This window comes from Phytohabitans maris, assembly GCF_031085175.1.
GTDB lineage: Bacteria > Actinomycetota > Actinomycetes > Mycobacteriales > Micromonosporaceae > Phytohabitans > Phytohabitans maris.
The window spans coordinates 344,200-387,123 of record NZ_JAVHUY010000001.1 but is presented as its reverse complement, the minus strand read 5'-3'; the positions used below and the strand labels follow the sequence as shown (position 1 = coordinate 387,123).

35 protein-coding genes (1 of these 35 only partly in view) are annotated in these 42,924 nt (G+C 72.6%); 13 read left to right on the top strand and 22 right to left on the bottom strand.

From position 1 onward, the window contains the following. Nucleotides 1-1,690 (top strand): IS1182 family transposase (locus tag RB614_RS01730; protein WP_308710509.1); only part of this gene is annotated, 1,690 nt, incomplete at its 5' end. A 458-nt stretch (nt 1,691-2,148) separates the two neighbouring features. Here RB614_RS01730 and aspS read toward each other — a convergent pair. Next, nucleotides 2,149-3,411: an aspartate--tRNA(Asn) ligase gene (gene aspS, locus RB614_RS01725; RefSeq protein ID WP_308710508.1), complete on the bottom strand. Its 1,263-nt coding sequence runs from the start codon at nt 3,409-3,411 to the stop codon at nt 2,149-2,151. A gap of 286 nt (nt 3,412-3,697) precedes the next feature. Between aspS and lipA the strand changes: the two genes are divergently transcribed. After that, nucleotides 3,698-4,657, top strand: coding sequence for a lipoyl synthase (gene lipA / locus RB614_RS01720; protein WP_428982892.1), 960 nt, complete (start codon nt 3,698-3,700; stop codon nt 4,655-4,657). A 158-nt stretch (nt 4,658-4,815) separates the two neighbouring features. Here the strand turns inward: lipA and RB614_RS01715 are convergent, their stop codons facing one another. Together RB614_RS01715 and RB614_RS01710 are read right to left on the bottom strand one after the other, a co-directional pair. Then, entirely contained in the window at nt 4,816-7,758 is a 2,943-nt protein-coding gene (locus RB614_RS01715; RefSeq protein WP_308710506.1) for a helix-turn-helix transcriptional regulator, read from the bottom strand. Nucleotides 7,759-7,846: 88 nt separating this feature from the next. After that, nucleotides 7,847-8,041: a hypothetical protein gene (locus RB614_RS01710; protein WP_308710504.1), complete on the bottom strand. Its 195-nt coding sequence runs from the start codon at nt 8,039-8,041 to the stop codon at nt 7,847-7,849. 339 nt (nt 8,042-8,380) lie between these two features. Here RB614_RS01710 and RB614_RS01705 point away from each other — a divergent pair, with 339 nt between their 5' ends. Continuing rightward, nucleotides 8,381-9,070 (top strand): DUF4191 domain-containing protein, encoded by a 690-nt coding sequence (locus tag RB614_RS01705; RefSeq protein ID WP_308710503.1) that lies wholly within the window; start codon nt 8,381-8,383, stop codon nt 9,068-9,070. Between the two features lie 6 nt (nt 9,071-9,076). Here the strand turns inward: RB614_RS01705 and RB614_RS01700 are convergent, their stop codons facing one another. The 10 genes from RB614_RS01700 to RB614_RS01655 form a co-directional block, all read right to left on the bottom strand. Next, a complete protein-coding gene (locus RB614_RS01700; RefSeq protein WP_308710502.1) occupies nt 9,077-10,012 on the bottom strand; it encodes a dihydrodipicolinate synthase family protein in 936 nt (311 codons plus the stop codon). After that, nucleotides 10,009-11,016, bottom strand: a complete 1,008-nt coding sequence (locus RB614_RS01695; protein ID WP_308710501.1) for an ABC transporter ATP-binding protein — start codon at nt 11,014-11,016, stop codon at nt 10,009-10,011. Before RB614_RS01695 ends, RB614_RS01700 begins: the two co-directional genes overlap by 4 nt. Further along, entirely contained in the window at nt 11,013-12,908 is a 1,896-nt protein-coding gene (locus RB614_RS01690; protein ID WP_308710500.1) for a dipeptide/oligopeptide/nickel ABC transporter permease/ATP-binding protein, read from the bottom strand. The genes RB614_RS01695 and RB614_RS01690 overlap by 4 nt, the downstream gene beginning before the upstream one ends. Continuing rightward, nucleotides 12,905-13,864 (bottom strand): ABC transporter permease, encoded by a 960-nt coding sequence (locus tag RB614_RS01685; protein WP_308710499.1) that lies wholly within the window; start codon nt 13,862-13,864, stop codon nt 12,905-12,907. The genes RB614_RS01690 and RB614_RS01685 overlap by 4 nt, the downstream gene beginning before the upstream one ends. Nucleotides 13,865-13,868: 4 nt before the next feature. After that, nucleotides 13,869-15,479, bottom strand: coding sequence for an ABC transporter substrate-binding protein (locus tag RB614_RS01680; RefSeq protein ID WP_308710498.1), 1,611 nt, complete (start codon nt 15,477-15,479; stop codon nt 13,869-13,871). 184 nt (nt 15,480-15,663) lie between these two features. After that, entirely contained in the window at nt 15,664-16,770 is a 1,107-nt protein-coding gene (menC, locus tag RB614_RS01675) for an o-succinylbenzoate synthase (RefSeq protein ID WP_308710497.1), read from the bottom strand. 157 nt (nt 16,771-16,927) lie between these two features. Beyond that, nucleotides 16,928-17,746, bottom strand: coding sequence for a GNAT family N-acetyltransferase (locus RB614_RS01670; RefSeq protein ID WP_308710496.1), 819 nt, complete (start codon nt 17,744-17,746; stop codon nt 16,928-16,930). A 131-nt stretch (nt 17,747-17,877) separates the two neighbouring features. After that, on the bottom strand, nt 17,878-18,822 hold the full coding sequence (locus RB614_RS01665; protein WP_308710495.1) for a sugar kinase: 945 nt from the start codon (nt 18,820-18,822) through the stop codon (nt 17,878-17,880). Beyond that, nucleotides 18,819-19,439 (bottom strand): bifunctional 4-hydroxy-2-oxoglutarate aldolase/2-dehydro-3-deoxy-phosphogluconate aldolase, encoded by a 621-nt coding sequence (locus RB614_RS01660; RefSeq protein WP_308710494.1) that lies wholly within the window; start codon nt 19,437-19,439, stop codon nt 18,819-18,821. The genes RB614_RS01665 and RB614_RS01660 overlap by 4 nt, the downstream gene beginning before the upstream one ends. Before the next feature lie 42 nt (nt 19,440-19,481). After that, complete coding sequence (locus tag RB614_RS01655) at nt 19,482-19,838, bottom strand: RDD family protein (RefSeq protein WP_308710493.1); 357 nt, start codon at nt 19,836-19,838, stop codon at nt 19,482-19,484. Between the two features lie 268 nt (nt 19,839-20,106). Here RB614_RS01655 and glnA (RB614_RS01650) point away from each other — a divergent pair, with 268 nt between their 5' ends. Together glnA (RB614_RS01650) and RB614_RS01645 are read left to right on the top strand one after the other, a co-directional pair. Then, nucleotides 20,107-21,531: a type I glutamate--ammonia ligase gene (gene glnA, locus RB614_RS01650; protein WP_308710492.1), complete on the top strand. Its 1,425-nt coding sequence runs from the start codon at nt 20,107-20,109 to the stop codon at nt 21,529-21,531. A gap of 157 nt (nt 21,532-21,688) precedes the next feature. Continuing rightward, entirely contained in the window at nt 21,689-21,910 is a 222-nt protein-coding gene (locus RB614_RS01645; RefSeq protein ID WP_308710491.1) for a hypothetical protein, read from the top strand. A 352-nt stretch (nt 21,911-22,262) separates the two neighbouring features. Here RB614_RS01645 and RB614_RS01640 read toward each other — a convergent pair whose 3' ends face one another. From RB614_RS01640 to RB614_RS01630, 3 genes are all read right to left on the bottom strand, one after another. Then, nucleotides 22,263-24,434: an esterase-like activity of phytase family protein gene (locus RB614_RS01640; RefSeq protein ID WP_308710490.1), complete on the bottom strand. Its 2,172-nt coding sequence runs from the start codon at nt 24,432-24,434 to the stop codon at nt 22,263-22,265. A gap of 72 nt (nt 24,435-24,506) precedes the next feature. Continuing rightward, nucleotides 24,507-25,961: a pyridoxal phosphate-dependent decarboxylase family protein gene (locus RB614_RS01635; RefSeq protein ID WP_308710489.1), complete on the bottom strand. Its 1,455-nt coding sequence runs from the start codon at nt 25,959-25,961 to the stop codon at nt 24,507-24,509. Beyond that, on the bottom strand, nt 25,958-27,148 hold the full coding sequence (locus tag RB614_RS01630; protein ID WP_428982891.1) for a glycosyltransferase 87 family protein: 1,191 nt from the start codon (nt 27,146-27,148) through the stop codon (nt 25,958-25,960). The genes RB614_RS01635 and RB614_RS01630 overlap by 4 nt, the downstream gene beginning before the upstream one ends. A 36-nt stretch (nt 27,149-27,184) precedes the next feature. Between RB614_RS01630 and RB614_RS01625 the strand changes: the two genes are divergently transcribed. Further along, a complete protein-coding gene (locus RB614_RS01625) occupies nt 27,185-28,771 on the top strand; it encodes a hypothetical protein (RefSeq protein WP_308710487.1) in 1,587 nt (528 codons plus the stop codon). Here the strand turns inward: RB614_RS01625 and RB614_RS01620 are convergent, their stop codons facing one another. The 4 genes from RB614_RS01620 to RB614_RS01605 all read right to left on the bottom strand — a co-directional run bounded on the left by RB614_RS01620 (nt 28,772) and on the right by RB614_RS01605 (nt 34,356). After that, nucleotides 28,772-29,593, bottom strand: coding sequence for an SAM-dependent methyltransferase (locus RB614_RS01620; RefSeq protein WP_308710486.1), 822 nt, complete (start codon nt 29,591-29,593; stop codon nt 28,772-28,774). It abuts the gene before it with no gap. Nucleotides 29,594-29,652: 59 nt separating this feature from the next. Further along, the gene (locus RB614_RS01615; RefSeq protein ID WP_308710485.1) at nt 29,653-30,549 is read right to left on the bottom strand and encodes a helix-turn-helix domain-containing protein; all 897 of its coding nucleotides are present in this window, start codon (nt 30,547-30,549) and stop codon (nt 29,653-29,655) included. An 81-nt stretch (nt 30,550-30,630) separates the two neighbouring features. After that, nucleotides 30,631-33,621 carry a bifunctional [glutamine synthetase] adenylyltransferase/[glutamine synthetase]-adenylyl-L-tyrosine phosphorylase gene (locus RB614_RS01610; RefSeq protein ID WP_308710484.1) on the bottom strand — a complete coding sequence of 997 codons (2,991 nt, stop codon included), beginning with the start codon at nt 33,619-33,621 and terminating at the stop codon, nt 30,631-30,633. Then, entirely contained in the window at nt 33,622-34,356 is a 735-nt protein-coding gene (locus RB614_RS01605; protein WP_308710483.1) for a type 1 glutamine amidotransferase, read from the bottom strand. A gap of 170 nt (nt 34,357-34,526) precedes the next feature. Here RB614_RS01605 and RB614_RS01600 point away from each other — a divergent pair, with 170 nt between their 5' ends. After that, nucleotides 34,527-35,402 carry a S66 peptidase family protein gene (locus RB614_RS01600; protein ID WP_308710525.1) on the top strand — a complete coding sequence of 292 codons (876 nt, stop codon included), beginning with the start codon at nt 34,527-34,529 and terminating at the stop codon, nt 35,400-35,402. 16 nt (nt 35,403-35,418) lie between these two features. Here RB614_RS01600 and RB614_RS44210 read toward each other — a convergent pair whose 3' ends face one another. Continuing rightward, on the bottom strand, nt 35,419-35,847 hold the full coding sequence (locus RB614_RS44210) for a helix-turn-helix transcriptional regulator (protein ID WP_428982899.1): 429 nt from the start codon (nt 35,845-35,847) through the stop codon (nt 35,419-35,421). Between RB614_RS44210 and RB614_RS01595 the strand changes: the two genes are divergently transcribed. Continuing rightward, a complete protein-coding gene (locus RB614_RS01595; protein WP_308710482.1) occupies nt 35,743-36,072 on the top strand; it encodes a hypothetical protein in 330 nt (109 codons plus the stop codon). The two genes, RB614_RS44210 and RB614_RS01595, sit on opposite strands and share 105 nt — an antisense overlap. 760 nt (nt 36,073-36,832) lie before the next feature. Here RB614_RS01595 and glnA (RB614_RS01590) read toward each other — a convergent pair. Then, complete coding sequence (gene glnA / locus RB614_RS01590) at nt 36,833-38,185, bottom strand: type I glutamate--ammonia ligase (protein ID WP_308710481.1); 1,353 nt, start codon at nt 38,183-38,185, stop codon at nt 36,833-36,835. A 246-nt stretch (nt 38,186-38,431) separates the two neighbouring features. On the opposite strand from glnA (RB614_RS01590), the gene RB614_RS01585 reads away from it, so the two are divergent. From RB614_RS01585 to panB, 5 genes are all read left to right on the top strand, one after another. After that, the gene (locus RB614_RS01585) at nt 38,432-39,247 is read left to right on the top strand and encodes a hypothetical protein (RefSeq protein ID WP_308710480.1); all 816 of its coding nucleotides are present in this window, start codon (nt 38,432-38,434) and stop codon (nt 39,245-39,247) included. After that, nucleotides 39,214-40,971, top strand: coding sequence for an NAD+ synthase (locus RB614_RS01580; RefSeq protein WP_308710479.1), 1,758 nt, complete (start codon nt 39,214-39,216; stop codon nt 40,969-40,971). Before RB614_RS01585 ends, RB614_RS01580 begins: the two co-directional genes overlap by 34 nt. A gap of 26 nt (nt 40,972-40,997) precedes the next feature. Further along, nucleotides 40,998-41,573, top strand: a complete 576-nt coding sequence (locus RB614_RS01575; protein WP_308710478.1) for a Uma2 family endonuclease — start codon at nt 40,998-41,000, stop codon at nt 41,571-41,573. A gap of 29 nt (nt 41,574-41,602) precedes the next feature. Further along, a complete protein-coding gene (locus RB614_RS01570) occupies nt 41,603-42,178 on the top strand; it encodes a Uma2 family endonuclease (RefSeq protein ID WP_308710477.1) in 576 nt (191 codons plus the stop codon). 111 nt (nt 42,179-42,289) lie between these two features. Then, nucleotides 42,290-42,924 carry the 5' portion of a 3-methyl-2-oxobutanoate hydroxymethyltransferase gene (gene panB, locus RB614_RS01565; RefSeq protein WP_308710475.1) on the top strand. The gene runs 196 nt beyond the window's last position, so the window shows 635 of its 831 coding nt (coding positions 1-635); the start codon lies at nt 42,290-42,292; the stop codon falls past the right edge of the window.

The window sequence follows — 42,924 nt, the reverse complement described above, 5'->3', positions numbered from 1 at the left end:
TGGTCTGGTGTCGATTGTGGATGGTGGCGTGGTGTCGCTGCGGCCTGGTGAGGATCGTGGGGTTCCGGAGCAGACCGCGCGGCTGGCTCGGGCTGCGTTCCGGCGGGGGAATGTGTACCTGCGGATGCGTGATGAGCTGCGGGTTCGTTTTGATGATCGCGAGTTTGGGGAGTTGTTCGCGGTGCGGGGTCGGCCCGGGCTGTCGCCGGCGCGGCTGGCGTTGGTGTCGGTGTTGCAGTTCATGGAGAACCTGACCGATCGGCAGGCTGCTGACATGGTCCGGGGCCGGATCGACTGGAAGTACCTGCTCGGTCTGGAGTTGGACGATGCCGGGTTCGACGCCTCGGTGTTGAGTGAGTTCCGGTCCCGGCTGGTCGATGCGGACGCCGCCGAACGGTTGATCTTCGATCGGGTGTTGGGCATCCTGCGCGAGGCGGGCATGTTGGGCGGGGCCCGTCGTCAGCGCAGCGACTCGACGCATGTGCTGGCCGCGGTCCGGTCGTTGAACCGCCTGGAACTGGTTGGTGAGACGCTGCGGGCGGCGTTGGAGGCCCTCGCGGGGGTGGCCGGGCCGTGGTTGGCGGGCTGGGTGCCGACCGATTGGTATGAGCGGTACGGGCCCCGGATCGACCAGTGGCGGCTACCCAAGAGCGAGACCGAACGTGTCACCCTCACACAAACCATCGCCGAGGATGGATACACGCTGGCCGGAGCGTTGTCCCGGCCGGACGCGCCTGCCTGGGCGGCGGAACTGTCGGCCGTGCAGACCCTACGGACCGTGTGGATCCAGCAGTTCTACCGCGACGAGCGCGGGGCGCGGCTGCGTGAGCCGAAGGAGGACGGGTTAGCCCCCGCCGCCGACAGGATCGTCTCTGCGTATGACACCGACGCCCGGTACGGGATGAAACGCGGGCACGGTTGGGAGGGTTACAAGGTCCACCTCTGCGAGACCTGCACCGACGACCACCCGCACCTGATCACCGCCGTGCTGACCACCGCCGCCACCGTCTGCGACGTGCAGGTCACCGACCAGATCCACCAAGCCCAGGCGGCCCGGGACCTGACCCCGGACGAACATCTGGTCGACGCCGGCTACATCGACGCCGAACTACTCATCACCGCCCGCCGTAACCACGGCATCACCCTGACCGGCCCGGTCCTGCCCGACGCCTCCTGGCAAGCCCACACCGACGGCGGCCACACCCTGCCCACCTTCACCATCGACTGGGACCAGCAGCAGGCCACCTGCCCAGCCGGCGCCACCAGCATCAGCTGGAAACAACACCCCAGCCAACCCGGCAAGACCACCGTGCTGTTCTCCCGCACCGACTGCATGCCCTGCCCCGACCGGCCCAAATGCACCCGCAACACCTCAGGGGCGCGCAGCATCAGCCTCGCCCCCCGCGAACAACAACAAGCCCTCACCCAAGCCCGCACCGACCAACAAACCACCACCTGGCAGCGCCGCTACGCCACCCGCGCCGGCGTCGAAGGCACCATCTCCCAAGCCGTCCGCGCCTACCGACTACGCCGAACCCGCTACACCGGACAACCCAAAACCCACCTAAACAGCCTCCTCACCGCCACCGCCATCAACATCGCCCGCGCCGACGCCTGGATCACCGGCCACCCACTCCACCCAACCCGCCACAGCCGCTTCGCCCAACTCCAATACGACCTCGCCGCCTAACACCAATTCGCCAGCAGAGTCCGATAGGGGCAGTGAAATACCACGATCACCGCCACCCCGGCCCCGGACTGGCCACCAGCCAGGCAAACGGCGGCTGGGCACGCTCAGGAGCGTCAGGCCGCTGGCCGGCCGGCCGGACCGCGATCGATCGGGCGGCCGTCGAGATCGTGGTACGGATCCGCCCCGTTGGGGGCCGATCCGTACCACGATCTGCTGGGACGGTCCACTCTCGAGCCATGAACTCGGGTCGAGGTCCGTGCGCTCCACTCCGCTCGGTAGGGCCCAGCCCCTTGATCGGCAAGCCCTCGCCAGGACAAGCGAGTCCCGGACCGAGAGTGGGCGTTCCCCGGCCCGGGGCAGGCAAGCCCCACCAGCGGCAAAGCGAGCCAAGGGCAAGCGCGCCAAGGGCAAGCGCGCCCTGCGGAAGGCAGGCTCAAGGGCAAGCCACGGCGGGCGAGCTACGGGGTCAGGCGGTGGCGGTCCCGGGGAAACGCCGTGACCTCGCGTACGTTGCCGGCCCCGGTGAGGCGGGCCACGAAGCGTTCGAGCCCGATCGCGAAGCCGCCGTGCGGGGGCATGCCGTGCCGGAATGCCTCCACATAGGACGCGTACGGCGCGAGCGGCTCGCCGCGCGCCGCCAGTGCCGCCACGTAGTCCTCGTACCGGTGCAGCCGCTGCCCGCCGGTGACCAGCTCGACGCCGCGAAAGAGCAGGTCGAAGCCGTTCGTGTAGCCGGGCCGGTCGGGGTCGGGGTGGGTGTAGAACGGCCGCTTCGCCATCGGGTACCCGGTGACGAACACGAAGTCCGACCCGTGCTCGCGCAGCGCCCACTCCCCGACCGCCCGCTCGTCCGCGGGCGCCAGGTCGACAGGACCGGAGTGCGGGTCCCGCCACCCGCCAGCGATCCGCAGGGCCTCGGTGAAGTGCACCGCCGGAAACTCGTCCGGCAGCGCCGCCGGCAGCCCGGTCGCCGCCACCATGCCGCGGATCACCTCGGTGAGCACGGCCATGACGTCGCGGTGGTCCCCGACGAAGCCAAGCTCGGCGTCGAGCGACGTGTACTGGGCCAGGTGCCGCCCGGTCTCGTGCGGCTCGGCGCGGAAGACCGGCCCCACCTCGTACACGCGCTCGAAGACGCCCACCATCATCTGCTTGTAGAACTGCGGCGACTGGGCCAGGAACGCCGGCCGTCCAAAGTAGTCGATCGCGAAGACGTTGGCCCCGCTCTCGGTGGAGCTTGCCACGATCTTCGGGGTGTGTACCTCCACGAAGCCCAGAGCGTCCAATGTGGAGCGGAAGCCGGCGACGGCGGCCGCCGAGAGGCGCAGCGCGGACGCGCGGGTGGCGTGGCGCAGCGACAGCGACGCGTGGTCGAGCTGGGTCGGCAGGGTCGCGCCCAGCTCCGGCCGGAAGAGGTCGAACGGCGGCGGCTCGGCAGGCGCGCCGAGCACGCGTACCAGAGGCTCGACCACCTCGACCCCGGCGGGCGCGGCCGCGTTCGCGACGGCCTTGCCGGTGACCTCGACGGCGGTCTCCTCCCCCGCGGACTCGATCTGGGCGCGGACGCCGGGGTCGGTGACCACGACCTGGCTGAGCCCGGCGCGGTCTCGCAGGATGAGGAACGCCACCGATTTGAGCAGGCGGCGGCGGTGCACCCACCCGGCGAGCCGCACGGATTCGCCGATGTGGGCATGGAGTTGGGCGGAAAGGATGCGTTGCATGGGCACCTCCTCGTCATCGCGCAACGCGATCCCCAGTGGGCGCGGGCGAGTGGGGAACTCGCGGTGCCACCGCGCCTTCGCCCCGGGAGGGGCCTCATTTCGTATGCGGCTCAGGAGTGTCTTCGCGCCCCGGCGCCGGACCACCCTCACAGCTACCGGTGGCTCTCTCTGCCGGCGGGGTCGGGGCGTTACTTGGCTCCGTCGTCGCCGCGCATGCCACCGTAACAGGGCAAACCGGTGGTGGGCATCACATTAAGGGGAGGGTGAGGCTCGTCGCCTAGTGTTCATGCACGACCACGGCGAGCGTAGGCTCGGATCCGTGACCATCGCTCCAGAGGGACGGCGCCTGCTGCGCATCGAGGCGCGCAACGCCGAGACGCCGATCGAGCGCAAGCCGCCGTGGATCAAGGTCAAGGCCAAGATGGGCCCGGAGTACACCGAGCTGCATGGCCTGGTCCGGCGTGAGGGCTTGCACACCGTCTGCCAGGAGGCCGGCTGTCCCAACATCTACGAGTGTTGGGAAGATCGCGAGGCCACCTTCCTCATCGGCGGCGATCAGTGCACCCGGCGATGCGACTTCTGCCAGATCGACACGGGCAAGCCGGCCGAGTTCGACGCCGACGAGCCGCGCCGCGTCGGCGAGTCGGTCGCCACGATGGGCCTGCGCTACGCCACGGTCACCGGTGTGGCCCGCGACGACCTTCCGGACGGCGGCGCCTGGCTGTACGCGGAGACGGTCCGCCAGATCCACAAGCTCCAGCCCGGCTGCGGTGTCGAGCTGCTGATCCCCGACTTCAACGGCGACCCGGAGCAGCTCGGCGAGGTCTTCGACGCCCGGCCCGAGGTGCTCGCCCACAACGTCGAGACCGTGCCGCGCATCTTCAAGCGCATCCGCCCCGCGTTCCGCTACGAGCGCTCGCTCGACGTGCTCACCCAGGCCCGCGCCGCCGGCCTGGTGACGAAGTCCAACCTGATCCTCGGCCTCGGCGAGGAGCGCCACGAGATCTCCCAGGCGCTGCGCGACCTCCACGACGCCGGCTGCGAGCTGGTGACCATCACGCAGTACCTGCGGCCGACGCCCCGCCACCACCCGGTGGAGCGCTGGGTCAAGCCGGAGGAGTTCGTGGAGCTGCAGGCGGAGGCCGAGCGGATCGGCTTCGCCGGCGTGATGAGCGGCCCGCTGGTCCGCTCCTCCTACCGCGCCGGCCGCCTCTACCGGCAGGCCCTGGACGCCCGCGCCGCCTGACCGCTGGCGCACCGCGGTCGTTCGTGGGGCTCGACAACCGGGCCCTCGACCGCTCGCCGGACCGACCTCGTCGGCGGTGCCGCGCTCTTCGACTGCCCGGCGGCCACTTCACCGAGGCTGAGTGGGCGCGGATCGGACCCGCTCGGCACCTGGACGCGCTACGGGCGCCCCTCCAGCAGCCCCAGGCGATGGGCGACCGCGGCCGCCTCCACCCGATTGGCCACGGCCAGCTTGGCGATGATGCGGGAGACGTGGACGCTGGCCGTCTTGGGCGAGATGTAGAGCCGCTCGGCGATCCGCCGGTTGCTCAACCCTTCGGCCACCAGGCGCAGCACCTCTTGCTCGCGGGCGGTCAGCAGCTCCGGCTCGTCGGGCGCCGTGCGGCTCGAGACCCGCAGCCCCACGCGGCGGGCGAGCGTGTCGAGCTCTTCGCGGAGCGGGGCGGCGTGCAGGTCGTCGGCGACGCAGCAGGCCTCCTCGACCGCCTCGCCGACCAGACCGCGGTCGCCGGCGGCCGCGGCGGCTTCCGCGAGGCCGAGCAGGGCGCGGGCGAGCGGGTACGGCTGGCCGTCGACCCGCCAGGCCGCGACCGCCTCCTGCCACGCGGCCAACGCACCGTCGCCCGGCTCGGCGGACCGGCCGTCGCCAGCCGGGCCAGAGCCGAGCCGGCCACCGCCGGCCCAGGGCGCGGTGGCGAGGATGGCGCGGGTCTGCGCGGCGCTGGCCCGCTGCGCCGGGTAGGGCGCGGCCAGGTCGGACGTCGCCGCGCGGACCTGCTCGGCCAGCGCCTCGTCGCCACCCCGCACGGCGGCGCGGGCGGCGGCGGCCATCAGCGGCCACGCGTACCGCGGGAACTCCTCGATCCGCGGGATCGCGATGCCCACCTTCGCCGCCTCGATCGCGCCGGCCAGGTCGCCGCGCTGGAGGGCGCACTCGACCCGCAGCTCGTGCAGCGGGATGGCGAGCTGGTGCTCCAGGTACGGCCGGCCGAGGAAGCTCAGCGCCCGGGCCACCAGCTCGTCGGCGCCGGGGTGGGCGCGGGCCAGCCGGAGCTGGGCGCGGATCTGCAGCCAGTGCAGGCCGAGCGTGCCGGGCGGGTCGATGCGGGCGGTCTCGGCGCAGAGCGCGTCGGCCTCGTCCCACCGGCCCAGCGCGAAGAGCGCCTCGGCGTGGTTGGAGAGCAGGAACGCGCCGGTCGACCGGCTGATCCCGACCCGCTTGGCCTCGACGGTGCCGTCGGCGGCGCTGCGCGCCGACTCCGCGTACTGCCCGATCTCGAAGAGGCTGTCGGAGAGGTTGACCAGCGCGTGGACCAGCTTGGGCACGTCACCGATCTTGCGGGCCAGCTCCTCGGCCTTGCGCAGCTCGGCGAGGCCGGCCTCGGCGGAGATCTCCTTGCTCGCCACCCGCCCGAACGTGAGCGTCGCCGCCACCCACGCCGCCGGGTCGCCGAGCTGCTCGGCGCCGGCCATGGCCTCGTGGGCGATGCGGGCGCCCTCCGCCAGGCCGACCTTGCCGAGGTGGACCGAGATGTTGGCGAGGATCTCCACCCGCTCGGGCTCGTTGGGCACGTCGCGGACCAGCTCGTACGCACTGCGCAGCTCGGTCGCGCCGTCGCTCTTGCCGAGCACGCGCATCATCCGGCCGCGCCGCTCCAGCATCCGGGCCGCGCGCAACGGCTCGGCGTCGCGGTCGATCTCGGCGAGCGCGGCACGGGTGAGGCTCATCGCCCGGGCGTAGTCGCCGGCTGTGGAGGCGGCGAGGAACGTCTCCTCCAGCAGCGCCAGGTGGTCCATGCCGAGCCGCTCGCCCGCGTCGGGCACCTGCTCCCACAGCTCCAGCACGCGCTCGAGCAGCCGGCTCTTTTCCGCGTACGCATAGCGCTTGCCGGCCGCCGTCGCCGCGGCCAGGGCGGCGGTGAGCGCGCGGGGGTGGTCGTGCGCCGCATACCAGTGGTGGGCGATCTCGGCCGGCGCGCGGTCGGCGCCGACGAGCTGGGGCCGGGCCTCGATGGCGGCCGCGTAGCGGGCGTGGAGGCGGGCCCGCTCGCCGGGGAGCGCGTCTTCGTGGACGGCCTCGCGGACCAGCGCGTGGCGAAACTCGTATCCGCCGTGGGCGCTCGCGACCAGCAGCTGGGCGGCGACCGCGGTGCGGAGCGCGTCTTCGAGCGCGTGGTCGGGCACCTCGGCCACCTCGGCCAGCAGGTCGTGGCCGATCCGGGTGCCACCGGCGGCGGCCAGCCGGAGCACCCGCTGCGCCGCGTCGGGCAGCCGGTCGACCCGGGCCAGCAGCAGGTCGCGCAGCGTGTCGGGCAGGTCGCGGCAGCCGTCGGGATCGCTGGACACGGCCAGCTCCTCGACGAAGAACGGGTTGCCCTGCGAGCGGTCGTAGACGTTGTCGACCAGGGCGGGGCGGGGCTCGGCGCCGAGCAGGTCGGCGAGCATCTCCATCGTGCCGTCGCGGTCGAGCCGGTCGAGCTCGACGCGCTCGACGCCGCGGGTCCGGTCGAGCTCGGCCAGGAACGGCCGCAGCGGGTGGCCCCGGTGCAGCTCGTCCGAGCGGAACGTGCAGATCATCAGCGCCTGCGCGGTGCGCGCCGAGCGGATCAGGAACGCGATGAGGTCGCGGGTGGAGCGGTCGGCCCAGTGCAGGTCTTCGACGATCAGGACCAGCGGGCGCTCCCGCGCGAGCCGCCCGAAGAGGCCGGCGACCAGCTCGAAGAGGTAGCCCCGGTTGGCGTCGACCAGGCCCTCGGGCCCGGCCGGACCGAGCTCGGGCAGCAGCCGGGCGAACTCGTGCTCGTGCCCGTCGAACGCGGCCGGCCCGTCACGCCGGAGCAGGTCGCGCAGCGCGGCCACGAACGGCGCGAACGGCAGGCCCTCCTCGCCCAGCTCCAGGCACTGGCCGGTGAGGACGCGCACCCCCTCGTCGAGCGCGTGCCGCCGGAACTCCTCGACCAGCCGGGTCTTGCCGATCCCCGCCTCGCCGCCGAGCAGCACCGTCGTCGCCTCGTCGCCGCGGGCACGCTTGAGCGCGTCGCGCAGCGCGGCCAGGTCGGCGTCGCGGCCGACGAGGACGGAACTGCTGGCTCGGGCGGTCACGACATGGCGCAGCCCCCGCGCCCCCCACCGCCCCCCGCCTATCACGGTGCCGTGGGGCTCGCCCCGTGACGAGCCCCACGACTTGATCTCAGGAGAGCGCCGGCGCGCGCGTCGCCGCCCCGTGGTGGCGCCGCCCGGAACGGGACCACCAGCGCGGCTGCTCGTGGCCGCCCCCGCCACGTACGACGGCGCGGGCCAGGCGCGACCGGTCGGCCTCGGCGAAGAGCTCGGCCGAACGGTGCCGGTGCAGGGTCAGTGCGGAGTGTGCGTCGAGATTCGTCATGACCATTACTCTCCGCGTGAAGGCAGCGGCGCCGCATTGGGCGCGCTGCCCGATGTTCGCGGCGGGTGGGGTCCTTACCCGGGCCGGGAGTGGCGGCGCAGGGCCGTAAGGTACTTACCGCGCGCTGCCCTTGGAGACCTTCCGGGGCAGGGTGATCGAAGCTCCTCTCAAGTCGTTAGAACGACTTGAGGGGAGCTTCGATCACCGGGGGGGGGGGGGGGGGGGGGGCGCGCGGGCCCCCCCCGCCTCTCCCCCCCCCCCCCCCGCCGCCGCCCGCCCGCCCCCCCCCCCCCCCCCCCCCCCCCCCCCCGACTCCGAAAGGTCTATAGACTTCCTGGCATGGCAAAGCCCGAGGAGAAGGTCACGTTCGGCCAGCGGCTGAAGCAGATCGGGATGGTTTTCTCGTTCACCGCCAAACGCGACAAGTGGTTCGCGCCGCTGGTCGCCGGAGCGGTGCTCATCCCGCTCGCGCTCACGGTGGTGGCGGTGATCACCTGGGGCTGGCTGTGGCTGCCCGTGGGCATCCTGCTCACGCTCCTCGCCGTGCTCATCGTGCTCAACCTCCGCTCCAACGCCGCGATGATGAACGCGGCCGAGGGGCAGCCGGGCGCGGCCGCCCAGCTCGTGGAAAACATGCGCGGCGACTGGCGGGTGACCACCGCGGTGAGCTCCACCACGCAGATGGACATGGTGCACCTGGTGCTCGGCCGCCCGGGCGTGATCCTGCTGGCGGAGGGCAACCCGCAGCGGGTGCGCAGCCTCCTCGGCCAGGAAAAGCGGCGGCTCGCCAAGGTCATCGGCAACGCCCCGATGTACGACTACATCGTCGGCACCGGCGAAGAGGAGCTGTCGATCCGCAAACTGCGGACCACGCTCATGCGCCTCCCCCGCAACCTCACCGGTAAGGACGTCAACGCGCTGGACAAGCGCCTCACCGCGCTCTCCGCCCGCCCCAACCTGCCCAAGGGCGCGATCCCGAAGAACATGCGGCCGCCAAAGGGCGCGTTCCGCCAGATGCGCGGTCGCTGACTCGCCTCAGACCAGGCCGGCCGCCGCGAGGTACTTGCCGACGCGAGCGATCTCGTCCTCGTCGAGGGGTGTCTGCGGCGGGGCGGTCGTCGGGTGCTCGATGACGCCGCGCAGGAAGAGCGCTGCCTTGAAGGCGCCGAGCGCCGACGCGCTGACCCCCATGCGGCCGCGTCCCACCGTGACGAGTTCGAAGAGGTGCAGCAGCCGCTCCTGCTCGGCCCGGGCGGCGTCCCACTCGCCCGCCCAGGCCGACCGCAGCAGCCGTACGTAGCCGTGCGGGTCCACATTGCCCAGTCCCGGTACGACGCCGTCGGCGCCCATCCAGAGCGCTGAGTCGACGGTCAGCTCGGAGCCGGTCAGCACGCTGAACCCGCCGATGTCCTCGCGGTCCCGCCGGCCCAGGATCACCGACCGCAGCCCGCCCTCGTCGCCGCTGGAGTCCTTGACGCCGGCGAGCACGCCCTCGGCGGCCAGGTCCAGTACGAGGTCCGGGGTGAGCTTGCTGTGCACCGACACCGGCAGGTCGTACGCGTAGAGCGGCCGCCCCGCCGCCGCCGCCGCGATCGCCCGGAAGTGGTCCCGGATCTCGGCCGGATGGGTGCGCGCGTAGAACGGTGCGGTGGCGACGATCCCGTCCGCGCCGGCGTCCACAGCGGACCGAACGTGGTCGAGCACCCGCAGCGTGGTCATGTCGATGACCCCGGCGAGCACCGGCACCCGCCCGGCGACGTGCCCGACCACGGTCTCCAGCACCACCCGCCGGTGCCGGTCCGGCAGGAACGCCGCCTCCGACGAGGAGCCCAGCAGGAAGAGCGCGTCCACGCCGCCGTCGAGCAGGTGGTCGACGAGCCGGGTCAGCGAGCCGGTGTCCACCTCGTACCGCGGGGTGAGCGGGGTGCACACCGGTGGGATGACGCCGGTGAGGGCCTGTGCCGTGGTCATGGGCGCTCCTGTGCTTGGCGGATCAACTCGCGGTCGGTGGCGCCGGCCGGCACCGGGTGGTAGCAGCGGACGAGGTGCCCGGGATCGCCGGCCACCGGTGGCATGGCCGTCGCGCAGCCGGCGTCGGCGCGCCAGCAGCGGGTACGGAACGGGCAGCCGCTCGGCGGCCGGACGGCCGAGGGCACCGGACCGGCGAGCGGGATCGGGTCGATCGGGTGCAGCAGACCGGGCGTGGCGGACAGGAGCGCCCGGGTGTACGGATGCCGCGCGCCCAGCGGCAGGGCGGAAGCCGGTGTCTCCTCGACGATCCGGCCGAGGTACATGGTGACGACCCGGTCGCTCATCCGCCGCACCGTCTGGATGTCGTGCGAGACGAAGACGAGCGCGAGGCCGAGCCGCTCCTTGAGGTCGAGCAGCAGGTTGAGGATCTGCGCGCGTACCGACACGTCGAGCGCGCTGGTCGGTTCGTCGGCCACCAGCAGGTCCGGGTCGAGCGCGAGCGCCCGGGCGATCGCCACCCGCTGCCGCTGCCCGCCGGAGAGCTGGCCGGGGAGCACGTCGGCGGCGCTGGGCGGGAGCCCCACCTGGGCGAGCAGTTCGCGCACCCGTTCCTCGCGCTGGCGCGGCGTGCCCCGGCGGTGCACGTCGAGCGGGTCGCGCAGCACCTGGCGTACCGGCAGGCGGCGGTTGAGCGCGGTCGACGGGTCCTGGAAGACCATGCCGACGCCCGCCCCGATCAGCCGGCGCCGCCGGAAGTCGGGCATGCTCCCCAGGTCGTTCCCCTTGAAGGTGACCCGGCCCGACGCGGGCCGCTGGAGGCCGACGAGCACCTTGGCGAGGGTGGTCTTGCCGCAGCCCGACTCCCCCACGACGCCGACGGTCTCGCCGGCCGCGACGGTGAGGTCGGCGCCGGTGAGCGCGTACACCCGGTCGCGGCGAAACAGCCCGCCGGAGCGCGCCTTGTGCACGACGTGCACATCGGACAGTTCAACGAGGACGGTCATGGCACACCCGCCAGTACGGTCGCCGGATGGTGGCAGGCGACCTCGTGTCCGGCGCCGCCGGAGAGCGCCGGCGCGGTCTCCCGGCAGACGGAGGTCGCCATCGGGCAGCGGTCGGCGAAGCGGCAGCCGGCCGGGAAGTCGGCCGGTGACGGGACGACGCCGCGGATCTGGGTGAGTCGCGGCGCGGCCGACTCCAGCGACAGCACGGAGCCGAGGAGCCCGCGGGTGTAGTGGTGCGCCGGTTCGCCGACGAGCGCGGCGGTGGGGCCGGTCTCCACGATCTGCCCGCCGTACATCACCGCGACCCGGTCGGTCACGTCGGCGACCAGCGCGAGGTCGTGGGAGACCAGGATCAGCGCGAACCCGAGCTCGGCGCGGAGCCGCAGCAGCAGCTGGATCACCTGGGCCTGCACGGTCACGTCGAGCGCGGTGGTCGGCTCGTCCGCGACGATCAGCCTGGGGTCGCGGGAGAGCGCCATCGCGATCAGCACCCGCTGCCGCTGCCCGCCGGAGAGCTCGTGCGGGTACGACGAGAGCGTGCGCTCCGGGTCGAGCCCGACCATCTCCAGCAGCTCGGTCGCGCTGCGCTTGCCACCGCGCCGGATCAGCTGCTTGAGCTGGGCGCGTACGGTCATCGCCGGGTTCAGCGAGGAGAGCGCGTCCTGGTAGATCATCGCCATGTCGTGGCCGAGCAGGCGCCGCCGGGCGCGCCGCGGCAGCCGGAGCAGGTCCTTGCCGTCGAAGCGCACCTGCCCGCCCACGCGAGCACCGCGCGGCTCCAGGCCCATCACGGTCAGCGCGGTGAGCGACTTGCCGCAGCCGGACTCGCCGACCAGCCCGAGCACCTCGCCGGGGCGCACGTCGAAGCCGATGCCGTCGACGATGTCCACGCCGTCGTGCCGGCCGGGAAAGCTGATCCGCAGGCGTTCGACCGAAAGGACCGGCTGGCCGGTGGGGAGCGGGCGGGCCCGTTCGGCGAGCCGCCGGGCCGCCTCGGCCAGGCCGGGCAGCTGGACCACCTCGCCGGTACCGGGCCGGACCGCCTCGATCGCATCACCCTCCTTTGTGGAGCCTGGTGCGCCGCGGGCGGTCGGCGCGGCCCAGGCATCCGAGACGCCCTCGGCGAGGATGTTGAGCGAGAGCACCGTGACCAGGATCAGCAGGCCCGGAAAGACGGTGGCCCACCAGCCGCCGAGCAGCACCATGTTTCTGCCGTCGGCGATGACGCTCCCCCACGACGGGTCGGGTGGCCGTACGCCGGCGCCGATGAACGACAGCGACGCCTCGAAGACGATCGCGTCCGCCACCATCACCGTGCAGAAGACCAGTACCGGCGCGGCGCAGTTGACGGCCACGTGCCGCAGCAGGATGTGCCAGGTGCGGGCGCCGATCGTCCGCTCGGCGGCGACGTAGTCCTCGCCGTACTGGGCGAGCACGTTGGCGCGGACCACCCGGGCCACCGAGGGCATGTAGAGGAAGGCGATCGCGCAGACCAGGACCGGTACGCCGCCGCCGAAGACGGCCACCAGCACGGCGGCGAGGGCGATGCCGGGGAACGCCATGACGACGTCGAGTGCCCGCATGAGCGTCTCGTCGATCCACGCCTTCGGTGCCGCCGCGGCGACGGCGCCGGCGATCGCCCCGGCGACCAGGGCGAGGAGCGTGGCGCCGAGGCCGATGACGAGCGACCAGCGGGCGCCGTACATCAGGCGGCTCAGCACGTCGCGGTTGGCGCTGTCCAGCCCCATCCAGTGCGCGCCGCTCGGGCCACCGCCGGCGCTCGCCTGGTCGAGCGGCGAGTGCGGGGCGATCCAGGGCGCGAGCAGCGCGACGGCCGCGATGGCGAGGACCGTGCCCAGCGCCACCCAGGAGAGCGGGGAGAGGCGCCTCACGAGGCGCCCCGCAGGCGCGGGTTCACCAGCAGGTACAGGATGTCGACCGCGAGATTGACCACGACGAACCCGGTGGCGATGGTCAGCACCACACCCTGCACGACCGCCGGATCGCCGTTGGTGACCCCGTCGATCATGAGCTTGCCCATGCCCGGGAGCGCGAAGATCGTCTCGATCACCACCGCGCCGCCGAGCAGGTAGCCGACCCGCAGGCCGAGCACGGTGAGCGGGTTGATCAGCGCGTTGCGCAGCACGTTGCGGCCGACCACGACGACGGGTGGGAGGCCGCTGCCGATCGCGGTACGCACGTAGTCCTTGTCGAGCTCCTCCACCATCGACGTGCGCACGATCCGGGTGAGCTGGGCGGCGACCGGCAGCGACAGGGCGAGCGCGGGCAGCGTCATCGAGCGCAGCCAGCCGGTGAACGAGTCGGCCGGGTTGATGTACCCGCCGGTCGGGAACCACCCCCGCTCCACGGCCAGCCACTGGATCATCAGCAGCGCCAGCCAGAAGCTCGGTGCGGCCACCCCGCCCAGCGACACCACCCGGATCAGCTGGTCCGGCCAGCGGTCCCGGAAGATCGCCGCGGTGACGCCGAGCAGCAGCGAGGTCACCACGGCGATGCCGAGCCCGAGGAAGGTCAGCTGCATGGTCAGCGGCAGCGCGGTGAGCACCGAGTCGAGCACCGGCGCCCGGGTGAGCACGCTCGTACCCATGTCGCCCTGGAGCAGGTCGCCGACGAAGTGCACGTACCGCACCGGGAGCGGGTCGGTCAGGCCGTTCTCCTCGCGAAACTGCTGGATCTGCTCCGGCGTCGGGTTGGTGCCCTGGAAGTAGGCGTACTCCGGCTTGTTGGTCGAGAAGCGCATGACGACGAAGACGAAGAGGATCACGCCCAGCAGCAGCGGGATCAGGATGAGGATGCGGCGGGCCAGCATCCGGGCGATGACGGCCACGAGGTCAGACCCGCTTGGACTGGAGCAGGTTGATGCCCGGGTACCCCTGGGGCCGCACGCCGGTGAGCTTCCCGCCGTCCCAGGCGGTCATCAGCTCGGTGTGCACGACCGGGTAGAGCACCGCCTGCTCGGCGATCACGTCGAGGTACTGGCGGGTGAGGGCCAGCTTCTTCGCCTGGTCGGGCTCCGCGGTCGCCCGGTCCATCAGCGCGAAGAGGTCCCGGGCGGCCGGGCTGGCGTCCCACCTCGTGTACTTCATCCAGACCCCGCCGGGCGTGTAGTTGTACCGCAGGATCAGGTCGGCGTCGATGCCGAACTGGTTGGGGTTGGAGGCGGCCGCGACCACCTGGTAGTCCTGCGACTGGTCCATTTTGGTGAAGAGCGCGCTGGTGTCCTGCGGCTGGAGCGTGGTGCGTACGCCGATCGCGTTCCAGGAGTTGGCGATCGTGGGGAGGCAGTCGGCGATCCAGCTCACGTTGACCGCCATCAGCGTGACCGACAGCCCGCTGACACCGGCCGCCGCGAGCAGCGACTTGGCCTTCTCCGGGTCGTACGCGTACACGGTCCTGGCCTGGGCGTACGACGGGTTGTCCTGGTTGAGGAAGCTCGTCGAGGCGGTGCCGTGCCCCTTGAGCGCGACGTCGATCATCGTCTTGGTGTCGATCGCGTAGAGCAGCGCCTGCCGCACCCGCACGTCGTCGAACGGCTTGTTGCCGGTGTTGAACATCAGGAACATGTGGTTCATGCCCGTGGCGCCCTCGACGGTCAGCCCGCCGCCCTTGAGCTGCTCGATGTTGGCGTACGGGATGTTGTCGGCGATCTGCGCCTCGGCGTGCGCCCCGGAGATCTTCGCGACCCGGGCCGAAGCGTCCACGATGGACAGCCAGTTCATCTTCTTGTACGCGGCCCGGCGCGGCCCGTTGTAGTCGGCGAACGCCTCGAACGTGGTGTTCGACTTCGGGTTGTGCGCGGTCATCCGGAACGGCCCGGAGCCAACCGCCTTGCCGCCCTTGGCCGCGTCCCAGCCGCCGGCCGCGCCGAAGACGTGCTTCGGCATGATCTTGGCGATGGAGAGCCGGCGGAGCGCGTCCGGGAACGGAAACCTGAAGACCAGCTCCACGCTCGTGGCGTCGACCTTGCGGACCTCCTGGAGCCAGGCCCGGAAGAAGTTGCCGACCAGCGGCTTCGCCTGGTCGTCCAGCACCCGCTCGAAGGTGAAGAGCACGTCGTCGACGGTCACCGGCTGGCCGTCGTGCCACTTGGCGCCCGGCCGCAGCGTGAACTTCCAGGTCGTCGCGGCCGGGTCGGCGGGGAGCGCGGTGGCCAGCGCCGGGTACGGCTCGCGGGTCACCGGGTCGGTCTCGACCAGCGCCTCGTAGATGTGGTTGATCGCGGCCATGGAGAACGCGGAGGCGGTCTGCGTCGGGTCCCAGCTCTGGTCGTTGCCGTACCCGATCACGGCCGTGACCAGCTCCTTGTCTCCCTCGCCGCCGACCGAGCCGGTGGACGCGGGCCCGCTCTCGCAGGCGGACACGGTCGCCGTGACGGTGGCGGCGGCGCCGAGGATCGCGCTGTAGCGGAGCAGATCGCGGCGGCTTATGGTCCGGTATGTCATCGGTGCCCCTCCCGAGGGTGGCGGAGCCCATTCATGGGACGTCCTATGTCCTACGTCTCCGTGGGAGGCTAGGCTTCCATCGATCACGCGGTCAAGGGGATGTTGCAGGCTTGTTTCTCTCGTGATCAAAGCTCCCCCCACGTCGTTCTAGCGACATGAGGGGAGCTTTGATCACGGGAGCGGGTCAGATCTCGAGCCACTCCGTGGCCGTCGTGCAGTCGCGCAGGGCGTCCGCGTCGGGCTCGACACCCAGGCCGGGGCCGGCCGGTACCCGTAGGTGCCCCTCCTCCAGCACGAACGGCGCGGTGATGTCGCGCGCGAAGTACCGGTCCGAGGCGGAGGTGTCGCCGGGCAGGGTGAAGTTGGGCAGCGCGGCAAGCGCCACGTTCGCCGCGCGCCCGAGGCCGGTCTCCAGCATCCCGCCGCACCACACAGGTACCCCGTGCGCGGCGCAGACGTCGTGCACCCGCCGGGCCTCCAGGTAGCCGCCGACCCGGCCCGGCTTGACGTTGACGATCGCGGCGGCGCCGAGCGCGATCGCGTCCGCCGCCGCGCGGGCCGAGGTGATCGACTCGTCGAGGCAGACCGGGGTGCGGATCCGGCCGGCCAGGGCGGCGTGGCCGCGTACGTCGTCTTCGGGCAGCGGCTGCTCGATCAGCAGCAGGTCGAACGGGTCGAGCCGGGCCAGGTGCCGGGCGTCGGCCAGCGTGTACGCGGTGTTGGCGTCGACCTGGAGCAGCACGCCGTCGCCGAAGCGCTCGCGCACCGCGCGGACCGGCTCGACGTCCCAGCCGGGCTCGATCTTGAGCTTGATCCGCAGGTAGCCCTGGGCGAGATAGCCGTCGACGGCGTCAAGCAGCGCGGGGATCGTGTCCATGATGCCGACGGAGACCCCGGCCGGCACCCGCTCGCGCACGGCGCCCAGGTAGCCGCCGAACGACAGCCCGGCCGCTCGCAGCTGGGCGTCGAGCAGCGCGGTCTGCACCGCCGCCTTCGCCATCGGGTGGCCCTTGACCTCGGCGAAGATCGGCTCGACCGCGACCGGGTCGGGGCTGCGCAGGGTGGCGACGGCGGGTACGAGGAAGCGGCGGATCACCTCGGCGGCACCGTCCACGTACTCGCTGGAGTAGCGCGGCTCGGACATCGCCACGCACTCGCCCCAGCCCTCGGCCTCGTCGGTGACCGCGCGGACCAGCAGCACGTCGCGCTCGTGCTCGGTGCCGAAGGAGGTGCGGAACGGCGCCACCAGCGGCATCGCGACGCGCCGCAACTCGATACCGGAAAGCTTCACGCCGCCGCCCTTTCCTCACGCGGGTCACGCCACGAACGGCGACCCTCGCGCGGACCGCGACCCTCATGCGGGCCACGCCACGAAAAGCGACCCTCACGCGGACCGCGCCACGGACAGCGACCCCGACGCGGCCAGCGACCCGAGGGCGGGGCCGCGCTCACGCCGCCTCCAGCACGTACCAGCCGTCGCGGGTGACGCCGGCGATCCGGTATCCGCGCAGCATGCTGGCCATGATCGCCTCGCGCAGCGCGAAGCGCCAGCGGAGGGCGAGTGGCGGATCGGTGCCGCGCAGCGCCACGACGTCCAGCGGCGCGGCCACCAGCAGCCGCCGGCCCCCCGCCTCGGCGACCGGCACCGGGGCGCCGTCCCCGTCCCGCCCGAGGACCACGACCCCGCCGGCCGGATCGGCCTCCTGGCACTCGCCACGGGCGGCGGCGGACGCGGCGGGCGAGGTGAGGTCCCAGCGCACGTACATGCGGTCGGTCGGGCCACCGGCGTCGGTGCCCACGTCCATCGGCCCGTAGAAGTCCGGCAGGTACGCCGTGGCCCGGGCGCCGAGCTTGCCCAGGTTGAAGTACGCGTTGCGGCGGATCAGCGGGTCGTACGTCCAGCACACCGCGGGGAGCCCGCGGTCGAGCGCCCAGGCCCGCTGGTGCAGCTTCATCGCGTATCCGACGCCGGAGCCCTGCCGCCCCGGCTCGACGCCGGCGATGTGCGAGTGCAGGTGGTCGGTGCCGAGGAAGGCGACGGCGGCGCCGACGAGCCGGCCGTCCCGGTAGGCGCCGACGACGTAGTTGCCCGAGTGGGCGAACGCCCGCATCATGCTCGCGTTGACCAGCTGGTCGGGTGAGTCGGCGGACCAGACGCGCTGCAACAGCTCCGCGGCCGCCCGCTGGTCGTCCACCTCGGACAGCTCCACGACCTGCACGCCGAGCCGGTCGGCGGCGGCGCTCGCCGCCACCCGCGCCTCGTTCATCGCCGGGCGGCCCCTGGGCCGGGGCCCCCCCCCCCCCCCGGGCCCCCCGCCGCCGCCCCCCCCCCCCCCCCCCGGGCCCGGCGAAGCCGGCAAAGGTTAGTGGCCACCGCACTGACTAGCCGAACGGGTGCCTACCTGACCGTGGTGCCGGGTACCGCGTCCAGCAGCCCGAGCTCGGCGCGGGTGGGCAGCCCTTCCCAGTCGCCCCGCGCGGCCACCGCGAACGCCCCGGTGGTCACCGCCCGGTCCAGCCGCCCGGGCAGGTCGGTGCCGTCGAGCAGGCCGGAGAGGTAGCCGGCCACGAACGCGTCACCGGCCCCGACGGTGTCCACCACCGGCACCCGGCGGGCCGGCCGTTCGACGGTCAGGTGCGGTGTGTGCGCCGACGCGCCGTCGCCGCCCCGCTTGACCACGACCTCGCGCACGCCGGCGGCGAAGAGGGTGGTGAGCGGGTCGGCGCCGGGGTCGACCAGCACGGGCAGCTCGTCGTCGGAGGCGACCACGAGGTCGACGCTGGGCAGCAGCGGCCGGAGGGTGGCCGCGGCGCGCTCGACGCTCCACAGCCGGGCCCGGTGGTTGACGTCCAGGCACACCGTCGCGCCGGCCGCCTTCGCCTCGGCGACCGCGCGGGTCACCGCGGCCCGCGGCGCGTCGCCCAGGGCCGGTGTGATGCCGGTGACGTGCAGCACCCGCGGCGCGCCGCCCTCGAACGCCGCCACCACCTCCGCCTCGGACAGCCGGGAGCCGGCCGAGCCGGAGCGGTAGTAGGTGACCCGGATCAGGTCGGCGACCCGCGGCTCGAAGATGATCAGGCCGGTCGGCGCGCCGGCCGCGACCGTACAGGCGGAGACGTCGACGCCCTCGGCCCGCAGCGTACGCAGCACGAGCGCACCCAGCTCGTCGGCGCCGGTGACGCCGACCCAGCGGACGGTGTGCCCGAGCCGGGCCAGCCCGATCGCGACGTTGGCCTCCGCGCCGGCGATGGAGAGCGAGAGCTGCCCGCCCAGGCGCAATGGCCCGCCGGCGCGGAACGCGGCCATGGTCTCGCCGAGCGTGAGGACGTCGACCGGGCTCACGCCGCGACCGCGTCCAGGAACCGCTTCGCCCGTTCGTGGAGGGCGGCCACGTCACCCCCGTGCGGGGCGTCACCCAGCAGGGGCGAGCCCACCCCGACCGCGATCGCGCCGGCGGCCAGGTAACCGCGGGCCAGCTCCGCGTCGACCCCGCCGACCGGGACGAACGACACGTCCGGGAAGGGGTCGCGGAGGGCCTTCAGGTACGCCGGGCCACCCACCGACGCCGGGAAGAGCTTGACCGCGGTGGCGCCCGCGCCGGTGGCGGCGATCACCTCGGTCGGGCTGAGCGCGCCGACCAGGGCCGGCAGCCCGAGCCGGGTCGCCTCGTCGACGCCGGGCCCGTACCCCGGGGTCACCACGAACGTCGCGCCCGCCTCGGCCGCCCGCATCGCGTCGACGGCGGTGCAGACCGTACCGGCGCCGAGCGCCACCTCCGGCCCGAGCTCGGCCCGGGCCCGCTCGATCACCGCCTCGGCGCCCACCGTCGTAAGCGACACCTCGACCAGCGGTACGCCCGCCTCGACCAGCGCTACGACACTCCGGGTGGCCGCGTCGGCGTCCCGCCCGCGGACGATCGCGACCAGCCGGTGCTGCTCCAACAGCCCCCTGAGATCCACACCCCCATCCTGCCCGCCGCCGGGCGCGGACCGCATCCGGGGCTAGGCGTTGACGACGATCGAGCCGGCGGCGCGGTCGTGCAGGCCGCGGCGGTAGGGATCCATGATCAGGGCGGGCACGACCAAGGCGAGCAGCAGGCCGCGCAGCAGCGCACGGGGGATGCCGATCCGGCCGCCGTCCTGAAACGAGACGCACCTGAGCCGCACCACGGCCATGCCCGGCGTCTGGGCGAAGAGGCCGATGAAGAACCCGTACTCCAGGACCAGGACGAGCACGGGTGGCCAGCCGTCCCGGAGCGGGTCGCCGAAGAAGTTGGAGACGAGCAGGCAGAGCACCCAGTCGATGACGAGCGCGCCGAAGCGCTTCGCGAGGCTGGGAAGCTCGGCGGGCTCGGTCATGATCGCCCAGCCTACGGGACACCCGGCGGCATACCGCCCGCGGAGGTGGTGTCGCGGTGTATGGTCCGTTCGGTGACCTGGTGACGGCCGAGTGGTGGACTTTGCCACACGACGCGCCCTCTACCGCTGACGTAACACGGCGGAAACATTAGAGACACGCCCGGGCAACGGCACAGCCATACCGTCGCGACCAGCCAGCCATCCAGGCGGCCGTGCCCGCCCTAAAGGTCAGCGACGTAATAGCTCAGCGACGTGCCAGGAGGACGTGTTGTTCGCCAATTCCGAGGAACTCCTTCGGTACCTCAAAGACGAGGGCGTGAAATTCGTCGACGTACGGTTCTGTGACCTGCCCGGTGTGATGCAGCACTTCAACATGCCGGTCGAGTCCGTCGACGACAGTCTTTTCACCGACGGCCTTGCCTTTGACGGTTCGTCGATCCGCGGCTTCCAGCAGATCCACGAGTCGGACATGCTGCTGCTGCCGGATGCCGCATCGGCCTACATCGACCCGTTCCGTGCGCAAAAGACGCTCGCGCTCAACTTCTTCATCCACGACCCGTTCACCCGCGAGGCCTACACGCGTGACCCGCGTAACGTCGCCAAGAAGGCGGAGGCCTACCTCGCCGCCAGCGGCATCGCGGACACGGCGTACTTCGGTCCCGAGGCGGAGTTCTACGTCTTCGACTCGATCCGCCACGAGACCGCGGCCAACAAGGCCTACTACTACATCGACTCGATCGAGGGCGCGTGGAATACGGGCGCCGAGGAAGAGGGCGGCAACAAGGGCTACAAGACGCCCTACAAGGCCGGCTACTTCCCGGTCCCGCCGGTCGACCACTACTCCGACCTGCGCGACCAGATCGTGAGCAACCTGATCGGCGCCGGCTTCACCGTCGAGCGGTCGCACCACGAGGTGGGCACCGCCGGCCAGGCCGAGATCAACTACAAGTTCTCGACGCTGCTGCACGCGGGCGACCAGCTCCAGCTGTTCAAGTACATCGTGAAGAACACCGCTTGGGCCGCGGGCAAGACCGCGACGTTCATGCCCAAGCCGCTCTTCGGTGACAACGGCTCCGGCATGCACACCCACCAGAGCCTCTGGCTCAACGGTGAGCCGCTGTTCTACGACGAGACCGGCTACGCGGGCCTGTCCGACACCGCCCGGTGGTACATCGGCGGTCTGCTGCACCACGCGCCGTCGCTGCTGGCGTTCACCAACCCGACCGTCAACTCGTACCGGCGGCTGGTGCCCGGTTTCGAGGCCCCGGTCAACCTGGTCTACTCGCAGCGCAACCGCTCCGCCTGCACCCGCATCCCGGTCACCGGCAGCAACGCCAAGGCCAAGCGGGTGGAGTTCCGGGTGCCGGACCCCTCGGCGAACGTCTACCTGGCGTTCTCGGCCATGCTGATGGCCGGCCTCGACGGCATCAAGAGCAAGATCGAGCCGCCGGAGCCGATCGACAAGGACCTGTACGACCTGCCGCCGGAGGAGTGGGGCAACGTCAAGCAGGTGCCGGGTTCGCTGCCCGAGGTGCTCAACTCGCTCGAGGCCGACCACGACTTCCTGCTCGAGGGTGGCGTCTTCACGCCGGACCTGATCGAGACCTGGATCTCCTGGAAGCGGGAGAACGAGGTCGACCCGATCCGCCTGCGCCCGACGCCGCACGAGTTCGAGCTCTACTACAACGTCTGATCGAAAGTCCGGGTCGTGGGGGGGGGGGGGCGCGCGGGGGGGGGGGGGCGGGGGGGGTGGGGGGGGGGGGGGGGGGTGGGGTGGGGGGGGGGGGGGGGGGCGCCCGACGCCGCCCGAGTTCGAGCACTACCACACCGTCTGATCGAACGACCGGGTCGTGAAGGCCGGCGCACCTGGTGCGCCGGCCTTCACGTTTCTCCAGCGGAGCGCCGGAGTTGACCGTGCGCTTGAGGCCCCTCTGGACGATCTCTATCAAGAAACCTTTCGGGGTCAGGGTGGTTTCGTGCCGCGTTGGCCGCCGGTGATCGTTACCCATACCCATGCCTTTGCCCGGCGTATCACGCTGATTCCGGACGCGCCGACCGCCCGTTCTCCTTGATCGACGCCCTGAGAGCAACCCAAGACGCAGATCGTGGTACACAACTGCCCCTACAAGGGCACCTGCGTACCACGATCTGCCCGAAGCCAGCCGACGCCGACGCCGATCAAGGGCGCCACCCGCCCGGTACCGCCCGCTTCCGATGACAAAACCGGGCGAATGCCGCCACGACGCGACCCGAACCGCCTCACGGACCGCTCTGTACGAGAACCGGGGGCAGATCTTGGTACCGATCCGCCCTGAGGGCGGATCGGTACCAAGGTCCACTGAAGCGGTACGGATGGACCGTGATCGAAGCTCCTCTCAAGTCGCTAGAACGACATGGGGGGAGCTTCGATCACCGGCGGGGTCTCTAGAGCAGCTTGCCGAGGCGCAGGAACACGGTCTCGCCCGTCGACTCGTCGACGCCGTCGTTGTCGGTCACTGCGTACGTGCGACCGTCACCCCCGATCGCCAGACCCTCGACCTTGTCCTGCGTCCAGCCGTTGCCGGCGCGCAGCAGCGGCAGCAGGTCGACGGCGAGGCGCTTCTTGACCACCGGCAGGCCGGTGCCGAAGCCCTTCGGCACCTTGAAGGTGTAGACCTTCTTGACCTTCGCCGCCGGGCCGCGCTGGTTGTCCCGCTCGACCACGGCGAACGTGTCGTCGTCCACCGCGACCAGCTCGGAGAGCCCGACCCAGGCGCCGGCCGGAGCGGCGTCCAGCGGGTACGCCAGCCACGCCCAGGTCTTCGTCGCGACCGAGTACCGGCCGATCCGGACCAGGCCCTTCGGGTCACCGGTCAGCTCGCGCTGGATCGCCACCCACACCTGCTCCCCGGAGCGAGAGCCGTGGCCGGTGACCGCGACGCCCTCGATGCCGTTGCTGGTGACCGCAGCCGCCACGTCGGCGGGGAACGGCACCTCCTCGGCCACCGAGCCGTCCGGCCGGAGCCGCACCAGCAGGTTGGGGTTGCCGGTGGGACCGGTGCCCTCGACGCCGAGCCAGTAGCCGCCGCCGGGGCGGGCCGCCACGCCCTCCGCGTCGTACCCGACCGGCGCCCCGCCCTTGGTGACGGTCAGGTCGCCGACGATCCGCGCCGGCTTGTCGCCGGTGTCGATGGTGAGCAGGCGGGTCGGCGTGTACACGCTGTCGGTCACCGACACCAGCCGGTCCCGCTTGCCCGGCACCGCGGAGAGGCCGGAGAGCGCGCCCCAGCCGATGTCCCTTGTGGACACGATGGACGGGAAGTCGCTCTTCGCACCGAACTTGTAGAGCTGCACCGAGGCGCGGATGCCCTCGTCCGGCATGTCCTCCTCGCTGGAGACCACGACGAGCCCGCGGGACGGCGCCGTGACCACGCCCTCCGGCCCGTTGACCGCCGGCAGCAGCTGCACGAAGCGCGGCGCCCATGGCTTGCGCACGTCGTACACGGCGACGAAGTTGCCCCGCTCGGCGTTGACGAACAGGTACGGCGTGCCGCCGAACGTGCCCACCGCGACGTTCTCCGGCTCGACACCCTTGGCGTCCGACCGGTTGTCCGGGTACAGCCCGTGCTGGACGGCGAGCCGGTCGAGCGCGTTGCCGCTGTCGAAGACGGGCCGGCCGGTGCGCTTGTCGAAGACGCTGAAGCCGCGCGAGCCGCCCTCGTAGTCGCCCTCGTTGGCGGTGGCGAAGAGGTTGCCGTCCAGCCACGCCACGCCGTCCGGCTCCCGCTTGGCGGTCACCGTGTCGTCCAGCACGATCTGGCCGTCGTCGTCGGCGTCCACCTTGGACACCGTTGCGGCGCCGGCGGAGAAGTGCTTGACGACCTTGCCGTCGCGCAGCCGTACGACGGCGAGGTGGTTGTTCTCCTGGAGGCTCACCACCGCTTCGTCGTCGCGGTTGATGCTCACGTACTCCGGCTCGGGGTCCTCCGGCGCGACCGCGGCCAGCCCGGTGAGGTCTACCTTGGACACCGACCAGGTGCGGGTGTCCACGACGGACAGCCAGCCGGCGGGCAGCTGCGGGATCGCGCCGTCGTCGACGTCCTCGTCCCGCTCGTTCTCGATGGCGATGGCCACGTACCGGCCGCTCGGCGCGACCGCGACCGAGTCGGGCTGCCCGCCCAGCTCGATCGTGCGCACCACCTTCCGCGACTTCACGTCAACGACCAGCAGCTGGCCGGAGGGGTCGGTGAAGCTCTCCCGGGTGTTGACGGCGGCGAGCGCGTACCGGCCGAACGCGGCGACCGACGTCGGCTCGCCGGCCAGCTCCAGCACGCCCGCCGGCTTGGGCCGGGAGGAGTCGGTGATGTCGATGAACCCGAGGCGCTCCCCCGGGCTGTCGGTGTAGATGACCGTGCGGCCGTCCGAGCTGACCGCGGCGATCTCGGCCGCCGCCTCGTCGGAGGCGTCGCCGTTGAGGTACGCCGGGACGGTGGCGATGCGGCCGAACGGGCCCGGGCCGCCGTGCGACGGAGCGCCGTGCGCCGATGCCGGCACGCTGGGCAGCATCGATGCGACGAGCACTCCGGCCGCGAGCGGCCCTATGTGTTTGCGCTTCATCCACTGTGCGTACTCAGCGCGCCTGTCCAGCCGGCCAACATCCGGCAAACGCCGGGGCAACCGGGGCCTGCCTCAGGGGATCAACGACCGGACGATCTCCACGAACGCGGTGATGTCCGACTCCGTGGTGCGCCAATTGACGATGGCCGGGCGGAGGGCGACGCGGCCACCGTACACGGTGGTGCCGGCGAAGACCCGGCCGTCCGCGAGCAGCGCCGCGCCGACCTCGCGGTTGAGGTCGTCCAGCTCCTCTTCGGGTACGCCGGCGGGGCGCACCCGGAAGCAGACGATGCAGAGCGGTACGTCGGCGAGGCGTTCCAGGTCGGGTGCCGCGTCGACGAGCGCGGCCAGGTGCTGGGCGAGGTCGAGGTGGCGCTCCACCATCGCCCGGTACCCCGCACGCCCGTACGCGGCGAGCGTGGCCCAGATCGGCAGCGCCCGGGCGCGGCGGGACGACTCCGGGCCGAGCAGCGCGTACCCGCCGCGCGGGTCCCTGCTGGCCTGCGCTCGCCCCGCTCGCGACGCGCCCAGGGCGTCGGGCGCGGGCAGGTACGCCGCCCCCGGCATGCCGAACGCGGACGCCAGGCGGGCCGGCTCGCGCAGGAAGGCGAAGCCGCTCTCGTACGGCACGTTGAGCCACTTGTGCGCGTCACCGGCGATCGAGTCGGCCCGTTCGATGCCGGCGACCAGCCCGGCGGTACGCGGCGACAGGGCGGCGAAGAGTCCGAACGCGCCGTCCACGTGCAGCCAGGCGCCGTACCGCTCGGCGAGGTCGGCGAGGTCGGCCACGGGGTCGAAGTCGCCCGCGTTCACCTCGCCCGCGTTCGCGATGAGCACCGCGGGCGCGCCGAGCTCGGCCAGCCGCCGCTCCATCGCCGCCAGGTCGACCCGGCCGATCGGGTCGCGGGCGAAGACCTCCACGCCGTCCCGGCCGTGGCCGAGCATCTGCAGGGCCTTGCGCGAGCTCGCGTGCACGTACCCGCTGGAGAGCACCGGCATGCGCGGCAGGCCGGCCAGCCCGGCCGCGGCGACGTCGGCGCCGTGCCGCTCGCCCCACCAGTGGGTGGCCGCGCCGAGGCTGGTGAAGTTGGCGAACGTCGCGCTCGCCACCAGCGCGCCGCCGAACCCCTCGGGGAGCCCGAACAGCTCCCGCAGCCAGCGCAGCGCCACCGTCTCCACCTCGGTGGCGAGGGTGGACGAGGCGCGGAAGGCGGCGTTCTGGTCGAGCAGCGAGGCGGTCCAGTCGCCGGCGAGCGCGGCCGGCGTGACACCACCGATCACGAAGTGGAAGAAGCGCGGGCCGGCGGAGTGCGTCGCGGCCGCCGTACCCACGTGGAGAAGCCGGCGCACGGCGGCGGCCGCGCCCTCGCCCTTGTCCGGGAGGTCGCCGGAGAGGTCGGCCAGGAGCGGCGCGGAGGCCGGGTCGAGGACCGGGCGGTCGGCGAGCGAGGCGAGGTACGGCCCGGCGGCGGCGTAGACCTGGCGCAGCACGGCTTCCTCGTCGCCATCCAGCAAGGGATCAGTCATGCTCTCACGGTGCGCTGTTGATCGGCTTCCGCGGAGGACCAATCGGAAAGAGGTGGCCCACCGGACCTGTCGGGTATCGGCAGGAGCAGGAGCAGGGCGATGCTGAGCCAGACGTACATGTTGCTGCCGACGAAGCCGCTCACGCCGGGCGAGCCGCGCTCCCAGATCCAGACGAACCGGCTGATCAGCATCCCGTACGCGAAAACCGCGAAGGCGATGAGCCGGCGGTCCCGGGCGGCGATCGCGCGGTCGACGAGCAGGATCAGCGCGGGCAGCAGCCAGACCAGGTGGTGCACCCAGGTCACCGGGCTGATCAGGCAGCCGACCACGCCGGTGAGCGCGAGCCCGGTACGCACGTCGGCGCCGCGCACCCGCCACACCCAGACCGCGAGCGTGGCGACCACCAGCGCCAGCCACAGGATCGTGCTCGGGTGCACCGGGTCGAGCCGCGCCACGACGCCCTGCAGCGACTGGTTGGAGACGAACGAGAGCGAGCCGACCCGGTCGGTGTTCCAGAGCATCTCGGTCCAGAACTGCCGGGACGCGTCCGGCGCCAGCGCGGCGGCCAGGAGTGTCGCACCGGCCGCCGTCGCGCTCGCCGTGATCGCGGCCCGCCATCTGCGGGTGATCAGCAGGTACAGGATGAAGATCCCCGGGGTCAGCTTGACCGCGGTGGCCAGCCCGATGCCCACGCCGGCCGCCCGGTGCCCCCGGCCGGCCAGCCACAGCAGGTCGGCCGCGACCAGGAAGAGCAGCAGCGTGTTGACCTGGCCGAAGCTGAACGTCTCGCGCAGCGGCTCGAACGCGGCCACCAGGCAGGCCGCGATCGCGAACGTGAACCAGCGGGTCCACCCCTCGCGCCGGGCGATCGGGTCGACCAGCCAGTACACCAGCAGCCCGGTGGTGACCACCGCCGCCGCGCAGCTCAGCACGATCGCGACCGGCCAGGAGACGAACGCCATCGGCAGCATCGCGAGCGCGGCGAAGGGCGGGTACGTGTAGCCGTACTTGCTGTTGGGCTTGAGCCAGTCGTAGATCTGGCCGCCGTCGTGCACCCAGTAGTTGATCGCGCCGTAGTAGACCTTGAGGTCGAAGAAGCCGTGGCGGATCGCGGCGAAGCTCAGGAAGGCGGCCGTCGCCAGCACCACGGCGACGGCAACGGCGATCCTCCTGTTCATCTGCTCCATGCTGCCAGTTAGTCTCTGCGCGAAGTGGAGGTGGGCGTGTCCGAGGGTCGTACGGTGGGTGCCACCGGCGTCCTGGCGACCGCACTCGCCGCCGCCTTCCTCGCCTTACCCAGGATGGGCCCCGATCTATCCGCCCAGGTCGCCCGCGCCGAATTCTTCGCCGGCCACGGCTTCACCCCGATCGACCTGCGCTGGTACGGGGGGACGAACCAGTTCGGGTACAGCCTGGTCTCGCAGCCGGTGATGGCCCTGCTCGGGGTACGGGTGACCGGCGCGCTGGCGCTGGTCGGGGCGGCGGTGGCGTTCGCGGCGCTGCTGGTGCGCACCGGCGTGCCCCGGCCGCTGTTCGGCGGCCTGGTCGGTGCCGTGTGCGTCGCCGGCAACCTGGTCTCCGGCCGGGTCACCTACGCGCTCGGCGTGGCGTTCGGGCTGGCCGCGCTCGTGGCGCTGGTCTCCGGTCTGCGGTACCGGCTGGTCGTGGCCGGGCTGCTCGCGCTCCTGGCCTCGGCGACCAGCCCGGTGGCCGGGCTCTTCGTGGGGCTCGCCGGGGTGGCGCTGCTGCTCGGCCGCCGGCCGCGGGACGGCGCGGTCCTCGCGGTGGCCGGGGCGGTCCCGCTCGGCGTGACCGCGGTGCTGTTCGGCGAGGGCGGCTGGATGAACATCAGCCGCACCGACGCCACCCACGCGATCGTCACGAGCCTGGTCGTGGCGCTGCTGGTCGCGTACCGCCCGGTCCGGGCCGGCGCGCTGCTCTCGGCCGCCGGCGTGCTGGTCGCCGCGCTGGTGCACACCCCGGTCGGGCTGAACGCGACCCGGCTGGCGGCGATGTTCGCGCTGCCGGTGCTGGCCGCCTGCGCCCGGGTGCCGCGGATGCCGCGCGGGGTCCGCTCGCCCCGGATCCACGCCCGGATCCGCATCCCCCGGCGCACCCGTAACCGGCTCGCCGCCGCCGGGCTCGCCGCCACGCTCGCCGCCGGGTACTGGTGGCAGCCGCCGGTCGCCTGGGCGGACCTGCGCGACGCCGGCGACCCGACCAGCGACCCGGCGTACTTCGCGCCGCTCCTGGCCGAGCTGAGCGCCCGGCGGCCGGCGGGGCGGGTGGAGGTGCCGCCGACCCGGGACTACTGGGAGGCCGCGTACCTGGACGGTTTTCCGCTGGCCCGGGGCTGGCTGCGGCAGGTGGACATCGACCGCAACCCGCTCTTCTTCGAGACCGTGCCGGGCGCGTCCGGTACCGGGGTGGCGTTGACCCCGGCGGCCTACCGGGCGTGGCTGGCGGAGAACGCGGTCACCTACGTCGCTGTGCCGGACGCGGAGCTCTCCTGGGTGGGACGGGCCGAGGCCGAGCTGGTCCCGCGGCTGCTGCGACAGGTGTGGCAGGGCGACCACTGGCGGCTGTACGAGGTGCCCGACCCCACGCCGGTGGTCGCCACCCCGGCCACGCTGGTCGCGAGCGACGCCGCCTCGCTGACGTTCGACGCGCCGGCGGCCGGCACCGTCGTGGTACGCGTGCGGCACAGCCGCTGGCTCACCGTCGGCGGGGGTGCGACCCTGGCCCCGGACGGCGGCGGCTGGACGGCCACCCGCGTGCCCGGCCCGGGGCGCTACACGATCACGTCGTGATCAGGGCTTGCGGGCGACGCCGACCAGGTTGTCGAGCAGCGGCGGCGGGCCGGACGGGCTCGGGTCGGGCCGCCAGGTGGTGACGTCGACCAGCCCCGGCTCGACGAACTCCAGCCCGTCGAAGTAGCTGCGGATCTCTTCCGGGCTGCGCATCGTGTACGGCGGGTTGGCCGTCTCGTTCCAGATCTTCATGACTTCGTTGAGCTCGGGGTTGGTGTTGGTGCCGTCGAGGGCCACCAGGTAGCTGCCCGAGGGGAGCGCGTCCATGATGCTCCGCACCACCGACCTGGCGTCGTCCACTGTGGGCAGATGGGCCAGGATCCCGGAGAGGATGACCGCGACGGGCTCGGTGAGGTCGAGCGTGCGCCCCGCCTCGCGCATGATCGTCTCGGTGTCGCGGATGTCGGCGTCGACGTAGTCGGTGGCGCCCTTGGGGCCGCTGGTCAGCAGCGCCCGGGCGTGCACGAGCACGAGCGGGTCGTTGTCGACGTAGACGATGCGCGCCTCCGGGGCGACCGACTGGGCCACCTCGTGCGTGTTGTTGGCGGTGGGGAGCCCGGTGCCGACGTCGAGGAACTGGCGCACGCCCGCCTCACCGGCCAGGAAGCGCACCGCCCGGTTGAGCACGGCGCGGTCGGCACGGGCGATGTCCAGCATGATCGGGAACGCCTTCGTGATCTCGTCGCCGAGAGCGCGGTCGACGGCGTAGTTGTCCTTGCCGCCGAGCCAGTAGTTCCACACCCGGGCGGTCTGCGGAACCGAAGTGTCGATCTTGGGCTTTGCTGCCTCTGCCCTGCCGGAGAGGTCGGTTTCCTCGGTCACGAGTGCTGCCCTTCAGGGGTGTGCCGCTGTCGATTCGGCGCGCCAAGGATACATCTGGGTCAGTCTGGCGCTTGATCGAGGTCGTGAATGATGCGTTCGAGGATCCGTACTGTTTCGCGCACCGGCGCGGCCTCCACGAAGAGCCGGTTGACCGCGTCGAAGTAGTAGTCGACCTCTTCGCGCTTGTCCAGGTAGAGCGCGCCGGTCAGCTGTTCGATGTAGACGACGTCGGGCATGCCGGCCTGCGGAAAGCGCAGGATCGTGAACGGGCTGCCGGCCGCGGCGTAGCCACCGGCCGCGAGCGGGACGACCTGGAGGCTAACGTTCGGCGCCTTGACGACCATCGAGATCAGCGCTTCGATCTGGTCGCGCATCACCCGCCTCCCGCCGACCGGGCGGCGCAGCGCGGCCTCGTCTACCACCGCCCACAGCCGGGGCGGATCCGGCCGGGTGAGCACCTGCTGCCGCTCCAGCCGCAGCCGCACCCGGCGCTCGATCTCGTCGAGCAGCCCGGTGCCGTGGCTGAGCGACATGACGGCCCGCGCGTACTCCTCGGTCTGCAACAGGCCCGGCACGAACGCGACCTCGTACGTCCGGATGAGCGACGCGGTCGCCTCCAGGCCCAGGTAGCGCTGGAACCAGTTGGGCGTCACGTCACTGTACGGCTGCCACCAGCCGGGTGCGTTGGCCTCGCGGACCCGGGCCAGCACCGCCTCGCGCTCGGCCTCGTCGTCTACGCCGTAGAGGGTGAGCAGGTCCTTGACGTCACGCTGCTTGAAGCCGACCCGGCCCAGCTCCATGCGGCTGAGCTTGGACTCCGAGGCCCGGATCGTCTCGCCGGCCTCCGCCCTCGTAAAGCCGCGCGCCTCGCGCAGCTGCCGCAGCTGGGCACCGACGAGTATCCGGACGGCAGTCGGGCCGTCGACTGGCCGGTCCTGGTCCAGCGATCCAGTCACCCGCACCTCCCCGGCTGTCCCGAGGCATAGCATGCCACCGGGTTGGTGGTAAATGGAAGCGATCAAAATCCAGGCGGCTGGTCAGCTGGCGAGAACGCGTTCGCAGGCGGCCCGCGACCTCCTCGCCGTACGCAGGTAGTGGTCGAGGAACTCCCCCGGGTCGCCGCCGTCGAGCAGGCGCACCACGCCGGCCAGGTCCACGCCGTGCCGGGGCAGCTGGTCGGTCGGGCGGCCGCGGACCAGCGTCAACGCGTTGCGCACCCGGGCGGCGAGCGTCCAGCCGTCCGCCATCGCCGCGGCGTCGGTGGCGGCCACCAGGCCGGCGCGGCGGGCGGCGGCGAGCGCGTCGAGGGTACGGGTGCAGCGCAGCTCCGGCACCGCCCGCGCGTGGCGCAGCTGCACCAGCTGTACCGCCCACTCCACATCGGCCAGTCCGCCGCGGCCCAGCTTGGCGTGGGTCGCCGGGTCGGCGCCGCGGGGCAGCCGCTCGGTCTCCACCCGCGCCTTGATCCGGCGGATCTCGGTGACCTGCTCGCGGGTGAGGCCGTGCTCGGGGTACCGGACCGTGTCGGCGAGCGCTTCGAACTCGCGTCCCAGCGCCTCGTCGCCGGCCACCCAGCGGGCCCGCAGCAGCGCCTGCGCCTCCCACACCTTCGACCACCGGGCGTAGTACTGCGCGTACGCGGCGAGGCTGCGCGCCAGCGGCCCCTGCCGCCCCTCGGGGCGCAGGTCGGCATCGACGCCGAGCGGCGGGTCGGGCGCCGGGCGGCCGAGCTGGCGGCGCAGCTCCTCGGCGATCGCGTGGGCGGCGGCGCTCGCGGCGTCTTCGGGTACGCCGGGCGGCGGGGCGTAGACGAAGAGCACGTCGGCGTCGGAGGGGTAGCTCATCTCGTACCCGCCGAGCCGGCCCATGCCGATGATGGCGAAGCGCAGTCCCGGCATCTCCGGCACCGCGGCGCGCGCGGCCCGGAGAGCGGCGGCGAGCGTCGCATCGGCCACATGGGACAGTGCACTCCCGACGGACGTGATGTCGAGTGGTCGCGCGGGCGCGAGCGTGCCGGCCCGGGCGAGCACGTCGGCGCAGGCGACGCGGAAGAGCTCGCGGCGGCGCAGCGCGCGTACCGCCCCGATCGCCTCGGTTCCGGCCTCCCGCTGCTCGCCGGCGCCGGTGAGCGGCGCGTCGGTGTGCCGCTCCGCCGCGGCGGTGAACCCCTCGCGGAGCACCTCCGGCGGGCGGGGCACCAGCTCGGCGTCGTCGGCCAGCAGGCGCAGCGCCTCGGGGTCGCGGGCGAGCAGGTCGGCCGCGTACCGGGACAGGACCAGCACCCGGGCCAGCCGCAGCGCCACCGGGCCCTCGTCGCGCAGCAGCCGCAGGTACCAGGGGGTGCTGCCGAGCTTGTCGGAGACCTGGCGGTAGCTGAGCAGGCCGCGGTCCGGCTCGGGCGCGTCGGCGAACTCCTGCAGCAGGACCGGCAGCAGTGTCCGCTGGATCGCCGCGGTGCGGGACAGGCCGCCGGTCAGCGCCTCGATGTGGCGCAGCGCGGTGGTCGGCTCGAACCCGAGCACCCGCAGGCGTTTGGCGGCCGACTCGGGCACCATGCGCAACCCGTCTGCCGGCACCCGGGCCACCGCCTCCAGGAGCGGGCGGTAGAGGAGCTTGGCGTGCAGGCGGCGTACCTCGGCGGCGTGCGCGACCCAGTCGGCCCGGAACGCCTCGACGGCCGCGCGCTCAGGCGTGGCCGCATATCCCAGCGCGTGCGCGAGCCAGCGGACGGCGGCCGGGTCGGCCGGGACCGTGTGGGTGCGGCGCAGCGCCTGCAACTGGAGCCGGTGCTCGACGGTGCGCAGGAAGCGGTAGGCGCGCAGCAGCGCCTCGCCGTCGGCCCGGCCGACGTAGCCGCCGGCCACCAGCGCGCGCAGGGCGGGCAGCGTGCCGGGCCCGCGCAGCGACTCGTCCACCCGCCCGTGCACGAGCTGGAGCAGCTGCACCGCGAACTCGATGTCGCGCAGCCCACCCGGCCCGCGCTTGATCTCGCGGGACAGCTCCCGGGGCGGCACGCTGTCGATGATCTTGCGGCGCATCGCGCGCACGTCCTCGACCGCCTCGGGACGCTCGGCCGCGTGCCACACCAGCGGGGCGAGCTGGTCGATCCACTCCTGCGCCAGCTCCGCGTCGCCGGCCGCCGGGCGGGCCTTGAGCAGCGCCTGGAACTCCCACGTGCGGGCCCACCGCCGGTAGTACGACAGGTGGCTGGCGAGCGTACGCACCAGCGGGCCGCGGCTCCCCTCCGGCCGCAGCGCGGCGTCGACCTGCCAGGCGACCTGGCCGCAGATCGCGATCAGCCGGGCGGCGACGGCGGTGCCGGCGGAGAGGTCGGCGTCGGCCGCCGCGACGAAGATGACGTCCACATCGGACACATAGTTGAGCTCGTTGCCGCCGCACTTGCCCATCGCCACCACCGCCAGCCGCGGCGGCTCGGTGCCGGCGGGCAGCTCGGCGACCGCGATGCCGTACGCCGCCTGGAGCGTCGCGTCGGCGAGCCCGGACAGCGCCGCCATGGTCTGCTCCAGGCCGCGCCCGCCGGTCAGGTCGGCCGCCGCGATCCGGAGCAGGGCCAGCCGGTACGCGTTGCGCAGCGCGGGCACGGTCGGCGCGGCGAGGTGCAGCCCGCCGTCGCCGTTGGGTGCGATGCCGTCCTTGCCGGTGATCAGCGCGCTCCAGTGGCCGGGGTTGGCGACGAGGTGGTCGCCGAGCGCGGACGAGGCGCCGAGCACCGCGACGAGCCGGCGGCAGAGGCCGGCGTCGGCGGCCATCGTGGCGAGCAGTTCGCCCTCCCGGCGGCGGTCGGCCTCGACCAGCCGGTGCAGCTGGAGCAGCGCGAGGTCCGGGTCGGCCGCCCGGGACAGTGCGGTGAGCAGGTCGCCGGCCGGCCCGTCGGTGGGCTCCTGGGCCTCCGGGTCCCACAGTCCCAGCCCGTGCGGGCCGAGCAGCTCGGCGGCCCGGGTGACGTCGGCGGCGAGCCCGAAGCCGTAGCGGGCCAGCCGCGCCTGCGCGCTCGTCGGCCTCGTCATCTACCGGCCCAGCAGCGGCAGGGGGCGGCGGACGTCGCCCAGCTCACCGAGCGCCAGCGCCGCGAAGCGGGCCGCGAACGGCTGCCACACCTCCTCGACGTCGACCATCACGGCGTCGCAGGCGGCGACGACCTCGTCGGGGTCCCAGCCCTCCGGGAGGGAGGTCGCCCAGTCCGCGATCATCGGGGTGTCGCACTCGATGTGGAACTGCAACGCCCAGGCCCGCTCCCCCATCCGGAACGCCTGGTGCGGGTAGCGCGTCGAGGCGGCCAGCAGCACCGCGCCCGCGGGCAGCTCGGTGATCTCGTCGATGTGCCACTGGAGCACGTCCGGCGCCAGCGGCACGTACCGGAACAGCGTGTCGGTCTCCGCGGCGTCCCGGCGGCCGACCAGCGCCGGCCCGATCTCCGGCCCGGCGGAGCTGCGCTCGACGGTACCGCCGTGCGCGGTGGCCATCAGCTGCGCGCCGAGGCAGATCGCCAGCGTGGGTACGCCGTTGCGGGTCGCCTTGCGCAGCAGCGCCTCCACACCGTCGAACCAGTCGGGGCGGGGCGGGTAGGCGGACTGCTCACCGCCGAGCACCACCAGCGCCACGAACCCCTCCAGGTCTGCCGGGAGCGGGTCGCCCGCGTGGGGCCGTACGACCGAGAGGGCGAGGCCCGCCTCGGTCAGCCACTCCCCCAGCCGTCGCGCGTCGTCGGTCGGGTCGTTTTCGATCACCAGCGCCGTCGTCACGTACCGAGGCTATCCCGCTAGGGCCTGTATCAAAGAGTTTGTGGCCTTGCGCCCGGCGCCGCACGGCGGCGCCTGGGCCCGGCGCAGCCCGGCAAGGAATCTGATACAGGCCCTAGGCTCGGGGCGTGACCGCGTTGCTGCCCAGTGCCCTCCAGCCCGGCGACACCGTGATGCTGGTCTCGCCGAGCGGCCCCACCAAGCCCGAGCGGGTGGCCCGCGGCATCGAGCTGCTGACCGGCTGGGGCCTGCGCCCGGTGCTCGGGCCGAACGCGTTCGCCCGGCACGGCTACTTCGCCGGCGCCGACGCGCTGCGGGCCGCCGACCTCAACGCCGCCTTCGCCGACCCGGAGGTGCGCGGCGTCCTCTGCACCCGCGGCGGGTACGGCGCGCAGCGGATCGTCGACGAGATCGACATGGCCACCGTCCGGAGCGACCCGAAGGTGGTGGCCGGCTTCTCCGACATCACCGCGCTGCAGCTCGCGCTCTGGCGGGGCGCGCGACTGGCCACAGTGCACGGTCCCGGCGCGGCGTGGCTGGACGCGCGGACCCCACCGGTGTCGGCCGAGTCGCTGCGCGCCGCGCTGATGGGCACCGAGCCGGTCGTGGTGAAGCGGGTGGAGACCGAGCAGACCGCGCCGGTCCTGGTGCCCGGCACCGCCACCGGCCCGCTGATCGGGGGCAACCTCAGCCTCCTAGTGTCCTCTGTGGGCACTGCCGACTTCCCCGACCTGCGCGGCGCGATCCTGCTCGTGGAGGATGTCGCCGAAGCACCGTACAAAGTGGACCGTATGCTCACCCACCTGCGCCGGGCCGGCGCGCTCGACGGGGTGGCGGGCGTGGCGGTCGGGCAGTTCACCGACTGCGCCGACGGCTGGGACGTGCCGGTCTCCACCGTGCTGGCCGAGCGCCTCGGCGACCTGGGCGTACCGGTGCTCGGCGGCCTGCCCATCGGCCACGGCACCGGGCAGCTCACCGTGCCGGTCGGCACCCCGGCCACCCTCGACGCGGACGGCGGGGTGCTGACCGTGTCGCCGGGTGTGACGTGACAGTCACTTTCCCCATTCAACCAGTGCCGGCCAGTGGCCGGCGACGATCAGATCGGCAGCGGCGGGGCGGGGGGGGGGGGGGGGGGGGGCCCGCGCGGGGGGGGGGGGCGGGGGGGGGCGGGGGGGCGGGCGTGTTGCTCAGCATGGGTGCGGCGCATTTATGATGGTGTGGGGCTTGCGGGGGGGGGGGCGCCGGCTCGCCCGTCGCTGTCAGGGACTCGATGCGGTCCGTGCGGAAGGCCCGGACCCCGTCCCGCAGCCGGCACCAGGCGACCAGGTACCAGTGGTCGTGGTCCGCGATGTATCCCAGCGGCTCGACGCACCTCGTGGTGGCGGTGCCGTGCCGGTCCGCGTACTCGATCCGGAGCACCGTGCGCTCGTGCAGCGCGTCGGCGACCACGCGCGGGACCGTGGGGGTGGTGCCACGGGACGCGAGGTCGGCCATCTCGCGGGCGGTCACCAGGTCGGCGTCGGGCATCACGCGCACCAGCTTGCGCAGGGCCGCGGCGGCGTCGGCGTGCAGCGGGGTGCCGGCCAGCCCGTACAGCCCGATGGCGATCGCGACCGCCTCGCTCGGCGAAACATCGAGAGTGCAGCGCATGGGTCGACGCTACGACCGGCCAAGCTGATCGAACAAGCGTTCGACGTGATCCTGTGCGCGGGCTGGTAACGGCCAGCGCCAAACCACGCTATCCGCGCATGACGGGCGTGGATTTTCAGGCGCGGGACAGGTTCCCCAGGGCGGCAGCCCAGGTCACGCCTCCAGCCTCGGTCGGGTACCACCCTCGTCACCGGAGAGCCCGGCGCCGACCCCGACGAAGTAACCGCCCAACCCCAGAGGCTCGAGCTGGGCGCGCGGGCGCCCAGCTCGAGAGCTCCCAGCAGCCACCGGCCGGAGTCCAGGCCGCGCCTCTGCCGCCACAGGTTCCCTTGATCGACGCTCCAAGATCAACCCAAGACGTAGATCGTGGTACTCAGGTGCCCCTGCGGGGGCACCCAAGTACCACGATCTGCCCAGAGCCAGCCGACGCTGACGCTGATCAAGGGACGCCGCCCCGGCAGGCCTCGACGCCGAAGCTCCATAGACCCAGAGATACAGATTTGGGCTACCGCGACGCCCGTCGTGGTCCAGACCGTCGCGCGGGGTCCCCGGGGAAACGTGGAGCGCAGCGGAGCGTTTTCTTGGGGTGCATTCCCGCGGCCTCACCCTCCGCGCCTGGTCGCGGTTACCCTCTTCGCCCGCGGCGCGGGCCGCTCGTCGACGTGCCCCGTTCGTGCGGGCAGCTCCAGAGCTCCACGCACGCACACCTCGGCTCCGGCAGACAGCGCAACCAAACCGGCGCGGACCCGCCAGCGGAGGGCGGGGAAGTCGGCGAGCGCCAGCGAGCCGCCGGCCAGAGCGGTGCCCGCGGGAATGCACCCAAGAAAATCTAGAGAGCGCCCAGGTAGCGCTGGCGCTCGTACGGGGTGACCTCGCGGCGGTACTGCTCCCACTCGGCGCGCTTGTTGCGCAGGAAGAAGTCGAAGACGTGCTCGCCGAGCACCTCGGCGACCAGCTCGGAACCGGCCATCACGTCGATCGCCTCGGAGAGGTTTTCCGGCAGCGCCTCGTAGCCCATGGCCTTGCGCTCGGCGTTGGAGAGCGACCACACGTCGTCCTCGGCGCCGGGCGGGAGCTCGTAGCCCTCCTCGATGCCCTTGAGGCCGGCGCCGAGCAGCACCGCGAACGCCAGGTAGGGGTTGGTCGCCGAGTCGAGGGAGCGGACCTCGACGCGGGCCGAGTTGGGCTTGCCGTACGCCGGGACGCGGACCAGCGCGGAGCGGTTGAGGTGGCCCCAGCAGACGTACGCCGGGGACTCGGTGATCCGATCGGGCAGGGCCTGCGGGAAGAGCCGCTTGTACGAGTTGACCCACTGGTTGGTGACCGCCGTGTACTCCCGGGCGTGCACCAGCAGGCCGGCGATGAAGGCCTTGGCCACCTTGGAGAGCTTCATCGGGTCGCTCGCGTCGTGGAACGCGTTGCGCTCGCCCTCGAACAGCGACAGGTGGGTGTGCATGCCGCTGCCCGGCTGGTCGGTGAAGGGCTTCGGCATGAACGTGGCCCGCACGCCGTGCGACAGCGCCACCTCCTTGACCACGTGCCGGAACGTCATGATGTTGTCGGCGGTGGTGAGCGCGTCGGCGTAGCGCAGGTCGATCTCCTGCTGGCCGGGCGCGACCTCGTGGTGGCTGAACTCCACCGAGATGCCGATCCGCTCCAGCGCGAGCACCGCCTGGCGGCGGAAGTCGCGGGCGATGGCATGGGTGGTGTGGTCGAAGTAGCCGCCGGCGTCGACCGGGGTGGGGATCGAGCCGTCCGAGGCGCCGTTCTCCAGCAGGAAGAACTCGATCTCCGGATGGGTGTAGAAGGTGAAGCCCTTCTCCGCCGCCTTCGACAGGGCGCGGCGCAGCACGTGGCGCGGGTCGGCCCAGGAGCCGCTGCCGTCGGGCAGCAGGATGTCGCAGAACATCCGGGCGCTCTCGCCGCTCACCCCGCCCTCGAACGGGAAGACCTGGAACGTCGTCGGGTCGGGCATGGCGATCATGTCGGACTCGAAGACGCGGGCGAAGCCCTCGATCGCCGAGCCGTCGAAGCCGATGCCCTCGTCGAACGCCGCCTCCAGCTCAGCGGGCGCCACCGAGACGCTCTTGAGCGTGCCCAGCACGTCGGTGAACCACAACCGGACGAACCTGATGTCGCGCTCCTCCAGAGTGCGGAGCACGAACTCCTGCTGACGGTCCACTTCAACCCCTAGTGACGCTGTAGCTGTAGTGACGCTGTTCTTCCCTGCGCCGTTCGCCGCCTGGCGTCCCCGCCACACGGCCAACGGCGCCCAAGCGGTGTAGCTGCGCGAAGGCTAGCGGATCAGACCCGCCATGCCGTTACACCGACGTTACGTGAAGAGGGCGCTGGCCGCCGTACCGGGTCCTGGCGCAACCTGTCCGGTTCGTGGCCGTTGATACCAAACGTACGGGAGGGGACAAGCGCCATGCCACGATTCCGCATGATCGCCGGCGGGGTCGCGCTCGGCGGTGCACTGGCCGCTGTGCTGGCCACCGCCGGCGTGATCGACGTACCCGTGCACCAGCGCGACCGCCCGGCCGCGCCGAGCCCGTCCGCGCTGGCCGGGCCGCTCACCGCGACACAGCCGGAGCTGGCCGAGGCGCTGCTGGCGCAGCGGGACCTGCCCGAGGGGTACCGCCCCGCGCCGGCCCCGCAGCCGACCCCGGTCGAGGACACCGGCCGGACCGAGGGGTGTCGAGCGCTCTTCGAGCGGCCCTGGGATGTGGCCGGCGCCGGCGCGCGGGACCGGGCGGTCGGCGACTACGCCGGGGGCCAGCGGGCCACGCTGCTCCGCGAGGCGCTCGCGCTCTTCGGGCCCGGCGGCGCGGCCCGCGCGGTGGGCGAGCTGCGCCGGGCGTCCGGCTCCTGCCCGGAGTTCGACGCCCGCCTGGAGGACGGGACCGCCGTCCGGGTCCAGCTCCGCGACATGGCACTGCGGCGGGTCGGCGACGAGGCCTACGCGGTCAGCGTCACGGCCCGCCCGCTGGGCCGCCGCGACGCCTCTGGTACGCGACACGGGTACCTGGCCGTCGGACGCCTCGGCCCCGTGCTGTCGGTGCTGCGGCACCTCGGTCCGGCCGGCTCCGCCGACCCGGGGCAGGTCGCGGCGATGCTGACCCGGGCGCTGCGCCGGGCGGCGCCCCTCGTGCCGCGGGACGAGCGCCGTCTCACAGGGCATGATCGGCGCGGAGTTGGGAAGATGGAGCCATGCCGACTCTGCGCCTCGCCCTCGCCCAGGTAAACCCGACCGTCGGCGACCTGTCCGGCAACGCGGCCGCGGTGCGCGAGTGGAGCCGGGCGGCGGCTGACTCGGGCGCCCAGCTCGTCGCGTTCCCGGAGATGATGCTGACCGGATACCCGGTCGAGGACCTGGTCTTCCGGGAGTCCTTCGTGGCCGCGTCGGTCGCCGCGCTGGAGCGCCTCGCCGCCGACCTGGCCGCCGACGGCCTCGGCGACCTGCCGGTCGTGGTCGGCTACCTCGACGCCGACGGCGCGGCCCGGATCAGCGCCGAGGCCGAGCCCGACCGGGGCCCGCGGGACGCGCTGGCGCTGCTGCACGGCGGCCGGGTCGCCGCCCGGTACTACAAGCACCACCTGCCCAACTACGGGGTCTTCGACGAAGACCGCTACTTCGTGCCCGGTGACGTCCTGACCGTCGTCCGCCTGGCCGGCGTCGACGTGGCTCTCACCGTGTGCGAGGACATCTGGCAGGCCGGCGGGCCGTTCGCGATCGCCCGGGACGCGCGGGTCGGCCTCGTCGTCAACATCAACGGCTCGCCGTACGAGCTGGACAAGGACGACGTGCGGCTTCCGCTGGTCGCCCGGCGGGCCCGGGAGGCGGGCGCCCCGGTGGCGTACGTGAACATGGTCGGCGGCCAGGACGAGCTGGTCTTCGACGGCGACTCGATGGTGGTCGCCGCGGACGGCACGCTGCTGTCCCGCGCCCCCCAGTTCGCCGAGCACCTGCTGATCCACGACCTCGACCTGCCGGCCGCCGACCCGGACGCGCCGGAGGGCGACCTCGGCGAGATGCGCGTGCGGCGGCTGGTCGTCGAGCCGGTGCCGCCCGCACCCGCCACCCCGGTCGAGGGCGGCGTCGCCGAGCGGGTCACCGACGAGGCCGAGGTGTGGCAGGCGCTCGTGCTGGGCCTGCGCGACTACGTCCGCAAGAACGGCTTCCGCTCGGTCGTGCTCGGCCTCTCCGGCGGCATCGACTCCTCGGTGGTGGCGGCGATCGCGGTCGACGCGCTCGGCCCGGAGCGGGTGGCCGGCGTCTCGATGCCGAGCCAGCACTCGTCCGAGCACTCCCGCGACGACGCGGCCGACCTCGCCAAGCGCACCGGCCTCGACTACCGGATCGAGCCGATCCAGCCGATGGTCGACGCGTTCCTGGCCAACATGTCGCTCTCCGGCCTCGCCGTGGAAAACCTCCAGGCGCGGGTGCGCGGCGTCATCCTCATGGCACTGTCCAACCAGGAGGGTCACCTGGTACTGACCACGGGCAACAAGAGCGAGCTCGCGGTCGGATACTCCACTTTGTACGGTGATTCGGTCGGCGGCTTCAACCCGCTCAAGGACGTGCCCAAGACGATGGTGTGGACGCTCGCCCGCTGGCGTAACGACGAGGCCGAGCGGCGCGGCACCGAGCCGCCCATCCCGGAGAGCGCGATCAGCAAGCCGCCCAGCGCCGAGCTGCGCCCGGGCCAGCTCGACAGCGACTCGCTGCCCGACTACACCGCGCTCGACGCGATCCTGATCGGCTACGTCGACGGCGACAAGGGCCGCGACGACCTGGTCGCCGAGGGGCACGACCCGGCCGTGGTCGACAAGGTGCTGCGGATGGTCGACATGGCGGAGTACAAGCGCCGCCAGTCCGCGCCCGGTACGAAGATCTCGATAAAGGCATTCGGCCGCGACCGCCGCCTGCCGATCACGAACCGGTGGCGGGAGCCCTCCGACCGGTAGCATGGGTGGATCGAGGGAGGTGAGCCATGACCACGGTCCATCCCAAGCCACGCCCGCGGGTGGAGCTGCCGCGGCGTCCGTTAACTCTTGACGACGTGACCGAATTGGCCGCCGCCGACGAGTCCGGCCACCGCTACGAGTTGGTCGACGGCACCCTCTTCGTCGCGCCCCCAGCCGACGCCGGACACGCCAACCTGGTCGTGCGCATCGGTGCCTGGTTCCTTTCCACATACCAGCAGGACTTGGTCTTGGCGACACCTGGGCTGCGCATCACCGAAAAGTCGGATGGCCGCGTCCCCGATCTTCTGGTCGTTCGCGATCCGGTTCCGCGCGGCGTGGTCTGGGTGGATCCGGCAAACGTGGCGCTTGTCCTGGAAATCGTCTCGCCCGGCTCGGAGCGGATCGATCGCGAGACCAAGCCCGGCGAGTACGCTCGGGCTGGAATCGCCCACTTCTGGCGGGTCGAGCGCGGCGACAATGCCGAGGCGACAGTGCACCGATTCCGCTTGGGCAACGATCAGCGAGGCGAGCCGACCTATCTGGATCATCAGGCTGTCCTGCTCGAAGACATGCTCGCGAGCAGGCCGCCCGACCTGTGGTGACGCGAGCCGTCGGCCTGAGGAGGTGAGCCGTGACGACCGTACATCCCAAGCGGCGGCTGCGAGTCGAGCTGCCCGTCTACGAGCTCACGCTCGATGACGTAGCCGAGCTGGCCGCGGCGGACGAGCACGGACACCGCTACGAGCTGATCGACGGTAACCTCCTCATCATGGCGCCGGCCGACGCTGATCACATGAGCGTCATCGCCGACCTGGTCACGTGGTTTCGCACAAATGGCTACGCCAGAGGTCTCGTGCTTCCGACGCCCGGCATTCGCATCAACGGACGATCGTCTGGCCGCAATCCAGATGTGATGGTGCTGCGCCGGCCCGTCTCCGGCGGCACCGTGTGGATCGAGCCGGAAGACACAATCCTCGTAGTCGAGGTCGTCTCGCCCAGCACTCGGAGTGAAGACCGGATGCGAAAGCCAGCTGAGTATGCCGGTGCCGGAATCAGGCACTACTGGCGGATCGAGCGCGACAGCGGGCAGGCGACGGTGCACATGTTCACGCTCGGGATCGACAAGCACGGCGAGCGGGCGTACCTCGGTCACGAGGCAGTGCTTCTGGATCGCCTCCTCGAAGGGGCACCGCCCACCCTCGCGTAACGTGTGTGAAATCTTCCACTAACACCTGACGTGTCCGGTCGGTGCGGTGGGACAGTTGCTCCTAGTGACCCGGGGACCGCGTCCGCGGCCTCGAGGCGAGAGGAGACGACGATGTCCGAGCCGACTCTGTACGGCGGTCCGGCCACCCGGCGGGTACGCACGCGCGACCTGATCGCGGCCAAGCAGCGGGGCGAGCGGTGGCCGATGCTCACCTCGTACGACCAGTACACCGCCGCCATCTTCGACGAGGCCGGCATCCCGGTGCTCCTCGTCGGCGACTCGGCGGCCAACAACGTGTTCGGCTACGAGACGACCGTCCCGGTCACGGTCGACGACCTGCTCCCGCTGGTCCGCGCCGTGGTACGCGCCACCAAGCGCACGCTGGTCGTCGCCGACCTGCCGTTCGGCTCGTACGAGGAGGGCCCCACCCAGGCGCTGCGCACCGCCGTCCGGTTTATGAAGGAGGGCGGCGCCCACGCGGTCAAGCTGGAGGGCGGCCGCCGGGTGGCCGAGCAGATCGCCGCGATCACCGGCGCCGGCATCCCGGTGATGGCCCACGTCGGCTTCACCCCGCAGAGCGAGCACGCGATCGGCGGCTACCGGGTGCAGGGCCGTGGCGACGCGGCCGAGGAGGTCGTGGCCGACGCCCACGCGGTGGCCGAGGCGGGCGCGTTCGCGGTCGTACTGGAGATGGTGACCAGCGAGGTCGCCAAGCGGATCGCGCACGACCTCGCCATTCCCACGGT

Excerpts from the sequence above, each read along its gene's own strand:
- RB614_RS01575 (WP_308710478.1), top strand. The coding sequence starts at position 40,998 with ATGACCACGGTCCATCCCAAGCCACGCCCGCGGGTGGAGCTGCCGCGG.
- RB614_RS01655 (WP_308710493.1), bottom strand. The coding sequence starts at position 19,838 with ATGACCGAGCCCGCCGAGCTTCCCAGCCTCGCGAAGCGCTTCGGCGCG.
- RB614_RS01705 (WP_308710503.1), top strand. The coding sequence starts at position 8,381 with ATGGCAAAGCCCGAGGAGAAGGTCACGTTCGGCCAGCGGCTGAAGCAG.
- RB614_RS01640 (WP_308710490.1), bottom strand. The coding sequence starts at position 24,434 with ATGAAGCGCAAACACATAGGGCCGCTCGCGGCCGGAGTGCTCGTCGCA.
- RB614_RS01630 (WP_428982891.1), bottom strand. The coding sequence starts at position 27,148 with ATGGAGCAGATGAACAGGAGGATCGCCGTTGCCGTCGCCGTGGTGCTG.
- RB614_RS01680 (WP_308710498.1), bottom strand. The coding sequence starts at position 15,479 with ATGACATACCGGACCATAAGCCGCCGCGATCTGCTCCGCTACAGCGCG.
- aspS (WP_308710508.1), bottom strand. The coding sequence starts at position 3,411 with ATGCAACGCATCCTTTCCGCCCAACTCCATGCCCACATCGGCGAATCC.
- RB614_RS01695 (WP_308710501.1), bottom strand. The coding sequence starts at position 11,016 with ATGACCGTCCTCGTTGAACTGTCCGATGTGCACGTCGTGCACAAGGCG.
- RB614_RS44210 (WP_428982899.1), bottom strand. The coding sequence starts at position 35,847 with ATGGCCGACCTCGCGTCCCGTGGCACCACCCCCACGGTCCCGCGCGTG.
- RB614_RS01670 (WP_308710496.1), bottom strand. The coding sequence starts at position 17,746 with ATGAACGAGGCGCGGGTGGCGGCGAGCGCCGCCGCCGACCGGCTCGGC.
- RB614_RS01580 (WP_308710479.1), top strand. The coding sequence starts at position 39,214 with ATGCCGACTCTGCGCCTCGCCCTCGCCCAGGTAAACCCGACCGTCGGC.
- lipA (WP_428982892.1), top strand. The coding sequence starts at position 3,698 with ATGCACGACCACGGCGAGCGTAGGCTCGGATCCGTGACCATCGCTCCA.
- RB614_RS01700 (WP_308710502.1), bottom strand. The coding sequence starts at position 10,012 with ATGACCACGGCACAGGCCCTCACCGGCGTCATCCCACCGGTGTGCACC.
- RB614_RS01710 (WP_308710504.1), bottom strand. The coding sequence starts at position 8,041 with ATGACGAATCTCGACGCACACTCCGCACTGACCCTGCACCGGCACCGT.
- RB614_RS01635 (WP_308710489.1), bottom strand. The coding sequence starts at position 25,961 with ATGACTGATCCCTTGCTGGATGGCGACGAGGAAGCCGTGCTGCGCCAG.
- RB614_RS01610 (WP_308710484.1), bottom strand. The coding sequence starts at position 33,621 with ATGACGAGGCCGACGAGCGCGCAGGCGCGGCTGGCCCGCTACGGCTTC.
- RB614_RS01600 (WP_308710525.1), top strand. The coding sequence starts at position 34,527 with ATGCTGGTCTCGCCGAGCGGCCCCACCAAGCCCGAGCGGGTGGCCCGC.
- RB614_RS01585 (WP_308710480.1), top strand. The coding sequence starts at position 38,432 with ATGCCACGATTCCGCATGATCGCCGGCGGGGTCGCGCTCGGCGGTGCA.